The organism is Streptomyces sp. NPDC014801, assembly GCF_043082085.1.
GTDB lineage: Bacteria > Actinomycetota > Actinomycetes > Streptomycetales > Streptomycetaceae > Streptomyces.
In genome coordinates, this window is record NZ_JBIBXG010000012.1 from 337361 (window position 1) to 392877 (window position 55517).

The following is a 55517-nucleotide window of genomic DNA, read 5'->3' on the forward strand; positions in this document are numbered from 1 at the left end:
CGTCCGGGTCGGCACCTCCGAGATCGTGCTGGACGACCTGCTGGAGATCGGGCCCGGCGACAAGGTCGTCGTCGACGGGGTGTGCGTCGAGGCCGACGGGCTGGAGATCGACGAGTCGCTGCTCACCGGCGAGGCCGACCCCGTCGTCAAGCAGCGCGGCGACCCCGTGATGTCCGGCAGCTTCGTCGTCGCCGGCGGCGGAGCCTTCCAGGCCACCCGGGTCGGGCGCGAGGCCTACGCCGCGCAGCTCGCCGAGGAGGCCTCCCGGTTCACGCTCGTCCACTCCGAGCTGCGCACCGGCATCTCCACGATCCTGAAGTACGTCACCTGGATGATGGTGCCGACCGCGATCGGCCTGGTGATCAGCCAGCTCGTCGTCAAGCAGCACGGCTTCAAGGACTCCGTCGCCCGCACGGTCGGCGGGATCGTGCCCATGATCCCCGAAGGGCTGGTGCTGCTCACCTCGGTCGCCTTCGCGATCGGCGTGATCCGGCTCGGCCGCAAGCAGTGCCTGGTGCAGGAGCTGCCCGCCATCGAGGGCCTCGCCCGCGTCGACACGGTCTGCCTCGACAAGACCGGCACCCTCACCGAGGGCGGCATGGACGTCACCGAGCTGCGCCTGCTCAACGGCTACGACGAGACGTACGTCCGCACCGTCCTCGGCACGCTCGGCGCGTCCGACCCGCGCCCCAACGCCAGCCTCCAGGCCATCATCGACGCCTACCCGGGGAGCGAGGAGTGGCGGTGCACCGCGTCGCTGCCCTTCTCCTCCGCCCGCAAGTACAGCGGCGCCCGCTTCACCGAGGGCGGCGACCGCAGCAGCACCTGGCTGCTGGGCGCGCCCGACGTGCTGCTCGGCGACGACGACCCGGCGCTCGCCGAGACCGGGCGGCTCAACGAGGACGGGCTGCGGGTGCTGCTGCTCGCCCGCGCCGCCCGCGGCCTGGACGACCCGCGCGCCGTCGAGGGCGCCCACCCGGCCGCCCTGGTCGTCCTGGAGCAGCGGCTGCGGCCCGACGCCGCCGACACCCTGCGCTACTTCGCCGAGCAGAACGTGCACGCCAAGGTCGTCTCCGGGGACAACGCGGTCTCCGTCGGCGCGGTCGCCGCGAAGCTCGGCCTGAAGGGCACCGCGGTGGACGCGCGGCGGCTGCCCGCCGAGCGGGAGGAGATGGCCCGCGAGCTCGACGAGGGCACGGTCTTCGGCCGGGTCACCCCGCAGCAGAAACGGGACATGGTGGGGGCGCTGCAGTCGCGCGGGCACACCGTGGCGATGACCGGGGACGGCGTCAACGACGTCCTCGCGCTCAAGGACGCCGACATCGGCGTCTCCATGGGCTCCGGCTCGGAGGCCACGCGCGCGGTCGCGCAGATCGTGCTGCTGAACAACAGCTTCGCCACCCTGCCGTCGGTGGTCGCCGAGGGCCGGCGGGTCATCGGCAACATCACACGGGTGGCGACGCTGTTCCTGGTCAAGACCGTCTACTCGGTGCTGCTGGCGATCCTGGTGGTGTGCTGGCAGGTGGAGTACCCGTTCCTGCCGCGCCATCTGACGCTGCTGTCCACGCTGACCATCGGCGTGCCGGCGTTCTTCCTCGCCCTCGCCCCCAACACGGAACGGGCCCGTCCGCACTTCGTGCGCCGCGTGATGCGGTACGCGATCCCCGGCGGGCTGGTGGCCGGGGTGGCGACCTTCGTGACGTATCTGCTGGCCCGCCACCACTACACGGGGCCGGGCGCGCTGGACGCGGAGACCAGCGCGGCGACGCTGACGCTGTTCCTGATCTCCCTGTGGGTGCTGGCGATCATCGCCCGCCCCTACACCTGGTGGCGGATCGCGCTCGTCGCGGCGATGGGGGCGGCCTTCCTGCTGGTGCTGATCGTGCCCTCGCTCCAGCGCTTCTTCGCGCTGAAGCTGGTCGGCATGCAGATGCCGTGGACGGCGGTCGCGGTCGCGGCCGCCGGATCGGCGGTGCTGGAGCTGGCCTGGCGGTGGGTGGGGCGACGCTTCCCGGCTTGAGACCCCACCGTTCGCGACGCCGTACGACCCTCGGGTCGCTGGTGTGCAAGGCCCCGGTCGCGCGGTGCGGCCGGGGCCTTCGCCGTCCCCGCGGGGCGGCGGGGGCGGCAGGGGTCAGTCGAACCAGCGGTCCCGGGCCAGCTCCGCCGTGCGGGACGGGTCCTCCAGCAGGGCCGCCACCTCGAAGCGGCGTGGCCACTGGCCCGCCGCCCAGGCCAGGCCCGCGGCCACGCCCTCCAGGGTGGACGCGTGCAGGACGCCGTCGTCGGTGAGGCGCCAGTCGATCTCCACGCCGTCGACGACGAGTTCGTCGTGCTCCACGTACGTGTCCGGGGTGCGCGGGCCCAGCAGCACCCGCACGGATTCCGCCACGTCGTGCTCGGTGCCCTCGGAGGTGACCTCGCCGGTGACGGACTCGCTCAGCCGCCGCACCTGGAACAGCTCCGCCAGATCGGCCGCCCGGGAGGGCCGCACCGGCAGCAGCGGCACGCCCTCGGTGAACGGCAGCAGGTCGGGCGAGTCGACGACCACCGCGTCCGCGGCGTCCACCACCCGCACCTCTCCGTCGACCACCGCGCGCAGCTCGTCCGGCAGCGTCACCTGGTCCGGGTCCAGCTCGGCCAGCGCCCCGTACAGGCCGTGCAGCTGGGCCGCGGACACCCGCCGGTCCGGGTCGGTGAGGCGGTCCAGCAGCTCCGCCGCGCCGCCCGGCTCGTCCAGCAGGGCGGCCACCGACGTGCGCACGCCCAGCGCGCGCAGCACCTGCTCGTCGTCGAAGCCGGTCGCGTCCGCCTCGTCGTACAGGCCGCGCAGCAGCGGGTCCCCGCCGGAGGCGAGCAGACCGGCGGGGCGGCGGCCGTCGAGCACCGGGTGCCCGCGCAGCCACCACGCCGTGTAGGGGCGTACGACCTCGTGGGTGCCGTCGGGCAGCAGGATCCGCACCGGCTGCACCAGCGCGTCGCGCAGCGGCGGCCGCGCGAGCATCGCGAGCGCCTGCGGCCAGGCGTCGTCGTCGACCAGGTCCAGGTCGCGCACGGCGACGATCTCGGTGGCGACCGGCGGGACGGGCGTGTCGGGGAAGCGGTCGAGGACGTCCTCGCACCACACGTCGACGGCGTCCAGCAGGCCCGGGTCGTCGGGTTCGGCGTACTCGCCCTCGCGGGGCTCCAGCTCGTCCGGGTCGAGGACCACGTCGGTGGCACGGACCAGGGCGAAACCGGCGAGCACCCCGCAGGCCGCGAGCGGCTGCTCGCCCCACTTGTGCGCCACGTCGGCGTCCACGGTGGCGAGTTCACCCTCCCGCATCACCCGGTGGAAGGCGCTGCCGGGAAACACCAGCTCACCGGCCGGGGCGAGTTCGCCGTCCTCGTCGGGCAGGGCGAGCGCGCCCAGCCACGGCTCCTCGCCGGGCTCCAGGCCCGCGTCCCGGACCAGCGCGAGCACGGTGTCGGCGAGCTCCTCGGCGTCCAGGCCCTCCTCGTCCCAGGACACGCCGTCGTCGTCGAGGGAGGCGGCGACCGCCGCCCGCACCTGAGGGGTCGTCAGCACCGCCCGCGGACCGGCGGGCAGCGCGCCCAGCTTCTCCAGCAGCGGGTGGGCGGCGTCCTCGTGGGCGACCTTCAGCCCGAGCCGGGCCAGCACCTCCGGGTCGATACGGGTCGCGTCGGGAGTGGGCAGCAGCACCTGCCGCGGGCCGATCGTCGTCCGGCCGTCGGCGAGCGGCACCGGCAGACCGGTGAGCCGGTCCGGGTCGACGCCGGCCAGCGACTGGTACAGCTCGTGCCACCAGGCCGGGTCCTTCTCCAGCCCCGCGAGCCGGTCGATCGCGTCGGTCAGCGGTAGCCGGGCCACGCCCAGCGTGCGCAGCTCCACGCGGCGCTCCAGGCCGGCGGGCAGCAGCGTGGGCAGCACCTCGGCGAGCACCCGGACGGTGTCGGCGCCCGCGCCCTCGACGACCTCGGCGTCCCGCGGCCGCAGCGCCTCGGGCAGGTCGTCGCCGTCCTCCTCGTGCCGGGGACGGGCCGCGGGCGGCAGGAACGCGGTGCGGGGCAGCCGCTCCAGGATCGCCTGGCGCAGCGCCCCGTCCAGCTCGCCCTTGCCGAGCGGGCCCGGCACCAGGTCGATGATCCCGTCGGTCACCGGCCGCCAGTCGGCGAGCAGCCCCGCGTAGGCGTCGGCGGCCCGCTGGATCAGGAAGTCGGTGAGCGGGCCGGGCGCGGCGTGCCGGCGGGTGGTGTCCAGCGGGAACGACGCGAGGAGCAGCGCGGGCACGCCGAGCGGTTCGTCGCTGGGCGTGGGGGCGTGCACGACGGGGCTGGTGCGGGGGCGGACCGGGCGGCCCTCGCCGTCCACCGGTACGGCCCAGGTGACCGACCAGTGCGGACGCAGCCGCTCCTCGACCGGGCGGTCGGCGAGCAGCTCGGCCGCCGTCTCCCCGTGCGCGGACGCGGTACGCCAGCGGGTGGTGCCCTCCCGGGAGTCCTCCACGACGGTGAGGGCGCCCTCGGTGCGGCGGTGCAGGGTGCGGGTGGTCTCGCCGGTCTCCACGACGACCTCCGCGAGGCCCGGCAGGGCGAGCAGCAGGGCGTCGTCGACGGCGTTCAGCAGGCGCTCGGCGAGGTCGGCGGCGGCCGCGTCCCGCAGCGGCAGGATGACGACCGTGTCGTAGCCGTCCGGTGCGGAGCCCTCCGCGGCGAACGGCAGGCGCAGCAGCGGCACGTGGCCGTCGCGGCGGCGGATCTCGTCGCCCAGGCCGGGGCTGTGCCGTGCGGTCTCCTCCGCGAGGTGCCGGGCCTCGGCGAGCGACCAGCGCACGCCGCCGTGCCGGCCGACCACGGCGGGCTCGTCGGTGACGGAGAGGACGGCGGCGAAGCCCACGCCGAAACGGCCGATGGACGGCGTGTCGCGCTTGGCGGAGGCGCGCAGGGTGGCCAGCGACTCCACGCCGGCCGCGTCCAGGGGGGCGCCGGTGTTGGCGGCGGCGAGCACGCCGTCGCGCAGCGTCAGCCGCAGCCGGCCGGGGACGCCGGCGCGGGCCGCGGCGTCGGCGGCGTTCTGGGCGAGCTCGACGACGAGACGGTCCCGGTAGCCGCCGAGGACGAGGTCCTCCTCCGCGTTGGCGTCCTCGCGGAAGCGGGCGGGGCTGGTCGCCCAGGCGTCGAGCACACCCCGCCGGAGCCTCGCCGTACCGAAGGGGTCCGCGCCTTCTGCAGCCGGCCGCACGAACTTGCTCACGTTCACTCTCCTCATCGGCGACGACTGAAAGTACCGCGATGTGCCTGCGGCGCTTGGGGCGGCTTTTGTCTTCCGGTGCGTCGCGGCCTGCCTGCGGGGGTGCCTGCGGCGGGCTGTGCGGGTGGTGCGGGTGCGTGGTGGGTGCTCGCGCCGTTCCCCGCGCCCCCCAGGCGCCTGCGGCGTTCCCTGCGGGTGCGTCGTGGTTGCTCGCGCCGTTCCCCGCGCCCCCCAGGCGCCTGCGGCGGCCCGTGCCGGTGCGTCGTGGGTGCTCGCGCCGTTCCCCGCGCCCCCCAGGCGCCTGCGGCGGCCCGTGCCGGTGCGTCGTGGGTGCTCGCGCCGTTCCCCGCGCCCCCAGGGCGCGCCTGCGGCGGCCCTGCGGGGTTTTGCGCCTGGGTGGCTTGGGGGCCGGGGAGGGCGTGGGGCTAGGAGTGGCCCAGTTCTGCTGATTCCTCGTCCGGGGCCGGGGGGACCGAGCCGGAGTCGGGGGACGGGCGCAGGGGGAAGGGGTCGACGCGGGTTTCGTCGATGACCGGAGGGGCCGGGCGCGGGGTCTTCGGCATGACCGCGGCCTCGGAGTGGCCGCCGCAGCCGTAGGTCAGGGAGACCACGCGGCCGTCGGCCGGGGAGAACTCGTTGGCGCACACCCCGAACGCCTGGCCCAGGGAGCCGCCGATCGGCATGAGGAAACCGCAGCTCAGGCAGGCCGCGGGCGCCGCCTGCGCCATCGGGGTCTTCGCGCCGTACGCCTCCTCCCAGCGGTCGGCGGCGGTGTGCAGGCCGTAGCGCGAGAGCACCCGGGCGCGCCGCATGCCGAGCTCGTCGGCGACGGCGGCGATGGAGCCGCGCGAGGGCGCGGCCGGCAGGTTGCGCGACGGGCCCTCGGTGACCTCGACGTCCTCCGCCTCGACCAGCTCGGCCATCTCCTCGGAGACGGCGGAGTTCGGCGGCGGCGCGTCCTCGCCGGTGTAGCCCGGCTCCAGGCGCAGGTCCTCGGCGTCGGTGGGCAGCAGGTCGCCCGGCCCCATGTCGCCGGGGCGCAGCCGCTCGCTCCACGGCACCCACTCGGGGGCGAGGACGGCGTCCGGGCCGGGCAGCAGCACGACCTCGTCCAGCGTGACGACCTTGGCGCGCGAGGCGCGGGCCAAGGTCACGGCCCAGCGCCAGCCCCGGTACCCGAGCTCCCGGCACTCGAAGAAGTGCGTGACAACGCGGTCGCCCTCGGACACCAGCCCCACGTGCTCACCGACGACGCCGGGTGCGGCGGCCTCCTCGGCGGCACCACGGGCGAGGTCGACGGCCTCGGCGCACAGGCGGTCGGGGGTGCGGCTTCGCGTTGTCGCTGCGCTCACAGGTATCGCTTCTCTCCAGTACGCCGTCTTCCGGGTGCGGGCGCCTTGAGGCGGCGGCGCGGACGGAGCGGACAACCGGACCGCTTCGACGTCTGCGCGCGCTCACGCTCGGGCGCACCTCCTCGACCATTCTGCCTGTTCGTCGGCGCTCGGCCTACACCGGTCGATTTCTTTCGCCGCTTCGCGGCGATTTGTTTCCCGCCCACCCTCTCCCGCGGCACCGCCGGAAATCCAGGCCCATACGTGCGGTAACGGCACTATCCACGCCGTACTCGGGGCACTATGACGACGTGGCAGCCGCGAGGACGTCCCAAGTGAGCGGTGCGGGCCGGTTCGGAGGGTCCGTCCGCGCGGTCGGGCGTGCCCTGCACTTCCCGGTGACCGGCGCGGCGCGCGGCATCCGCAAGGCCACGCACGCGCAGGGCGCCGGCGAGTCGGGCCTGGGCAAGCTGATCGAGCTGCACGCCGTGAACGGCGCCGGCGACGTCATGATCACCGTCGCGCTGGCGTCCACCGTGTTCTTCTCCGTGCCGACCGACGAGGCCCGCGGCCGGGTCGCGCTGTACCTGGCGATCACCATGGCGCCGTTCACCGTGCTCGCCCCGGTGATCGGGCCGCTGCTGGACCGGCTGCCGCACGGACGCCGCGCGGCGATGGCAGGCGCGATGCTGGCGCGGGCGCTGCTGGCGCTGGTGCTGAGCGGGGCGGTGGTGCACGGCAGCCTGGAAATGTACCCGGCGGCCCTCGGCGTGCTGGTCGCCTCCAAGGCGTACGGCGTGGTCAGAAGCGCGGTGGTGCCACGGCTGCTGCCGCCGAAGCTGTCGCTGGTGAAGGCGAACTCGCGGGTCACGCTGGGCGGGCTGCTCGCCACCGGCGTGGCGGCACCCGTCGCGGGCGGCCTGCACGCGCTGGGCCCCCGCTGGCCGCTGTACGGGGCCTTCCTGATCTTCGTCGCGGGAACGTTCCTGTCGTTCTCGCTGCCGCCGAAGGTGGACTCCGCCAAGGGCGAGGACACCGCGCTGCTGGCGGCCGACGAACAGCACCTGCACGGCCCGCACCGCAAGCCCCTCAAGCGCCCCGGCCTGCGGACCGTCGGCCCGGCCGTCACCCACGCCCTCGGCGCCAACGCCGCCATCCGCTGCCTGACCGGCTTCCTGATCTTCTTCCTGGCGTTCCTGCTGCGCGAGCACCCGATGACCGGGCAGAGCGCCGCCGCCTCGCTGGGCCTGGTGGCCGTCGCGGCGGGCACCGGCAACGCGCTCGGCACGGCGCTGGGGGCCTGGCTGCGGTCCCGCTCCCCGGAGATCATCATCGTCACCGTGCTGGCGGTGGTGCTCGGCACGGCGATCACCGCGGCGATCTTCTTCGGCGCGTTCCTGGTGGCGTGCCTGGCGGCCGTCGCCGGGTGCGCGCAGGCGCTCGCGAAGCTGTCGCTGGACGCGCTGATCCAGCGGGACGTGCCGGAACTGGTCCGCACCTCGGCGTTCGCCCGCTCCGAGACATTGCTGCAGGTGGCGTGGGTCTTCGGCGGCGCGATCGGCATCGTGATGCCGCTGAACGGGACGGCGGGGCTGTGCACGGGCGCGGCGATCGTCGCGATCGGCTGGCTGACGACGCTGCGCGGCCTGCTGGCGTCCGCCCGCCGCCCCGCGAGCGCCCGCGTGGCGTGAGCAGAAGACCCGCTCCCGGCGAGGGCCGTCCGTCCCGGGAGGGGACATGGCGCCCCTCCCACCCCCAGAAACGGCGCGGGCGCCGCCAGACGATAGCCTTCGGCCATGACCATGCTGCATTCCGTCGTGCGACGCCGCCGCGCCGTCGCCGCCGCCGGCGCCGTTTCCGCCGGACTGCTCGTCCTGTCCGCCTGTGACAAGCCGACGCCTGTCTCGACGATCACCGTCGGCAGGAGCTCGGTCAACTCCGAGGCCACCTGCTACAACGACGGCAACGCCATCAAGACCTCCGAGCTCGCCAAGTGCCTGAAGGCGGACAAGTCGATCACCGTCGACCCGGACGAGACCGTCCGCTTCGGTGTCGACCCGGACATCGCCGACAAGGGCTGGACGATCCTCATGAACGGTCAGCCGCTGACCGACTCCAGCAAGAAGACCTACCGCACCATCCCCGGCAGCGTGTTCTTCAACGCCCAGTACGGCGCCAGCGGTAACACCACCTTCGTCTCCATCAAGGAAGGCGAGAAGGACGTGAACGGGATCTGGTCCTTCAAGCTCAAGAAGGGCGACTGATCACGTCCTCGCCCGCCCCGGCACGACTGCTCGTGGCCACCGCCGTCCCCGCCGAGCGGGACGCGGTGGCACGGGCGTACCCCGGCCCGGTCCATGAGCTGCGCCTGCCCGGCGCCACCGTGCACCGCGCCGGCCGTCTCGACCTCCTCGCCGCCGGTGTCGGCCCCGCGCTCGCGGCGGCCTCCACGGCCGCCGCGCTGACCGCCGCCGCCCTCGCCGGCGCCCCGTACGGCCTGGTCGTCTCCGCCGGCATCGGCGGCGGTTTCCTGCCGCACGCCCCCGTCGGCTCGCTCGTCGTCGCCGACGAGATCACCGCCGCCGACCTCGGCGCCGACACCGCCGACGGCTTCCTGCCGGTCACCGAGCTCGGCTTCGGCACCGTCACCCACCGCCCGCCCGCCGGCCTGGTCCGGCAGGCCGCGGACGCCCTCGGCGTGCCCGCCGGGCCCGTGCTGACCGTGTCCACCGTCACCGGCACCGCCGCCCGCGCCGCCGCGCTGCGCGCCCGGCACCCGCGTGCCCTCGCCGAGGCCATGGAGGGCTTCGGCGTCGCCGAGGCCGCCGCCGCGCACGGCGTGCCCGTCCTGGAGATCCGCGCCGTCTCCAACCCCGTCGGCCCGCGCGACCGCGCCGCCTGGCGCATCGCCGACGCGCTGACCGCGCTGACCGAGGGGTTCGGGAAGCTGGCGCCCGTCCTGGAGAGTTGGAACCCACATGACCGGTGAGCCCCTGCCCACGGCTCTGCAGATCGCCTACTCCCCCTGCCCGAACGACACGTTCGTCTTCGACGCCCTGGCCCACGGCCGGGTCCCCGGCGCCCCCGCCCTCGACGTGACGTTCGCGGACATCGACCTCACCAACGGCATGGCCGAGCGCGGCGAGTTCGACGTGCTGAAGGTGTCGTACGCCGTCCTGCCGTACGTCCTCGGCGACTACGCGCTGCTGCCGTGCGGCGGCGCGCTGGGCCGCGGCTGCGGTCCGCTGGTCCTCACCCGCGAGCCGGGGCTGGACCTCGGCGGCCGTACCGTCGCCGTGCCCAGCGAGAAGTCGACCGCCTACCTGCTGTTCCGGCTGTGGGCGGCGGACGTCGTGCCCGGCGGGGTCGGTGAGATCGTCGTGATGCCGTTCCACGAGATCATGCCGGCCGTGCGGGACGGCAAGGTGGACGCCGGACTCGTCATCCACGAGGCCCGCTTCACGTACCAGAACTACGGGCTGCACAAGCTCGCCGACATGGGCGAGCACTGGGAGGACACCACCGGGCTGCCCATCCCGCTCGGCGCGATCATCGCGCGGCGCTCACTGGGCGCGGACGCGCTGAAGCTGATCGCCGAGTCGATCCGTACGTCCGTCACGATGGCCTGGGACGACCCGGAGGCGTCCCGGCCGTACGTCATGGAACACGCCCAGGAGATGGACCCGGCCGTCGCCGACCAGCACATCGGGCTGTACGTCAACGAGTTCACCGCCGACCTCGGCGACGACGGCTACGCGGCCGTGCGCGGACTGCTCACGCGTGCGGCGGCCGAGGGACTGGTACCGCCCCTCGGCCCGGACGCGCTGAACTTCCCCTGACGGCTGCCAGGGGCCGGCCGTCCTTCCTGCGGCGGCTGCCGGAGGATCAGACGTCGAGCTGGTCCGCCACCGCGCGCAGGAGACCGGCGACCTTCTTGCCGGCCGTCTTCTCCGGGTAGCGGCCCCGCTCCAGGGTCTGGGTGACGTTCTCCAGCAGGGTCGTCAGGTCCTGGACGATGGAGGCCAGCTCGTCCGGCTTCTTGCGCTGCGCGGCCGCCACCGACGGCGTCGGGTCCAGCAGCGTCAAGGACAGGGCCTGGTCGCCGCGCTGACCGGCGACCACACCGAACTCCACGCGCTGGCCGGGCTTCAGCGTCTCGACTCCGGCGGGGAGGACCGAGGAATGGACGAAGACGTCACCGCCGTCGTCGCGGGAGAGAAAGCCGAAGCCCTTCTCGCTGTTGAACCACTTGACCTTGCCGGTAGGCACGTCTGTCCTCGTCCTCGTACTCGTCGGAAAGCTGCTCAAGAACAACCCAGGCGGGTCGACCTTGACCCGCCGGTTCCAAGGCTAATGGTCTGCGGGCGGGTGACAAGACGTCGCCCGGCTGGTTCCTTCGCGCGGGGAACTACCCTGGTCGGGTGCGTGACAAAACCCGAACGAATTCCGCCGCGCCCGGTGATCGGCTGATCCGCGCCGGTGCGATCGTCTTCTTCATCGGCGCCGTGGCCACACTGGTCACGGTGGCTCCGCTGTTCTTCGGCACCTCGCCTTTCCCGACGTTCATGTTCGGACTGAGCATGCTCATGGCCGTCGGGTTCGTGCTCGCGGGCGCCGGGGTGCTGCGGTCCGTCGCGGCGGGGCGACGGCAGGCGAAGGCCGGAACTCAGCCCTCGTAGTCCTCCCGGCTCCGGTGGTCGCGGTCGTCGCTGTGGTCGCGGTGGTCGCTGTGGTCGGCGAACCACTGCGCGAACCGCGTCAGGTCGTCGAGGACGACGTCCGCGCCGGCCTCGGTCAGCTCCGCCACGCTGCACGGGCCCGTGGCCACGGCCACCGACAGCGCCTGGGCGAGCCGTGCCCCGCGCACGTCGCCGATGTGGTCGCCGACGTACACCGTCGCGCCGTGCTCGCGCAGCGCCTGCGCCTTCTGCTCCGCCCACAGGTTGCCGATCACGGCGTCGGGCTCGATGCCGAGGTGCTCCAGGTGCAGCTTGGCGTTGGGCTCGTACTTCGCCGTGACGACGATCGCGCGCCCACCGGCCCGCCGCACCGCCTCGATCGCCTCCCGGGCGCCGGGCATCGCGGGCGTGGCCGCGACGGCGTACGCGGGATACATCGACCGGTACAGGTCGGCAATCTCCTCGACCTCCTCCGGCGGGAACCAGTTCGCCAGCTCCTCGGTCAGGGGCGGGCCCAGCCGGGTCACCGCGAGATCGGCGTCGACGTAGGTACCCGTCCGCGCGGAGAGCGCCTGGTAGCAGGCGCGGATGCCGGGGCGGGAGTCGATGAGCGTCATGTCCAGGTCGAAGCCGACGACGGGGGCGGGGAAGGTCATGAGAGCCATTGTGAAGGGCTCAATCCTGGGTGCGGGTGAGTGGGTGGCCGGTCGCGCAGTTCCCCGCGCCCCTGAGGGGGTTGCAGTCGCCGTCTGCCCAGGACGCGCCGCCGCGGGCACCGCACCCCACGGTGGTCACCGTGACGCCGTTGCCTACCGTTTCCGCTGCGAGCGCCACAGCAGGAACAGCGCCGACGCCACCGCCGCCCCCCGCACCACCCACGGCCACGTCTGCGCGATCGCGTCACCCATCTGCCCCTCGGCGATCGGCTCCCCCCACCGCCCCTCGCCACGCCCCCACAGCCACACCAGCCCCGCGGCCAGCGCCCCGCCCGGCAGCCCCATCACCGCCCACTTCGTCTCCGCCTCGGTCAGCCGGCGCGACGCGTACGCGATGGCCCAGCCCAGCAGCAACGCGAACCAGTTGCCGAGCACCGCGCCCGCGACCAGGCTGACCGCCGCGAGCACCAGCAGCGGGTTGCTCCAGCGGCGGGTGGGCAGCGCGAGTCGGCGACGGCGCGGCGGCGCGGCCTCCTCCGGTTCCTCCTCGTCCGCCTCGGGCACGTCCTCGGCGGGCCCCTCCGCCTTCGGCTGCGGCCGGGGCGGCGGCTTGAGCAGCTCCGGGATCTCCACACCGCCCGTGAAACCCGGCACCTCGTCGACCGCGGTCCCGAAGGCGCCGGTGTCCGCGCGCCACCAGTCGGGCGGTACGGCGGGACCGCCCAACTCGGCCGCGCTCGCCAGGTGCGGCGGGGAGGCGGCGTTGCCGGACGGCGCGGGGGCGGGCGGCGCGGTCGGCCGGGGCCGGGGGACGAAACGGCCGAGCCCCTTGGACTGCGGTGCCGGCTGGGGTGCGGTCCGGGGCTCGCGCTGCTCGGGTACGGCGGAGGGCGGCGGCTCGGGGCTGCCGGTGCCGCCGGCGGCCGAGACGACCTCGTCGGGCGAGCCGAGGCGCTCGATGATCCGGCGTACGGCGGCGGGACTGTCCACCACGGCCTTGGCGCGCCGCTTGTCGATCTCGTCGCGCAGCGTGGTGACGAGCCGCATCCGGGTGGCCGACGGCAGCTGGCGTTGCTGCGCCACGTCACCGACGCGGCTCAGGTACTCGTAGACGACCTTGTCGCTCTCGATCCCCACGAAATCCCTCCGGGGGGCGCGCTGGTGAAACCCCGTCGGATGACGGTATCGCGTCCCGCGGGGTACAGGCGGTATACGGCCCCGCCGGGGTGGGCTTTGCCAGGCGCGGCTGCCTGCGGCGCCTCAACGGGTGGGTTCCTGATCATTGCCGGGCGCGGGTGCCTGCGGCGCCTCAACGGGTGGGTTCCTGATCATTGCCGGGTGCGGGTGAGTGGGTGGCTGGTCGCGCAGTTCCCCGCGCCCCTGAGGGGGTTGCCACCACCCCCTTCCCTACGCAGCTGCGGGCAATCGTGCCGCTGGGGCGGCACGGGTGGGCGCAGCGGCACCCCGCACCGCCGGGCTGCGAAAACCTCCGGCGTTCACCGCACCCCCGGGCGCCACGCACCGCCGGGCCGCGCACCCCACGGCGTTCAGCGGGACGTCGGTGCGGTGGAGCCCCGGCGCAGGTTGCCGTCTCGTGGGGTCAGCCGCCGCAGGCAACCCGCTACCGTGGTTCGGATGAGCACCGAGGACACCCCGGCCCCCCGCTCCCTCGCGGAAGCGCTCCGCTCGCGGGACGACGTCTCCCTCGCCGCCCTCCTGCGCAGCCGTCCCGACCTGATCACCCCCGTCCCCACGGACCTCACGCAGCTCGCCACCCGCGCCGGGACCCGCGCGAGCGTCGTACGGGCCCTGGAGCGGCTGGACCGTTTCGCGCTGCAGACCGCGCAGGCGCTGGCCGTCGCGGGTGACCCGGCGAGGTACGAGGAGCTGCTCGGGCTGATGGCCGGGGACGAGCGGGACGCGGCCGTCGCCGCCGCGCTGCCGCACGCCCTCGGTGTGCTGCGCGAGCAGGCGCTGGTGTGGGGCGGCGACGACCGCCTGCGCCTGGTGCGCACCGCGCGCGAACTGCTGTCGCCGTCGCCGCAGCACCCGTCGCCGACCGGTCTGGGCCCGACCGTTCAGGAGGCGACGGCCGGCATGTCGCCGGGGCGCATCCAGGAGATCGTCACCACGGCCGGGCTGCCGTCCACGCACGACTCGGTGTCCGCCGTGGCCGCGCTGACCGGCCTGTTCACGCACCGCAAGCGGATGGCGCGGCTCCTCGCCAAGGCCCCGGCGGAGGCACGGGAGGTGCTGGAGCGGCTGGTGTGGGGCCCGCCGTACGGGCAGGTCACGGCCGATCCGGCGGCGCACCTGCGGTGGCTGCTCGACCGGGGGCTGCTGCTGCCGACGGCGCCCGGCACCGTCGTACTGCCCCGGGAGGTGGCCCTGCACCTGCGGGGCGGGCGGGCGCACCGGGAGCCGGAGCCGGTGCCGCCGCCGGTCGCCGTCGCCGCCGTACACCGTCCACAGGTTGTGGACAGCACCGCGGCCGGCCAGGCGCTCACCGCCCTCGCGACCGTCGAGGAGCTGCTGAAGGAGTGGGACGAGGGCGGGCCCGCCGTGCTGCGGGCGGGCGGGCTGAGCGTGCGGGACCTCAAGCGGACCGCCGTCGCCCTGGACGTCGCGGAGCCGGTGGCCGCGTTCTGGGTGGAGCTGGCGTACGCCGCGGGGCTGGTCGCCTCCGACGGGGAGGCCGACGAGCGGTACGCGCCGACACCCGCGTACGACGAGTGGCGCGAGCTGCCGCCCGCCGAGCGGTGGGGACGGCTCGCCGAGGCATGGCTGGCGGCCACGCGCACGCCCGGTCTTGTGGGCGGGCGGGACGCCAAGGAGCGGACCCTGGCCGCACTCGGGCCGGGGCTCGACCGGTCCGCTGCGCCCGAGGTACGGCACCGGGTGCTGACGCTGCTCGCCGCCCTGCCGGAGGGCGCGGCGCCGGTCGCCGAGTCGGTGCTGGAGCGGCTGCGCTGGGAGCGTCCGCAGCGCCGGGAGGACGATCTGCGGGCCCGGCTCGCGCAGTGGACACTCCACGAGGCCGAGCTGATCGGGGTGACCGGGCGGGGCGCGCTGTCGGCGCCCGGGCGGGCGCTGCTCGGCGTACCCGTGCCCGAAGGGGCCCGTGGGGCGAGGGAGCCGCGGGGGGCCCGGGAGGAATCCGCGGGTCCGGGGGACAAGCTGCCCGTCCACCATCACCACCGGGCCGCCACCCCCCTCACCGCCGCCGAGCAGGCCGGCGCCACGGCCGCGGCCGCCCGGCTGCTGGCACCGCTGCTGCCCGAGCCGCTGGACCACGTCCTGCTGCAGGCCGACCTGACCGCCGTGGCGCCGGGCCCGCTGCAGCGGCCGCTCGCGGACATGCTGGCGGTGCTCGCGGACGTGGAGTCCAAGGGCGGGGCGACCGTGTACCGGTTCACGCCCGCGTCCGTGCGCCGCGCCCTGGACGCCGGGCGGTCCGCCTCCGACCTGCACGCCTTCCTCGCCGCCCACTCGCGCACGCCCGTGCCGCAGCCGCTCGCCTATCTGATCGACGACGTGGCGCGCAGACACGGGCATCTGCGGGTGGGGGCCGCGTCGGCGTACGTGCGCTGCGACGACGACGCCCTGCTGAACGAGATCCTCGCCGACCGGCGGGCCGCCGGACTGCGGCTGCGCCGCCTCGCGCCGACCGTGCTGGCCGCGCAGGCCGATCCGGCGGCGCTGCTGGAGGGGCTGCGGGCGATGGGGTTCGCGCCGGCCGCCGAGTCCGCGGAGGGCGACGTGCTCATCGCGCGGGCCGACGCCCACCGCACCCCGCCGCGGACCGCGCCCGAGCCGGTGCCGGACGGGCCGCCGGTGCCCGACGCCACGCTGCTCGCGGCGGCGATCCGCGCCATCCGCGCCGGTGACCTGGCGTCCACGGCCCCGCGCAAGCCGAGCGAGGGCGGCTCGGTGGCGCCGGGCGAACTGCCGCGCACCAGTTCCGCGGAGACCCTCGCCACCATGCAGGCGGCCTGCCTGACCGGCGAGGCGGTCTGGATCGGCTTCGTCAACGCCGAGGGCGCCGCCAGCCAGCGGGTCATCGCGCCGGTACGGGTCGAGGGCGGCTTCGTGACGGCGTACGACCACACCGCGGACGAGGTGCGCACGTTCCCCCTGCACCGGATCACAGGCGTGGCGGAACTCGCGGACGACTGACGACGGGGTACGGCGGAACGCCCCCGGGCCGACCGCCCACGGCTGCCTGGACAGTGGCCGAGCCCCACGGACGACCGGCCGCCGGCCACGGCGGCGCGCGCGCTGCGAGGGACCTCGCGTGGCCGTGCCCCACGGACGGGCGACCGCCCGGTGCTGCGGCTCGCGCCGACGAGCGACCCAGGCGCCGCAGCTCGCGGACGGTAGGCCGTCGGCCACTGCGGCGCGCACAGGCGAGGGACCCCGCGTGGCCGAGCCCGCGGACGGTCGGGCGGCCCGTGCGGCACACTGGACGTTTGGGCCGTTGTGGAAAGGGTGTGTGCCGCGCGTGAACGGACCGCTGATCGTCCAGTCCGACAAGACGCTCCTGCTGGAGGTCGACCACGAGCAGGCCGACGCGTGCCGTCGGGCCATCGCGCCGTTCGCCGAGCTGGAGCGGGCGCCGGAGCACATCCACACCTACCGGGTGACCCCGCTCGGGCTGTGGAACGCGCGCGCCGCCGGGCACGACGCCGAGCAGGTGGTGGACGCGCTGGTGCAGTACAGCCGCTACCCGGTGCCGCACGCGCTGCTCGTCGACATCGCCGAGACCATGGACCGCTACGGGCGGCTCACCCTCAGCAAGCACCCGGCGCACGGGCTCGTGCTCACCACCACCGACCGGCCGGTGCTGGAGGAGGTGCTGCGGTCGAAGCGGATCGCGCCGCTGGTGGGCGCGCGCATCGACCCGGACACGGTCGTCGTGCACCCCTCCGAGCGCGGGCAGATCAAGCAGACGCTGCTGAAGCTGGGCTGGCCGGCCGAGGACCTCGCCGGGTACGTCGACGGTGAGGCGCACCCCATCGAGCTGCACGAGGACGGCTGGGCGCTCCGGCCGTACCAGAAGCAGGCCGTGGAGAACTTCTGGCACGGCGGCAGCGGCGTCGTCGTGCTGCCGTGCGGCGCCGGGAAGACGCTGGTCGGCGCCGGGGCGATGTCCCAGGCCAAGTCGACGACGCTGATCCTCGTCACCAACACCGTCTCGGCGCGGCAGTGGAAGCACGAGCTGGTGAAGCGGACCTCGCTGACCGAGGACGAGGTCGGCGAGTACAGCGGCACGAGGAAGGAGATCCGGCCCGTCACGATCGCCACGTACCAGGTGCTGACGACGAAGCGGAAGGGCGTCTACCCGCACCTGGAGCTGTTCGACTCCCGCGACTGGGGCCTCATCGTCTACGACGAGGTGCATCTGCTGCCGGCGCCGGTGTTCAAGTTCACCGCCGACCTGCAGGCGCGGCGGCGGCTCGGGCTGACGGCGACGCTGGTGCGCGAGGACGGCCGGGAGTCGGACGTCTTCTCGCTCATCGGGCCCAAGCGGTTCGACGCGCCGTGGAAGGAGATCGAGGCGCAGGGCTATATCGCGCCCGCCGACTGCGTCGAGGTCCGGGTGAACCTCACCGACTCCGAGCGGCTCGCGTACGCGACCGCGGAGGCGGAGGAGAAGTACCGGTACTGCGCGACGACGGACACCAAGCGGAAGGTGACCGAGGCGATCGTGCGGCGCTTCGCCGGGCAGCAGATCCTCGTCATCGGCCAGTACATCGACCAGCTCGACGAACTGGGCGAGCATCTGAACGCACCCGTGATCAAGGGCGAGACGTCCAACGCGCAGCGCGAGAAACTCTTCGACGCCTTCCGGGCCGGCGAGATCAACGTGCTCGTCGTATCCAAGGTCGCCAACTTCTCCATCGACCTGCCGGAGGCGACGGTCGCCATCCAGGTGTCCGGCACGTTCGGGTCGCGGCAGGAGGAGGCGCAGCGGCTGGGCCGGGTGCTGCGGCCCAAGGCGGACGGCCACCAGGCCCACTTCTACTCGGTCGTCGCCCGCGACACCCTCGACCAGGACTTCGCCGCGCACCGCCAGCGCTTCCTGGCCGAGCAGGGGTACGCGTACCGGATCGTCGACGCCGACGAACTCCTCGCGGAGAGCTGAGCGAGGCGCCCGGTCAGCCGTTCGGCAGCGTGACGCGCGGTCAGCCGTTCGGCGGCGAGGCGCCCGGTCAGCCGTTCCGCAGCGTGACGCCCGGTCAGCCGTTCGGCGGCGAGGCGCCCGGTCAGCCGTTCGGCAGCGTGAAGACCAGCAGCAGGACGAACAGCGGCGGCAGCAGGGACGCCGCCGCCAGCCAGGCCCGCGGCTGCGACCAGCGGCGCCGCCAGGGCAGCAGCCAGGCGGCGAGCAGGGCGCCGACGCTCACGAGGCTGCCGAAGAAGAGGGTGCCGTAGATCAGCGTCAGCGAGGTCTCGAGCGCCTGCGAGCAGTCGTCGGGACCGCAGGCGTCGGTGGCCATGCCCGACAGCCCGCCGAAGAGCAGCGCGAGGGGCCCGAGGAGCGCCAGCAGGACGGTGGCGAGGGCCGGCGCGATCCAGGCGCGCCCGTCCCGGTCGGCCGCGGGGGCCGGGAGGGCCGCGAAGTGCGGTGTGGTCATGGGGTGAAGTCAAGCCGCGGGGCCGGTGCCCGCACACCGGCCCCGGTACTCAGTCGGGCGGTGTCCGCGTACTCACCCGCGGTCCGTACCGGCGCCGTACACCGGCCTCCTCGCCGTACTCACCGAGGATCACGACGTCGAACGCGGCACGGACGTAGACCTTCACGGCGCGCAGAGCGTCGCCGACCAGGTGACGATGACCGGCCTCCACGGGACTGGCACCGGAGGGACGGCCGGGGGCTGGGCTGAACGTGGCAGTGGTCATGCCTCCATAGTGCGATTACGGACATAAGGGTGTCGTCGGTCCACGGTCCCCCGTTTCCCCTAGTCCACGAGCGGCACGGCCCCTAGGGGGCGGCGGCCGGGCGGTACGGCCCCAGGGGGTGGGGGCCGGGTGTCGTGCCGGGGGATCCGGGAGCGGAGAAAGCGTTGGCCCCCGGGCAGGCGGCGGACCGGAAAAAGCGTTGGCCCCGGGCAGGCGGCGGACCGGAAAAAGCATTGGCTCCGGGCAGGCGGCGTCACCTAGAATCTCCGCTCTTGCCCGCCTCCCTTCACGGAGTGCCGCCGGCCGGTCGGAAACCGGCCGGAGAAGTACTGGAGTCACCCCCGCGCAGGTTCTTCCGGAGGCACCCCCTTGTCCACGTCCGTGTCCCTGTCCGCCGACGACCCCCTGGCCCGGGAACGCGATCACCTCGCCGCCTCGCGTGCCGCGCTGCGCGCGATGCGGGAGGACGTCGAGGCGCTCGACATCACCGACGTCGCCGCGAACTGGGTCAACGCCCAGGTCCTCGCCCGCCAGATCGACGAACGCATCAAGGCGCTCGCCGACCTCAGCGACACCCCGCTGTTCTTCGGCCGCCTCGACTACCTGCACGCCCCCGGCGCCGAGCAGGCCGAGGGCGCGGAGGGCGAGCAGTTCTACATCGGGCGCCGGCATGTGCACGACACCGCGGGCGACCCCATGGTCATCGACTGGCGTGCGCCCGTCTCCCAGCCGTTCTACCGGGCCTCCAAGAAGGACCCGATGGACGTCGCGCTGCGCCGCCGCTTCGGCTACACCGGCGGCGAGCTGACCGCGTACGAGGACGAGCATCTGTCGGACCCGGCGGAGGCGGCGAAGACCAGCCGCCTGCTCCAGCAGGAGATCGAGCGCCCGCGCGTCGGCCCGATGCGGGACATCGTCGCGACCATCCAGCCCGAGCAGGACGAGATCGTCCGCAGCGGGCTGAGCGGAACCGTGTGCGTGCAGGGCGGCCCCGGCACCGGAAAGACCGCCGTCGGCCTGCACCGCGTCGCCTACCTGCTGTACGCCCACCGCGAGCGGCTGGCCCGCGCCGGCACCCTCGTCATCGGGCCGAACAAGAGCTTCCTGCACTACATCGAGCAGGTGCTGCCCGCGCTGGGCGAGCTGACCGTGCAGCAGGCCACCGTCGACGACCTGGTGGCGCACGTGGAGGTCCGCGGCGGCGACGACGCGGCCGCAGCGGTGGTCAAGGGCGACGCCCGGATGGCCGAGGTGCTCCGGCGTGCCCTGTACTCCCACGTGACCGTGCCCACCGAGCCGGTCGTCGTGGTGCGCGGCTCCCGCCGTTGGCGCGTCCCGGCGTACGAACTGGAGGAACTGGTCCGCGAGTTGCTGGACCGCGGCATCCGGTACGGCGCCGCCCGCGAGGCACTGCCGCAGCGGATCGCGCACGCGGTGCTGGTGCAGATGGAGCGCTCCGGCGAGGCGCCCGACGACCGCGTGCAGGACGCCGTGGCCCGCAACAGCGCGGTCAAGGCGGCGGTGAAGACGATCTGGCCGGTCGTCGACCCGGCGAAGCTGGTGCTGCGGCTGCTGTCGGAGCCGGAATTCCTCGCCGAGCACGCGGAGGGCATCCTCACCGACGAGGAGCAGAAGGCCATCACGTGGGCGAAGCCGGCCCGCAGCGTGAAGTCGGCGAAGTGGTCGCCCGCGGACGCCGTGCTGATCGACGAGGCCGCCGACCTGATCCAGCGCACGCACTCCCTCGGGCACGTGGTCCTGGACGAGGCGCAGGACCTGTCCCCCATGCAGTACCGGGCGGTGGGCCGCCGCTGCACCACCGGCTCGGCGACCGTCCTGGGCGACCTGGCGCAGGGCACCACACCCTGGGCGACCCGCAGCTGGGCCGAGGCACTGGCCCACCTCGGCAAGTCCGACGCGGTCGTGGAGGAGCTGACGGCCGGTTTCCGCGTGCCGACGGACGTCATCACGTACGCCTCCCGGCTGCTGCCGCACATCGCGCCGGGCCTGACCCCGGTGGCGTCGGTCCGCGAGAACCCCGGCTTCTTCGAGACCCGTACCGTCGACGGGGACCCGGACGTCGTCGCCGCCTGCCGCGAACTCCTCGCCCACGAGGGCTCCATCGGCCTGATCGCCGCCGACGCGCGCGTCCCGGCACTGGCCGAGGCACTGACGGCGGCGGGCCTGACCTACCTCGCCCCGGGCGAGGAGACGACCCCCGACACCCGCCTGACCCTGGTCCCGGCATCCCTCGCGAAGGGTCTCGAATACGACTACGTGGTCCTGGACGAGCCCCAGGCGGTGGTCGACGGCGAACCCGACGAACGGACGGGCCTGCGCCGCCTGTACGTGGCCCTGACAAGGGCGGTATCAGGCTTGATCGTCACACACGCGGCACCGCTGCCTGGACAACTGGGCTGAGCGCAGGCGCCCCGAAAGGGGCGCGGGGAACTGCGCGACCAGCCACACACAACCCGCACCCGCCCCCGGCCGAACCCCCACGGCGCTACTCCCCGTCCAACACCCTCCGCCACTCACGAACAGCACCCTCCGACACCGACCCCGCCCAACCCGCGGAGCGAGCCGCTCCGCCGATGTGGAACGCGTCGATCCCCGCCGCCCGCAGCGCGGGCACGTGGTCGAGCCGCAGCCCCCCGCCCACCAGGATCCGCTGCTCGTACCGCCCCGCCTCCGCGAGCAGCGTCGGCAGCCCCTCGTCCACGCCGGAGGCGGCCCCCGCCGTGAGGAAGGCGTCCAGTCCCGGCAGTCCGTCCAGCGCCTTGCGCAGCGCGTCCCGGTCGGCGCAGTGGTCGATGGCGCGGTGGAAGGTCCAGGGGCAGCCGTCGAGCACCGACACCACCCGCTCGACGGCCGCCAGGTCGACGCTGCCGTGCGCGTCGAGGAAGCCGAGCACGAACTGATCGGCCCCCGCCGCGCGCAGCCCACCGGCGACGTCCACCAGCCGCGAGAGGTCCCCCGCCGCGAAGCCGTCCGCGAGCCGCAGCATGACCCGCAGGTCGAGGTCGACCGCGGAGCGGATCGCGGTGAAGGTCTCCACGGACGGGGTCAGCCCGTCGGCGGCCATGTCGGTGACCAGCTCGAGGCGGTCCGCGCCTCCGGCCTGGGCGGCGACGGCGTCCGCCGCGTCGAGGGCGATCACCTCCAGGACTGCGCGCTTGCTCATGGGACCCCATTCGTCGGCTCGGACGGGCTGCTACAGGTCTAGTCCAATTTAGGATACGCCCCGCACCGCCCGCCGAACCCCGCGGCGCCCTCCGCCGCCCGGACCGAAAATTTCGCCCGGCCCGGCCGCCGGCGACGCGCTCAGCCGCCGTAGAGGTTCAGCTCCTCCGGCTCCGCGCCCGCCAGCTCCCAACCATCGCCGGGTGGCACCGGTCGGCCCGTGTAGAGGCGGACCAGCGTCGCGGAGTCGCCGATGTAGCGCGCGGGCGGCCGCTCCTGCACGAGCGCCCCGAGCCGCAGCGGCTCGTCCACGTCGTCCAGGTCCGCCTGCAGCGGCAGCAGCCCCCGCTCCCGCGTCACCTGCGCCAGCAGCGCGAGCGCGTACGGCAGCCCGGCGCCGCCGTACGCCCCGGGCTCGCCGAGGGCCTCGCGCACGTCGCCGGCGTGCACCCACTCGCCGAACGCGATCCCGTCCAGCGGCCCGCCCGCCTTGGCGATCAGCGGCCCGGCCTCGGTCATCCCGCGCTCCAGCTCGTCCACGACCTGCGCGTTCGTCCACCCGGCCCGCTCGGCGATGTCCCGGTCGTTGGCCTCGGGCGAGAACACGCCCTCCTCGAAACGGCCGTCCACCACCCGCATCAGCGCGGCCGAACAGTGCGCCAGCACATCCCGCACCGTCCAGCCCGGACACGCGGTCGCGGGCCGCGCGAAGTCCGCGTCGGGCCGGGAACGCAGCAAGGGGATCAACTGGTCGCGCTCGGCGGTCAGCAGCCGCCCGGGCAGTTCCGCATCACGTACGTCAGCAGCAGTCATGCCCCCCACGCTAGGACGCCCGCCCCCTCCGGCGGGAGCACCGCGGCGCGCCCGGCGGGAGAAACGGCGACCGTGCGGCGGGAGAATGAGCGCATGGCCGATCTCGACGATCTGCGGAACCGCTGGCTGCGCGCCTTCCTCGCGGCGCGCGACGACGACTCCTGCACCCGCAATCCGTACGACTACGCCGACGCCCTGCTGCGCCGCTGGCAGGAGCCGCAGCGGCACTACCACACGCTCGCGCACCTCACCGCGGTGCTGGACCACGTCGACGTCCTTCAGGAGTACGCCGACAACCCCGACCTCGTGCGTCTCGCGGCCTGGTTCCACGACGCCGTCTATCTGCCCGAGCGGTCCACGAACGAGGAGCGCTCGGCCCGGCTGGCCGAACGCGCGCTGCCCGAGGCGGGTCTGTCCGCGGAGAAGACCGCCGAGGTCGCCCGCCTGGTCCAGCTCACGACCGGGCACGACCCCGCCGACGGCGACCGCAACGGGCAGGTGCTGTGCGACGCCGACCTGGCGATCCTGGCGGCGCCCCCGTCGGCGTACGCGGCGTACACGGTGGCCGTCCGCGAGGAGTACCACTTCGTGCCCAACGACGCCTTCCGCGCGGGGCGTTCGGACGTGCTGCGCCAACTCCTGGCTCTCCCCCGCCTGTTCCGCACGCCCTATGGGCAGGAGCACTGGGAGGCGACCGCCCGGTACAACGTGCGCGCCGAGCTGGAAATGCTGTCGACCTGACGCCCGCCCGCCCCCTAGGGTGCCGCTCATGCAGGCATGGGGCGGGGACCAGGTGGACGAGGCCGTGGCGGGCTGTGTGGCGGCGCTGCGGCAGGTGACGGACCGGGACTGGTCCGGGGTGCGGGCGGGACGCCTGGAGTGGGACTGCCGCACCACGGCGTTCCACATCGCCGAGGACCTCTTCGCCTACGCCGGGCGGCTGGCGGGCCGGGTGACGGGCGGCGCGCTGCCCGTCGAGCTGGCCCTGGACGACGACGCGGACAACTCCGGGGTGCTGGACGTCATCGAGGCGACCGGCGCGCTGCTGTCCGCCGCGGTCCGCACGGCCCCGCGCGAGGCGCGCGCCTTCCACCCCTACCCCTTCCGCAGCGCGAACCGCGAGGGCTTCGCCGCGATGGGCGTCACCGAGGTCCTGCTGCACACCCACGATCTCGCCGAGGGCCTCGGGTTCGGCTACGAGCCGCCGGAGGAGCTGTGCACGGCCGTGCTGGAGCGGCTCTTCCCGCAGGTGCGGCCCGGCCCGGCGCCCTGGCCGACCCTGCTGTGGGCCACCGGCCGCGGCGAGCTGCCCGGCCGGCCGCCGGTCACCGCTTGGCGCTGGTCCAACAACCTGGTGCTGACCGCCGGGCGGCTGACCCTGCAGGGCGTCACGCCCGCCGCCGCCCGCGATCTCGCCCTGGGCGGCGACGGCGGGTTCGCCTGGGTCGAGGACGGCCCGTACGAGGGCACCCGGCAGGCCGCCGGGCTGCTGCTGAAGGCGTACGAGGCGGGCGTGCACCGGCCGGAGTTCGGGGTGTTCGTGCTGGTCCGCACCGAGGACGGGCGGGCGGTGGGCGGCATGGGCTTCCACGGCGTCCCCGACGAGGAGGGCCGCGCGGAGATCGGCTACGACCTCGCCGCCTCCGCCCGCGGCCACGGCTACGCCACGGAGGCGCTGCGCGCGCTGGCCGACTGGGCGCTGGAGCGGGACGACGTCCGGCAGCTGTGCGCGGTGATCGACGAGGACAACACCGGCTCCCAGCGGGTCGTGGAGCGGGCCGGCTTCACCCGCGCGGGCCTGGCGGAGGAACACGACGGCGTGTCGGACCGCGAGGGCGCCCTGCGTCTGTACGTCCGCGGAGAGTGACGTCCGCGGGGAGTGACGGGAGCACTGACGCCGCCGCCGGCGGGAGGCCCTTGCTTCCCCTGCCTCCCCCGCCGGCCCGTCCCGCTCACGCCCATGTCCTCCCCTTGCGGCGGCGCAGGCCAGACGCCGTCAGCAGGCGGACCACCTCGCGGCTGCTGACCTCCACCGCGCCGGCGGCCACCGCGTCCCCGTAGCGGTGCGAGGGCAGGTCGTAGTGGTCGCGTTCGAAGGCGCGCCGCGGCACGCCCAACCGCTCGGCGAACGCGTGCAGTTCGTCGTACGACTGGTCGCTCACCAGGTGCGACCAGAGTCGCCCGTGGCCGGGCCAGGCGGGCGGGTCGACGTACACCGTCACGAGGAGTACGCCCCGCCCGTGGCGCGCCCCAGGGACCCCACCGCGGCGACCTTCACTCCGGCCTGGGAGCACACCCAGTACGGGTCGGGGCCCAGTTCGGGCTCGACCTCGAGGGCGTGCGGGTCGCCGGAGCCGCAGACCGGGCACAGCGGCCAGCGGCCGTAGCGCTCCAGCAGCGCGTCCTGCACGTCCTGCGCGACCAGTCCGGCCAGGTAGGCCGCGCCGTCCGGCCACTGCTCCACCCACCAGCGCCGCTGGGCGATGGAGTCCTCGACCATGGACACCACGTCGGCCTCGGCGACCTCACGCGCGATCAGGTCCGCCATCACGCGTGCGCGAGCCGCGTGCAGCGCCTGCTCCAGGGGGTTGATGGGATCCATGTCCCCATTGTGCGCACTCTTGCCCCGAGCACCGAGCCGGAAATATCTTTCAGGGGTGAGCCAGGATGTGAAGGAAATTTTCGGTGGGGCGCTGGCCGCCAAAGTGCGCACGCTCGCCCCGTCGATGACCCGCTCGATGCAGCGCGTCGCCGAGGCCGTCGCCGGCGACCCCGCCGGCTGCGCCGCCCTGACGGTCACCGGCCTCGCCGAACGCACCGGCACCAGCGAGGCCACCGTCGTGCGCACCGCCCGCCTGCTCGGCTACCCCGGCTACCGGGACCTGCGCCTGGCCCTCGCCGGGCTCGCCGCGCAGCAGCAGTCCGGCCGCGCCCCCGCCATCACCACCGACATAGCGGTCGACGACCCGATCGCCGACGTCGTCGCCAAACTCGCCTACGACGAGCAGCAGACCCTCGCCGACACCGCCGCGGGCCTGGACACCGCGCAACTCGGCGCCGCCGTCACCGCGCTCGCCGCCGCCCGCCGCACCGACGTCTACGGCATCGGCGCCTCCGGGCTGGTCGCCCAGGACCTCACCCAGAAACTCCTGCGCATAGGGCTGATCGCGCACGCCCACAGCGACCCGCACCTCGCCGTGACCAACGCGGTCCAACTGCGCGCCGGGGACGTGGCGATCGCCATCACCCACTCCGGTTCCACCGGTGACGTCATCGAGCCGCTGCGCGTCGCCTTCGAGCACGGCGCCACCACCGTGGCGATCACCGGACGCCCGGACAGCCCCGTCACCCAGTACGCCGACCACGTGCTGACCACCTCCACCTCCCGGGAGAGCGAGCTGCGCCCGGCCGCGATGTCCTCCCGCACCAGCCAACTCCTCGTCGTCGACTGCCTGTTCGTGGGCGTGGCGCAGCGGACGTACGACACGGCGGGCCCGGCGCTGGCGGCGTCGTACGAGGCGCTGGCGCACCGGCACCGGAGGTGAGAGGGACCGCAGGACCGGCTGTCGTGGGTGACCGCGGGTCCGTCGCGGCCGATCGCGCCCACGCGGCACAGCCGCACGTCAGACAGAGCCCCGCGCCCCTTTTCCGGTAGGACACCGCACCCCCGATCCGAAAGAGCCGCCCCGCCATGGCCTCCAGCCCCCGCGCCCACGACCTCCGTGCCCAGCTCGACGCCCTCACCACCGAAGCCTTCCGGCCCGAGCTCGCCGACATCGACCAGTTGCCCACCGAGGAGATCGCCCGGCTGATGAACGCGGAGGACGCCCGCGTGCCCGCCGCGGTCGCCGAACGGCTGCCCGAGATCGCCGCCGCCATCGACGCCGTCGCCGAGCGCATGGCCCGCGGCGGGCGGCTCGTCTACGCCGGTGCGGGCACCGCCGGGCGGCTCGGGGTGCTCGACGCCTCCGAGTGCCCGCCCACCTTCAACACCGCGCCGGGCCAGGTCGTCGGGCTGATCGCCGGCGGCCCCGAGGCCATGGTCGCCTCGGTCGAGGGCGCCGAGGACTCCAAGGAACTCGCCCAAGGCGACCTGGACGCGCTGAAGCTCACGCCCGACGACACGGTGGTCGGCATCTCCGCCTCCGGCCGCACCCCGTACGCCATCGGCGCGGTCGAGCACGCCCGCTCCGTCGGCGCGCTGACCGTCGGGCTCGCCTGCAACGCGGGCAGCGCGCTGGCGGCGGCGGCCGACCACGGCATCGAGATCGTCGCCGGCCCGGAGCTGATCACCGGCTCGACCCGGCTCAAGGCCGGCACGGCCCAGAAACTCGTCCTGAACATGATCTCGACGATCACGATGATCCGGCTGGGCAAGACCTACGGGAACCTGATGGTCGACGTGCGCGCCTCCAACGCCAAGCTGCGCGCCCGCTCCCGCCGGATCGTCGCCCTGGCCACCGGGGCGGGCGAGGAGGAGGTCGAGGCGGCACTCGCGGCCACCGACGGCGAGGTGAAGCACGCCATCCTGACCCTGCTCGCCGAGGTCGACGGCCCGACCGCCGCCCGGCTGCTGGCGGAGTCGGACGGCCACCTGCGGGAGGCCCTGGCGGCGGCCCGGGGCTGAGCGCCGGCGCTCCACGGGCGTCCGGCGGCGCCGACGCTCCACGGGCGTTCGGCGGCCCGGACGCGCCGGGCCCGTGGGTGACCTGTTCGCGTCATACACCATCGGGCGTCCCCGGCGATCATCCCCGGGCATGACGTGGGAGCGGCACCGTTCGGACTACCTTCGCGGGCTGGAAGATCCGTTCGAAACGGGGAGAGTGCATGACCAGCACACTCAAGAAGTTCACCCTCGCCGCGTCGGCGTCGGGGCTGCTGGCCGCGGGCATGGTGTTCGGCACCACCGCCACGGCCCAGGCCGTCCCGGGCGGCCCGTCCGGCTGCAGCGCGTTCCTGAAGCCGAACAGCAGCCACGTCGCCGAGGCCTGGTGCACGAAGGGCAACGGCTACTGGAACGTCCAGGCCAAGTGCGCCGGCCCCGGCAGCACCCACGGCCCCTACAAGGGCGACCCGGGCTACCGGAAGCTCAGCCAGGAGAAGGCGGCCGTGCTCAACTGCGGTTCCGGATACCCGACCGACCTCAAGGTGGTCGACATCCACGTCTGAGCCGGGGGCCGCTCGGCCCTCGCGCGCAGGACGCCCGGGGTGGCCCACGGACTCGTTCCGCGGGCCACCCCGGTCCCGTTCCCGGCCCTCTCCCCCGCGGCGGCCGGCGGCGGGCCGCCTACCCTGGAGAACGACACCCACGACACCCCCGGCACACCGGCCCGAGTCCCGGCCCCAGGAACCCCAGGTCACTGATGAATCACGCGCAGCTCACCGCCCTAGGTCGTGCCCTCCGGCTCCTCGGCGAGCACGGTGAGGCCCTGACCGCCGACACACCGGACGCCCGGCTGCACGAGGTGAAGGCGGATCTGCGGCGGGCCCTGGACCTGCTGGAGGAGAGCGTGACCTCGGCGCCGCCCACCACGCGCTGCGCCGAGCATCCCAACGGGCCCGTCGACGAGAGCGCCCCCGACCTGTGCCTGCTGTGCGAGACCCGGCGGCGGGCCGCCCGCCGCGCCGAGGTCACCGGCGGCTACGGCCGGCCCCGTGCCGCCGAGCCGGTGGAGCGCACCCAGTCCCGCTACGGCGTGCGCGGCGACCGGCCGCAGCCGCAGCAGCGCTGGCTGCCGGAGGCGTGGAACGGGCGGGAGTGGCAGCTGTGCGGCACCCCCCGCCACGACCACCGGGAGGCCGAGCTGTATCTGGCCGCCCAGCGGCGCGGGCCCCGGCCGGCGATGGCGTACCGCCTCGTCCACGAGTTCACCGACTACGAGGTGCTGCGGGTGTGGGGCACGCCCGTGAAGGTGGACATCGAGCCGATGGGCAACCTCTAGAGGCGATCCGCCGCCCGGCACACGGACGGCCGGGGTGCCGCCTTCCTGGCACCCCGGCCGTCTCCGGGCGCGTGCGCGCCCCTCGCTCAGCTCAGCGTCTTCAGCGACGCCGCGTCGTACGGCTTCAGCTCGTCGAAGCGGCCCGCCAGCACCTTCGCCGCCCACTCCGGGTCCTGCAGCAGCGCCCGGCCGATGGCGACGAGGTCGAACTCGTCGGCCTCCAGGCGGTCCAGGAGGTTGTCGATGCTCTTCACCGGGGAGCCCTGCCCCTGGAAGGCGTTGATGAAGTCGCCGTCGAGGCCGACCGAGCCGACGGTGATGGCCTGCTTGCCGGTCAGCTTCTTCGTCCAGCCCGCGAGGTTCAGGTCCGAGCCGTCGAACTCCGGCAGCCAGTAGCGGCGGGTGGAGGCGTGGAAGGCGTCGACACCGGCGGCGGCCAGCGGCGTGAGGATCGCCTCCAGCTCCTCGGGGGTCTCGGCGAGGCGCGCGGTGTAGTCCTGCTGCTTCCACTGCGAGTAGCGGAAGATGACCGGGAACTCGGCCGACACCTTCTCGCGCACCGCCGCGACGATCTCCGCCGCGAACCGGGTCCGGGAGACCGGGTCGCCGCCGTAGGCGTCGGTACGGCGGTTGGTGCCCTCCCACAGGAACTGGTCGACGAGGTAGCCGTGGGCGCCGTGGATCTCCACGCCGTCGAAGCCGATGCGCTCGGCGTCGGCGGCGGCCTGCGCGAACGCGGCGACGACGTCGTCCAGGTCCGCCTGCGTCATGGCCTTTCCGGTCGGCTCGGCGCCGGCGGTGACCAGGCCGGAGGGGCCCATGGCCGGGGCGTCCGGGAAGGGCGGCTCGCCCTGCTTGCGGACCATGCCGATGTGCCACAGCTGCGGCACGATGGTGCCGCCCGCCGCGTGCACGGCCTCGGCGACCTTCGCCCAGCCCGCCAGCTGCTCCTCGCCGTGGAACCGCGGCACGCGGTCGCTCTGCCCGGCGGAGGCATGACCGACGTAGGTGCCCTCGGTGACGATCAGACCGACCCCGGCACCGGCCCGGCGGGCGTAGTACGACACCACGTCCTCACCGGGAACGCCGCCCGGCGAGAACATACGGGTCATCGGCGCCATGGCGATGCGGTTCGGGACGGTCAGGCCGTTGATGGTGACCGGGCGGGACAGCAGTGCGGCCGCGCGGGAGGCGGCGGGCTCGGTGAGGCTCATACGGGGGCTCCTCGGGTACCGGTAGGTATGTGCGCGCGCATTGTTGCAACAACTGAAGCAACTCTCCATGCCCGCCGCCACATTCCGCCCCGGCGCCCCCGCGCGCTGTGATCCCGGCCACGCCCGCGCCCCGGCGCGCATGCGTCCCCGGCACGCCCACGGACTCGGCACGTACGGATTCGGCACGCGTACGGACTCGGCACGCGTACGGACTCGGCCTGCGGACGATCCCGGCACCCCTACGGCCCCGGAAACGCCCGAGGGCGGCACCCCCTGCCACGAGACAGGGAGTGCCGCCCTCGGCGAAGGCCTTCGGGAAGGCCCGGAAGGACAGGTGATCCGCGAGGGATCAGAAGTCCATGTCACCGCCCGGCATGCCGCCGCCGGCCGGGGCAGCGGCCTTCTCCGGCTTGTCGGCGATGACGGCCTCGGTGGTGAGGAACAGCGCGGCGATCGACGCGGCGTTCTGCAGCGCGGAGCGCGTCACCTTGGCCGGGTCGATGATGCCCTCGGCGACCAGGTCGACGTACTCGCCGGTCGCGGCGTTCAGGCCGTGGCCCGGGGTCAGGTTGCGCACCTTCTCCACCACGACGCCGCCCTCGAGGCCGGCGTTCACGGCGATCTGCTTGAGCGGGGCCTCCAGCGCGAGCTTCACGGCCTGGGCGCCGGTCGCCTCGTCGCCGTCGAGCTCGAGCTTGTCGAAGACGTGGGTGGTCTGCAGCAGGGCCACGCCACCACCGGCGACGATGCCCTCCTCGACGGCCGCCTTGGCGTTGCGGACGGCGTCCTCGATGCGGTGCTTGCGCTCCTTGAGCTCCACCTCGGTGGCGGCACCGGCCTTGATGACCGCGACACCGCCGGCGAGCTTCGCCAGGCGCTCCTGCAGCTTCTCGCGGTCGTAGTCGGAGTCGCTGTTCTCGATCTCGGCGCGGATCTGGTTCACACGGCCCGCGACCTGGTCCGAGGAGCCGGCACCGTCGACGATGGTGGTCTCGTCCTTGGTGATGACGACCTTGCGGGCGCGGCCCAGGAGGTCCAGGGTCGCGTTCTCCAGCTTGAGGCCGACCTCCTCGGAGATGACCTCGCCGCCCGTGAGGATGGCGATGTCGCCGAGCATGGCCTTGCGGCGGTCGCCGAAGCCCGGAGCCTTGACGGCCACGGACTTGAAGGTGCCGCGGATCTTGTTGACGACCAGGGTCGACAGGGCCTCGCCCTCGACGTCCTCGGCGATGATCAGCAGCGGCTTGCCCGACTGCATGACCTTCTCCAGCAGCGGGAGCAGGTCCTTGACCGAGGAGATCTTGGAGTTGGCGATGAGGATGTACGGGTCCTCGAGCACCGCCTCCATGCGCTCCATGTCGGTCGCGAAGTAGGCGGAGATGTAGCCCTTGTCGAAGCGCATGCCCTCGGTGAGCTCGAGCTCCAGGCCGAAGGTGTTGCTCTCCTCGACGGTGATGACGCCTTCCTTGCCGACCTTGTCCATCGCCTCGGCGATCAGCTCGCCGATCTGGGTGTCGGCGGCGGAGATGGACGCGGTGGAGGCGATCTGCTCCTTGGTCTCGACGTCCTTCGCCTGCTCCAGCAGGGCGGCGGAGACGGCCTCGACGGCCTTCTCGATACCGCGCTTCAGGGCCATCGGGTTGGCGCCGGCGGCGACGTTGCGCAGGCCTTCCTTGACCAGGGCCTGGGCGAGCACGGTCGCGGTGGTCGTACCGTCACCGGCGACGTCGTCCGTCTTCTTGGCGACTTCCTTGACCAGCTCGGCGCCGATCTTCTCGTACGGGTCCTCGAGCTCGATCTCCTTGGCGATGGAGACACCATCGTTGGTGATCGTGGGCGCGCCCCACTTCTTCTCGAGGACGACGTTGCGGCCCTTGGGGCCGAGCGTCACCTTCACGGCGTCCGCGAGCTGGTTCATGCCGCGCTCGAGGCCGCGCCGCGCCTCCTCGTCGAACGCGATGATCTTGGCCATGTGAAGTGGTCCCTCCAGGACTGGGGGTGATTACTTCGGACCGCGCCCGCGCCCGCGACGGACGGCCCCGACCGGAAGGTTCCTTCCCCACCGGCCCTGGCCTCACCGACCCGGTCCTTACGTTGTCACTCTCACCTTCAGAGTGCTAACGCCAATGATTAGCACTCGGGCATGGTGAGTGCAAGCGCCTCCCGGGGGTCGGGCCGATGGATCAGCCCCCCGCGAACACCGGCGTACGGCGGCCGGGGCGGCCCGCGCGGACGGCCGGCGGGGCGCGGCGCGGGGCGGCCGGGCATGCGGAAGGGCCCGCACCCTGTGCGAGGTGCGGGCCCTTCGGCGTGAATGAACGTTCAGGCGGTGACGCGGACCATGTCGGCCTGCGGGCCCTTCTGGCCCTGCGAGATCTCGAACTCCACCCGCTGGCCCTCTTCCAGGGTGCGGTAGCCGTCCATCTGGATCGCGCTGTAGTGGACGAAGACGTCCGCACCACCGTCGACCGCGATGAAGCCGTACCCCTTCTCCGCGTTGAACCACTTGACGGTGCCCTGAGCCATGCCTAACTCCCCTATTACTGGCCCTTGCACAGATCCACACTTCGCGGATCCGGGTCAGACCTCGCCCCCCGATGGGTGGGGGCGTGCGCCGGAACGCGTCGACCGCGGCTGAATGTATCTGTCCAACTGCCCTCTGCAACAGGTCAGTCGGACGAGAATTCTGGACGGGACCGGTCCGGAATCTCACGTGAATTCGCCTGAATTCCGAGCAAGTCGGGCCGCACAAAGGGGGGCAAAAAAGACAAAAAACCCGCGTACTTTGGCTACTTCTTGTCGCCCGTGCAGCAGGTTCCTGAGATCGCACCCCGTTGATTCCGGGGCGCGTTCCCCAACTCTACCGCGTCTAATCACATGGAATTGCCCCCTCCGCTTCTCTCACGGAGGGGGCAATCGCGATGAACTCCGTGTGTCAGCAGCCGCCGGCGACCGCCGGGATGATCGACACGCCGGCGCCGTCCGGGGTGGGCGTGTCCAGGCCCTGCTCGAAGCGGACGTCGTCGTCGTTGACGTACACGTTGACGAACCGGCGCAGCTTGCCCTGGTCGTCCAGCACGCGGGCGGCGATGCCGGTGTGGTTCTTCTCCAGGTCGGCGATCACCTCGGCGAGGGTCGCGCCCTCGGCCTTCACCTCGGCCTGGCCGCCGGTGTAGGTGCGCAGGATGGTCGGGATACGAACGGTCACGCTCATGCGAGGCCAGCCTCTCGGAAGGAGTCCAGGGTCGGGCGGATGGTGGCGGTCAGGCCCGTGCCGGCCACCGCGTCCAGGGTCTTCAGGCCGTCGCCGGTGTTCAGGACGACCGTGGTCTTCGTGGGGTCCAGGAGACCGTTCTCGATCAGCTTGCGGGTCACTCCCACGGTCACCCCGCCGGCGGTCTCCGCGAAGATGCCCTCCGTGCGGGCCAGCAGCTTGATCGCGTCGACGACCTGCTCGTCGGTGACGTCCTCCACCGCGCCGCCGGTGCGGCGGGCGATGTCGAGGACGTACGGGCCGTCGGCCGGGTTGCCGATGGCGAGCGACTTGGCGATCGTGTTCGGCTTCTGCGGGCGGACCACGTCGTGCCCGGCCTTGAAGGCGGTGGACACCGGCGAGCAGCCCTCGGCCTGCGCGCCGAAGATCTTGTACGGCTTGTCCTCGACCAGGCCCAGCTTGATCAGCTCCTGCAGGCCCTTGTCGACCTTGGTGAGCTGCGAGCCGGAGGCGATCGGGATCACGATCTGGTCGGGCAGCCGCCAGCCGAGCTGCTCGCAGACCTCGTACGCCAGGGTCTTGGAGCCCTCGGCGTAGTAGGGGCGCAGGTTGACGTTGACGAAGCCCCAGCCCTCGCCGGCCGGGTCGCCGATCAGCTCCGAGCAGAAGCGGTTCACGTCGTCGTAGTTGCCCTCGATGCCGACGAGCTCGCCGCCGTAGATCGCGGCCATGACGACCTTGCCCTGCTCCAGGTCGTGCGGGATGAACACGCAGGAGCGGAAGCCGGCCCGGGCGGCGGCGGCGCCGACGGCGCCGGCCAGGTTGCCGGTGGAGGAGCAGGACAGGGTGGTGAAGCCGAAGGCGCGCGCCGCCTCCAGGGCCTGCGCGACCACGCGGTCCTTGAAGGAGTGCGTGGGGTTGCCGGAGTCGTCCTTGACGAAGAGCTTGCCGGCGTCGACGCCGAGCTCGGCGGCCAGGTGGTCGGCCTGGACGAGCTTGGTCCAGCCCGGGTTGAGGTTCGGCTTGTCCGCCACGTCCGCGGGGACGGGCAGCAGGGGGGCGTAACGCCAGATGTTTGCGGGACCCGCCTCGATGCGCTTGCGCAGCTCCTCGGTGTCGTAGGAGGAGAAGTCGTAGGCGATCTCGAGCGGGCCGAAACACTCCTCGCACGCGAAGACCGGGCCGAGCGGGACGCGGTGGCCGCACTCGCGGCAGCTCAGCGCCGCGGCGGGACCGAGATCGACGGTGGAGGTGCTTGCAACTGTCTGCGCAGCCATGTGAGGCGAGGCCCTTTCTCCTCATCTTCCTCACGACGCATCTCGCCGTGAGACGGAATTGGCACCTTCCCTGGCCGGGAGCCTCGCGTGAACGAGTCCGGTGATCAGGGGGGTTGCCGGGGCTTCATCGGGCCGTGTCCCTCTGCCCCTCTGGATGAGCGGTATGTGGTTGTGAGAACGCCGGGCGACCCCCGACATGCGATGGTCATCAGCGTTGTTCAAGACTGTAACCGAAGGCCACGACAGTTGAGATAGTCGTCCGAAGCGCGAGATGGATCACACGGTCACCGCCTGTGATCGAGACAGTGAGGAGCCGCAGACCGTGCTTGAAGAAGTCGAGCGCTGGCTGAGCACCCGCTCCTGGTCCGTGGCCGACCGCCCCCTGCACCAGATCCTGGCCGCCAAACGGGCCACGGGCCTGACGGTGTCCGTCGTCCTGCCCGCGCTGAACGAGGAGGAGACGGTCGGCGACATCGTCGCGATCCTCCGGCACGACCTCGTGCAGCAGGCCCCGCTGGTCGACGAGGTGGTCGTCGTCGACTCGGGCTCCACCGACCGTACCGCCGAGGTGGCCGCCGCGGCGGGCGCCCGGGTCGTGCACCGCGACGAGATACTGCCGCGCATCCCCGCCGTCCCCGGCAAGGGCGAGGTGCTGTGGCGCTCGCTGCTGGTCACCTCCGGCGACATCGTCTGCTTCGTCGACGCGGACCTGAAGGAGTTCTCCTCCGACTTCGTCACCGGCATCGTCGGCCCGCTGCTGACCGACCCGGGCATCCAGCTGGTCAAGGCGATGTACGACCGCCCGCTGGCCGGTGCGGCCGGGCAGGGCGGCCGGGTCACCGAGCTGATGGCCCGGCCGCTGCTGAACATGCACTGGCCGCAGCTGGCCGGCTTCGTGCAGCCCCTCGGCGGCGAGTACGCGGCCCGCCGCACCCTGCTGGAACAGCTCCCCTTCCCCGTCGGCTACGGCGTGGAGCTCGGCATGCTGGTCGACGCCCTGCACCTGGCCGGCCTTGACGCCCTCGCCCAGGTCGACGTCGGCGTGCGCATCCACCGCCACCAGGACGGGCAGGCGCTCGGCCGGATGGCGGCCGCGATCTACCGCACCGCCCAGCTCCGCCTGGCCCGCGGCCACCTGATCCGCCCGTCCCTCACCCAGTTCGAACGCGGCGAGGACGGCTTCGAGCCCCGCACCTACTCCGTCGACACGGAGGAACGACCCCCCATGACGGAGATAGCGGAGTACGCGGCCCGGAAGGTGGCGTGAGACCGGGATGCCCCGGGCTCCGCGGGCGTCAGCCAGCGTGGCCGTCGGACCAGCGCCAGCGGCCTGCGGCGTCCTGTTCGCAGGTCAGGTACTCGCCGCCCTTGCCGTAGGTGCTCAGGCCGTGGTGGCGCTTGGCGCAGAACTGGCCGTCGGCGTAGCAGTTGCCCGCGGGGCTGGTGATCGCGCAGGCCTTGCTGCCGCCGCCGGAACCGGCGCTCGTCCCGCCGCCTCCACCGGTCCCGCCGGTGCCGCCGCCCGCGGTGGTGCGCGTCGGTGCGGGGGTGTGCAGCAGGTGCCCGTCGCAGTCCCGGCCGTCCCGGGCGACGACGAAGGCGACGTCGAAGGAGGGATTGCGGTCGCCGGGGTCGTCGATCTGCTCGCAGACCTTCTCGCTCGCGCCCCAGGAGGAGGCCGTGCGGCCGCCGCCGTCGAGGGAGGCACCGGTTCCCTCCAGGTAGACGGCGTAGCGCAGGCCGCCCGCGCGGGCGGCGGCGACGGCCCGGCCGACGGTCGCGCCGGTGTGGTCGCCGATGGTGGCGACGGTGGGTTCGGCCGACGGGGTGGGGCTGCTGCTCGTCGGCGAGGGCTGCGGAGCCGTGGTGCTCGGTGCGGCACTGGTGACCGGCGAGGCCGCCGGGACCGCCTTGCCGTCGGTGCCGTCGCCCTGGCAGCCGGCCAGCGTCAGCACGGCCGCCGCGGCGAGTGCGGCGAGGCCGCAGGCTCTGCGCCCCGGCAGGGTTCCTCTGCCACCACGTATACCGATCATGATCAATCCGCCCCCCTGGCGTACGCGTCGTTCGGTGCAGGGGGCATCTTGTACGGCTCACAAAATCTCCACAAGCGATGCGGGGATTCCGGAGCTGGGGTTCCGGTCCACTCGGGGGCGGTGGCGTGAACGGGACGTATACGACAGGGCACGGAAACCGGCCATACGTTTGAGTTTTTCCGGGGCGGGCTAGGTTGAGGGCTATGGCTTCCTCGCACGCTGCTGATCAGAAGGCTCGGGTGCTGGTCGCGTCCAACCGCGGCCCGGTGTCGTACACGGTGGGCGACGACGGCTCGCTGCACGCCAAGCGGGGCGGTGGCGGACTGGTGTCCGGGCTGTCGGCCATCGGACCGGACGCGGGGGCGCTGTGGGTGTGCTCCGCGCTGTCCGACGGCGACCGCGAGGCGGTGCGGCGCGGGGCCGGCGAGCAGGGCGTGCGGATGCTGGACATCCCGGCCGACGTGCACGCCGACGCCTACAACGGCATCGCCAACTCCGTGCTCTGGTTCGTCCACCACATGCTCTACCAGACGCCGCTGGAGCCCGTCTTCGACGCGGAGTTCCGGCGGCAGTGGGCGTCCTACGAGACGTACAACCGCGCGTTCGCCGAGGCGCTGGCCGAGGAGGCGGCCGAGGGCGCGGTGGTGATCGTGCAGGACTACCACCTCACGCTGGTCCCCGGCATGCTCCGCGAGCTGCGGCCCGACCTGCGCATCGGGCACTTCTCGCACACGCCGTGGGCGCCGCCCGAGTACTTCCGCATGCTGCCCGACGACATCGCGCGGCAGGTGCTGCGCGGCATGCTCGGCGCGGACCGGCTCGGCTTCCTCACCCGGCGCTGGGCGGACGCCTTCACCGCGTGTTGCGAGCAGTTCGCGGGCGGGCTCGGGGACACCCGGATCGGGGTGCACGGGCTCGGCGCGGACGCGGACTTCCTGCGCGAGCGCGCCCACCAGGCCGACGTCGGCGAGCGGATGACGGCGCTGCGGGAGCAGATCGGCGCGGGCCGCAGGACGATCGTGCGGGTGGACCGCACGGAGCTGTCCAAGAACATCGTGCGCGGCCTGCTCGCCTTCCGGCAGCTGCTCGACGACCACCCCGAGTGGCGGGAGCGCGTCGTGCACGTCGCCTTCGCCTACCCCTCCCGGCAGGACCTCGCGGTGTACCGCGACTACACGGCCGAGGTGCAGCGGGTCGCCGAGGAGATCAACGCGGCCTACGGGACGGAGGGCTGGACGCCGGTCGTCCTCCACGTCGAGGACGACTTCGCGCGCTCGCTCGCGGCGTACCGGCTCGCGGACGTGGCGCTGGTCAACCCGATCCGGGACGGGATGAACCTGGTCGCCAAGGAGGTGCCGGTCGTCTCCGACGAGGGGTGCGTGCTGGTGCTGTCGCGGGAGGCCGGGGCGTACGAGGAGCTGGGCGAGGACGCGATCGCCGTCAATCCCTACGACGTGATCGGTACGGCCGCCGCGCTGCACGAGGCGTTGAGCATGGCGCCGGGGGAGCGGACGGATCGGGTGAAGCGGTTGGCCGCGGCGGCGACGGCGTTGCCTCCGGCGAAGTGGTTCCTGGAGCAGCTGGAGGCTCTGCGGGGTCTCGGCTGAGGGCTCGCCGTGGGGTGCGGTGCCCTTGGGTGCGCTTGTGCCCATGGGTGCGGTGAACGCCGGGGTTGCGCAGCCCGGCGGTGCGGGGTGCCGCTGCGCCCACCCGTGCCGCCCCAGCGGCACGACTGCCCGCAGCTACGCGGGGTGGGGCGCTGGCCCAGCGGCACGACTGCCCGCAGCTACGCAGGCGTGACTGCAACCCCCCAGGGGCGCGGGGAACTGCGCGATCAGCCGCCCAGTCACCCGCGCCCGGCAGCGAAGCGTCCCGCTAGGGGAGACGGTCGGCCAAGGTGTTCAAGAGGTGGACGACGCCCTCGGGTCCGTCGACCACCAGGTCGGCGCGTTCCGACAGCTCCGTGACCTCCGTGCTGCCGCTGCAGATCAGCAGGCCGGGGATGCCGTCCGAGCGGAGTTTCTCGACCGCGGCGAATGCGGGCAGGTCGCCCAGGTCGTCGCCGGCGTAGACGACGGACTCGGCGCCCACCGCACGGACGTACTGAGTGAGGGCGACGCCCTTGTCCACGCCGGGCGGGCGCAGCTCCAGGACGAGGCGGCCGGGTTCGAGGATCAGGCCGTGCCGGGTCGCGAGGTCGGTGAGCGGCTCGCGCAGGGCCTCGAACGCGGCCTGCGGGTCCTCCGCGCGCCGGGTGTGGACGGCGACCGCGCGCCCTTTCTCCTCGATCCACGTGCCGCGCCAGGCGCCGACGGAGTCCAGCAGCCCCGGCAGCTCGGCGCGCACGGCGGCGACCCCGGGGTGCGGCGGCGGCGAGATCAGCTCACCGGTCGCGGCCTCCCACCGTTCGGCGCCGTAGTGGCCGAGGACGACGAGGTGTTCGAGTCCGGGGACGCCCGCGAAGCCTCCGTTGCGTACCGCGACGCCGGCGGGCCGGCCGGTGACCACCGCGATCGAGCCGACCTTCGGTGCGAGGCGGGTGAGGGCCGGTACGGCGTCCGGGTGGGCGCGGGCCTGCTCGGGGTCGGGCACGATCGGGGCGAGCGTGCCGTCGAAGTCGAGGCCGATCACCGCCTTGCCGGGGCGGGCGAGGACGGCGTGCAGGCCCTCGCGCCCCTGCGCGGTCACCGGTTCGGGAAGGTCCGTCGCGTGCGTGTCGTGGCTGCCCATACCGCGAACCTATCCCCGCCCGGCCCCTGCCGAACCTGGATCTCGCGTCCTTCACCGCTCGGCGCGGCGGGCTTCCCGTATGCGTCTGAGGCGGTTCACCGTGACCGGGTCGTGGGCGAGGGCCCGGGTGTCGTCGAGGAGGGCGTTGAGCAGCTGGTAGTAGCGGACGGGGGCGAGGCCCAGTTCCTCGCGGACGGCACGCTCCTTCGCGCCGGGGCCGGGAAAGCCCCGGCGCTCCAGCGCGAGGATGGCCCGCTCGCGCTCGCCCAGCGGCGGCCGGCCCTCGTCGGATGCGTCCATGCCCGCCACCGTACCGCCGCCCACCGACAACGCCCCGGCGCCCGCCGTCACCCTCGCCCCGGCCCCGCCGCCGACCACGCCCGGCCCCGGCCCGCGACCACGGCCACGGCCCGCGACCACGGCCCCCGCCGGCGCCACGGCCCCGTCCGCCCGCCGGCGGCTACGGCTGGACGCTGTCCGCGGTCACCGCCGAGGACTGGATCTGCCCGAGGACGGCCCGGGGGCTGCCGGTGGGGTCGACGGCCTGCCCGATCCGCTTCTTGATGTCGGCGCTGACCGACGCCCAGGACGTCTTGCCGACCGGGTACAGCTCGCTGAGCGGCAGCTGCTGCAGGAACGGCTGGAGGTCCTTGTCCTGTCCGGAGTCGTTCATCGTCGCGGACGCCGACGTGGTCACCGGCAGCAGGTCGTAGGTGCGGGAGAAGTCGAGGACGTTCTTCTCGTCGTAGACGAAGTCGAGGAAGTCGCGGATCTGCTCGCGGTGGCCGTTCTGCTTGAAGGCCGTCATCCAGTCGGCGACGCCCATCACGGAGCGGCTGGGCCCGTTGAGGCCGGGCATGGTGACCATGCCGAACTTCACGCCCTTCTTCGCGGCCATCTGCATCAGCGAGGGGTGCCCGTTGAGCATGCCGACCTGCCCGTCGGCGAAGGCGGTGAAGGCGTCGGCCCGGTTGAGCTTGCCGGGCGCGACGGGGCCGGTGAGGCCCTTGCCGACCAGTTCGTCCTTCAGCCAGGTGAAGGTGGCGACGTTCTGCGCGGAGTCGATGCCGTAGGTGCCGACGGTGTCGACGTAGCCGCCCCCGCCGCTGAGCAGCCACTGCATCGTCTCGGCCTGCGCCTCCTCGGGGCCGAGCGGCAGCGCGTAGGGGTACTTCACGCCGTCGTTCTTGAGCGCCTTGGCGTCGGCGGCGAGGTCGGCCCAGGTCGTGGGCGGGTCGATGTGCGCCTTGGCGAAGAGGGTCTTGTTGTAGAAGAGCAGCCGGGTGGAGGCCGCGAACGGCATGCCGTACTGCACGCCGTGCACCTGGCCGGCCGCCACCAGCTGGGAGACGAAGTCGGCCTGGGTGGAGATGGACAGGACGTCGTCGGCCCGGTAGAGCTGGTCGGCCGCCGCGTAGTCGGCGTAGGCGCCGATCTGGGCCATGTCGGGGGCCTGGCCGGCGTCGACCATCTCCTTGACCTTGCGGTCGACGTCGTTCCAGGAGTAGACGCTGACGTCGACCTTCACCCCGGGGTGCTGGGACTCGTAGGCCTTGATCAGGTCGTCCCAGTAGTGCCGGGAGCTGTTGGTGTCGTTGTCGCCGTAGTCGGCGGCGACCAGCTTCAGGGTCACGTCCCCGGAGCCGCCGGTGACGCCGCAGCCGGTGAGGACCGCCGCCAGGCCCAGTGCGGAGACCCCCGCGATCGTCGTCGTCCTTCGCCGCTGCACAGCCCCGGCTCCCCCACCCTCGTACACGTCAGACACGTCTGTACCACTTTCCGATTAACGGATTAAGGTCTACACCATCACAGTGGACTAGACCTCTCATGGGTCGCCGGTCCACACTGTCCCCCGTGAGACATGTCATCGCCCTCGACGTGGGCGGCACCGGGATGAAGGCCGCCCTGGTCGGCACCGACGGCGCGCTGCTCCACCAGGCGCGCCGGCCGACCGGCCGCGAGCACGGGCCGGAGGCGGTCGTGGAGAACATCCTCGGCTTCGCCGCCGACCTGCGCGCCCACGGCGAGCGGCACCTCGGCGGGCCCGCCGCCGCGGCCGGCGTGGTCGTCCCCGGCATCGTCGACGAGCAGCGCGGCCTCGCCGCCTACGCCGCCAACCTCGGCTGGCGCGACCTGCCCCTGCGCGACCTGCTCGCCCGGCGGCTCGGGGTGCCCGTCGCCCTGGGCCACGACGTGCGGGCCGGCGGGCTCGCCGAGGGCCGGCTGGGCGCGGGCCGGGGCGCCGACCGGTACCTGTTCGTGCCGCTGGGCACCGGCATCGCCGGCGCCATCGGCATCGGCGGCCGGGTCGAGGCGGGCGCCCACGGCTTCGCCGGCGAGATCGGCCACATCGTCGTACGACCCGGGGGTACTCCCTGTCCATGCGGGCAGCGCGGCTGCCTGGAGCGGTTCGCGTCCGCGTCGGCCGTCAGCCAGGCCTGGGCCGCGGCCTGCGGCGACCCGGACGCGGACGCCGCGGACTGCGCCAAGGCCGTCGCGTCCGGCGACCCGAACGCCGTCCGGGTCTGGCAGGAGGCGGTCGACGCCCTCGCCGACGGCCTGGTCACCGCGCTCACCCTGCTGGACCCGCGCACCCTGATCATCGGTGGCGGCCTGGCCGAGGCCGGGGAAACCTTGTTCACGCCCCTGCGGGACGCGGTCGCGCAGCGGGTCACCTTCCAGAAACTGCCGGAGATCGTCCCGGCCGCGCTCGGTGACACGGCCGGCTGCCTGGGCGCGGGCCTGCTGGCCTGGGACCTCCTCGACACCACGAACGGCAAGGAGGAAACGGGCTGATGGAAACGGCGCACGGGGCGCGGGGCCCTGCTGACTCTGCGGCTGGAGCCGCGCGGGCGCGAGCGGCCACGACGCCCCCGCACCCCGCCACGGACCGGACCCCCCTGGTGCTGTCCGGCGCCACGGTCGTCCTGCCCACCGGAGCCGTCCCGGACGGCCGGGTGGTCGTCGACGGCACCCGCATCGCGGCACACGCCCCGCAGGACGCCCAGATCGTCGACGTACGGGGCCACTGGCTGGTCCCCGGCTTCGTCGACCTGCACAACCACGGCGGCGGCGGAGCCTCCTTCACCTCCGGCACCGTCGACGATGTCCTCACCGGCATCCGCACCCACCGGCTGCACGGCACGACGACCCTGGTCGCCTCCACCGTCACCGGCGACATGGACTTCCTGACGCGGCGCGCCGGGCTGCTGAGCGAGCTGGCCGAGCAGGGCGAGATCGCCGGCATCCACTTCGAGGGGCCGTTCATCTCCCCGTGCCGCAAGGGCGCGCACTCCGAGGAACTGCTGCGCGACCCCGAGCCGGCCGAGGTGCGCAAGCTGATCGACGCCGCACGCGGCCACGCCCGGATGGTCACGCTCGCCACCGAGCTGCCGGGCGGCATCGACTCCGTACGGCTGCTCGCCGAGCACGGCGTCATCGCGGCGATCGGCCACACCGACGCGACGTACGAGCAGACGCGCGAGGCGATCGACGCGGGCGCGACCGTCGCCACCCACCTGTTCAACGCGATGCCGCCGATCGGGCACCGCTCCCCCGGCCCCATCACGGCGCTGCTGGAGGACGAGCGGATCACGGTCGAGCTGATCGACGACGGCGTGCACCTGCACCCGGCCGCCCTGCAGCTGGCGTTCCATCACGCGGGCGCGGACCGCGTCGCGTTCATCACCGACGCCATGGACGCGGCCGGCTTCGGCGACGGCCGCTACATGCTCGGCCCGCTGGAGGTCGAGGTCGCCGACGGCGTGGCCCGGCTGGTGGAGGGCGGCTCCATCGCGGGCTCCACGCTCACCCTGGACCGGGCCTTCAAGCGGGCGGTGACCGTGGACGGGCTGGCCGTCGAGGACGCGGTGAAGGCCCTCTCTGCCAACCCGGCCCGGCTGCTCGGCCTGGACGACCGGATCGGCTCACTGGAGCCCGGCAAGGACGCCGACCTGGTGCTGCTGGACGGGAACTTCGACGTGCGCGGCGTGATGCGCCGGGGCGAATGGGTGGTAAGCCCCCAACTGGCCTGATCCGTCCGCTCGTACGGGGACGGCGGCCGGTCCCGGGGCTGGGCCGGCCGCCGTCTCTTTGGCATGATCGACCCTCCGGAAGTCCACGTCAGCGCGCATCTCTCGGGGGAGGTCGGCCCAGGTGATCCTCACGGTCACGCTGAACACCGCTCTCGACATCACCTACCGCGTCCGCGCCCTGCGGCCGCACGCCTCCCACCGGGTCTCCGACGTCGGGGAACGGCCCGGCGGCAAGGGCGTCAACGTGGCCCGGGTCCTCGCGGCCCTCGGCCACGAGGTGACCGTCACCGGCTTCGCGGGCGGCCCCACCGGCCGCGTCGTACGGGACCTGCTGCGCGACGCGGACGGCGTGCGCGACGCCCTGGTGCCCATCGCGGGCGCCACGCGCCGCACCATCGCCGTCGTGGACGAGCACAGCGGCGACACCACCCAGCTGAACGAACCCGGCCCGGCCATCGCGCCCACCGAGTGGTCCGCCTTCCAGGACCGCTACCAGGAGCTGATCGGCGCCGCCTCGGCCGTCGCCCTGTGCGGCAGCCTGCCGCCGGGCGTCCCCGTGGGCGCCTACGCCGGCCTGATCCGCACGGCGCGCGCGGCGGGCGTGCCCGTCCTGCTCGACACCAGCGGCGAGCCGCTGCGCCGCGGGGTCGCCGCCCGCCCCGACGTCGTCAAGCCCAACGCCGACGAGCTGGCGGAACTGACCGGCTCCCACGAGCCGGTGCGCGCCACCCAGGACGCCCGGCGGCGCGGGGCACGGGCCGTGGTGGCCTCCCTGGGCCCCGACGGCCTCCTCGCCGCCACCCCCGAGGGCCGCTGGCGCGCCACCCCGCCAGGCCCCGTCCACGGCAACCCGACCGGAGCCGGCGACTCCGCCGTCGCCGGCCTGCTGTCGGGCCTGGTCGAGAACCTCCCCTGGCCGGACCGCCTCACCCGCGCGGTGGCCCTCTCCGCCGCCACGGTCCTCGCCCCGGCAGCCGGCGAATACGACCCCCACGCATACGAAGACCTCCGCCGAAAGGTCTCGATCACGGCGGAGGTCAGCGCGGCGTAAGGGCTACTGCTCGAGCCACAGCTGGTCGAAGTTCGCGTTGCACTGGTTGCCCTGGTTGCACACGAGCTCGATGGTGTTGGTGCCCTTGGTCAGGTTGACGTTGGCCCAGGTGGTCTTCCAGCCCTTTTCCCAGTCACCCACCGGCGTACCACCGAAGTTCTTCATGTTCAGCGGCTGGGTGTTGGGCTCGCCGTTGACCACCAGCGTCGCGTTCGCGTCCGTGCCCGGGATGCCGTAGCGGACGTAGAGGCGGTAGGTGCCCTTGTCCTTGATGCCGTTGACCGTCCAGGTCACCTTGGCCCCGACATTGTTGAAACCGGCGACATAGACACCGCCGTCCGCCTTGGCGCCCTTGATGTCCGACGCCGGCACCGTTCCGCCTTCCAAGCGGAGCGCCTTCGCGTCGATGGTGGGCAGCTTCACCTCCGCGTCCCCGCTGCTGCTCGCCGACGGGCTCGGCGTGCTGTTCTGCTGGGACTGCGTGGGCGTGACGTTCGCCTGGTCGTCCTTCTTGTCGTCCCCGTTGCCGTTCATCATCGCCACGCCGATGCCGATCACCACGGCGGCGACGACGGCGATCGCACCGATCAGCAGGCCCTTGGTGTTGGGGCCGCGGCCACGGCCGCCCGAGCCGCCCGCCGGCTGCTGCTGAACGGTCGGCGCGCCGCCGGGGAACGTCTCGGGCGCGGCGTAGTGGGCGTTCGGCCGCCCGTAGGCGCCCTGCTGCTGCGGGACCTGGCCGTACGGAGCGGACGGCGCCTGCTGGCCGTACTGCCGCTCCCCGACGGTGCGCACCCGGCTGACGGAGTTCGGGTAGCCGTAGCCTCCCGTGGGCGGCTGGGCACCCCTGGCCTGGCCGTCGGCGTAGAGGTAGCCGAACGGGTCGTCGTCCTCGGGTGTGCTCGGGCCGTTGTTGCCGGGCGTCATCCCTTCGTTCTCCTCAACAGGTGGGGGGCGGATGCGGTCCATGGTGTGGGGTGTGGCAGAGGGCGAGCCTACCCGCTCTGCAAGACCCAAACGGGTGACCCCGACCGCACCATTCCGCCGGGTACCGCGCTGACCTGCGGATTACCCCGCACGCCGGTGTTGTTTGGGACGAGATCGTTTCTCGACGTACATCCGTTCGTCCGCCGACTTGAGCACCTCGTCCGCGGTCATGCCGCAATGCGCCCAGCCGATGCCGAAGCTGGCGCCCACGCGCACGGCCCGGCCCTCGGCCCGGATCGGCTGGATGATCTCGTTGCGCAGGCGTACGGCGAGGTCCTGGGCGTCGGCGCGGCCGAGGCCGTCGGCGAGGATCACGAACTCGTCGCCGCCGAGCCGGGCCACCGTGTCGCCGTCGCGCACCCCGTTGCTGAGCCGCCGGGCGACCTCGATGAGCACCGCGTCGCCCGCGTTGTGCCCGAACCGGTCGTTGATCGACTTGAAGCCGTCCAGGTCGCAGAAGAGCACCGCGAGCCCCTTGGTGCCGTCGTCCCGGTCCCCCTCGGGCGCCACGGTGTGCACATGGTGGTCGTAGGCGTCGAAGCCCTCGGGGCCGGGGCCCAGGTCGAAGCCGTGGCTGTTCGCGTCGAAGGCGGGGTGGCCGTAGGCGGTGTCGGCGGCGTCGAAGGAGTCGTACGCGTCGAGGGCCGGGTGGGTGGCCTGGGGCCGGCGGCAGAGGCGGGCGGCGAGGCGGGAGCGCAGCTCGGCGGAGTTGGGCAGGCCGGTGAGGGAGTCGTGCGAGGCGCGGTGGGCGAGCTGGAGCTCGCGGCGCTTGCGCTCCTCTATGTCCTCGACGTGGGTGAGCAGGAAGCGCGGGCCGTCGGCGGTGTCGGCGACGACGGAGTTGCGCAGCGAGACCCAGACGTACGTCCCGTCGCGGCGGCCCAGGCGCAGCTCGGCGCGGCCGCCCTCGGCGGAGGTGCGCAGCAGGGTGCCGATGTCCTCGGGGTGGACGAGGTCGGAGAAGGAGTAGCGGCGCATCGCGGAGGCGGGCCGGCCGAGCAGCCGGCACAGGGCGTCGTTGGTGCGCAGGATGCGTCCGTGCTGGTCACCGCCCATCTCGGCGATCGCCATGCCGGAGGGGGCGTACTCGAAGGCCTGCCGGAAGGATTCCTCGCTGGCGCGCAGGGCCTGCTGCTCGCGCTCCAGGCGGACCAACGCGCGTTGCATGTTGGAGCGCAGCCGGGCGTTGGATATCGCGATCGCGGCCTGGAAGGCGTACATCTGCAGCGCCTCGCGGCCCCAGGCGCCGGGCCGGCGGCCGTTGCGCGGCCGGTCCACGGACAGCACGCCGAGCAGCTCGCCGCGCGGGCCGCCCTGGGCCCCGGGCGCGTACATCGGGGCGAAGAGCCGGTCGGAGGGGTGCCACTCGTCCTCGAAGCGGGGCGCGGGCCCGTCGGTGTACCACTGCGGGACGTCGTCGTCGTCGAGGACCCAGCCCTCGGTGTGCGGGATGAAGACGAGGTCGCCCCACTGCTCGCCCATGCTCAGCCGGCGGTCCCAGGACTCGCGGGAGCCGACGCGGCCGGTGATGAGCGCCTCGGCGGCGGGGTTGCCGGCGAAGGCGGCGACGACGAGGTCGCCGTCGGCGCGGACGAGGTTGACGCACGCCAGCTCGTAGCCCAGCGCGGTGACCACGCCGTCGGCGACGGTCTGCAGGGTGTCCGCCAGGCTGCGGGCGGTGTTCATGTCCGCCATGACCTGGTGCAGCTGCCGCAGGGACGCAAGACGGACGTAGGGCTCCGACTCGGTCTCCATGCTCGCCCTCCCCCCGAGACTTCGCAGCGAATCAAGGGTTGTCTTCGGCGTGTCGTGGTCTCGGCCTCACGGCCGTGGTGCCTCGCGGCGGTCGTGCCTCGCGGCGGTCGTGCCCCGTGGCGGTCGTGCCCCGTGGCGGTTCTTCCTCCGGCGGTCGTCGCCACGAGGCGGTCGTGCCTCGCGGCGCCCGAGGTGTGTCACGGTCGGTGTCGCGCCTTACAGCCCTTGCCTGCCCGTCTGCCTAGCGTCGTGCCTCACAGCCTTACAACGTCCTCGCCACTGAATCACAGCGCGCTGCCCACTCGGTACACAGGGTCAACATTTCCTTGCCCTTGTGACTCAAGTCACAGCAAAACGTGAACAATTAAGTGGAGTTTCTGCGTTTTTTCCGTGCGTTAACCGAACGGACACTTTGCGAGTATGCGCTATCGGTGGCCGTTCGGGGCGGTAGTCCGGCGGAAGACCTAGGTCCGCACCCGGTCCGAGGTCCGATGCGGCGCATCCGGAACGGAGACTAGCGTTTCCGGCGTGCTGAAGACTTCCCCTGCCGTGCCCTCCCCCTCCGCACCCGCCCGCGCCGGGCATGCTGAGGGGGTGACCCACGACGAGTTCCGTGCCGCGATGACCCGGCTCGCCGGGGGCGTGGTCCTGGTGACCGCGCAGGAGCCGCCGCTCGACCCCGACGACCCGAACGCACCCACCGGCGAGGACGTCGGCATGACCGCCACCGCGTTCATGTCGGTCTCCCTGGAACCCCCGCTGGTCCTCGTCAGCCTGCGGGAGGGATCCCGCATGGACGACCTGCTCGCCGAGCAGCCCCTGTGGGCCGTCTCCGTCCTCGCCGAGAGCCAGCGCCACATCGCCGGCCGCTTCGCGATGAAGGGCCGCATCAGCGACCGCCTGCTCTTCGAGGACATCCCCTACGTCCGCGGCGAGGCGACCGACGCCCCGCTGGTCGGCGGCGCGCTGGCGACGCTGGAATGCCGCACGGAACAGCGCGTGGCGGCCGGCGACCACACCCTGGTGATCGGCCGCGTCCTGACGGCACGGGTCCCGAGCGCGGAGGGCGGCCCGCTGATGTACTTCAAGGGGCGGTACCGGCAGCTGGGCTGAGCGAGGCATCTCCGTGGGCTGAGCCGCGCGTGAATGCCCGTGGCTGAGCCGCGTGAACGCCGGTGGCTGAGCTGCGTGAACGCCCGTGGCTGAGCCGCGTGAACGCCCGTGGCTGAGCTGCGTGAACGCCCGTGGGCTGGGCCGCGGAGAGGTGCGTGGCCGCACGGGGGCCGGCCCGCCGGGATGCCCGCGTGCCGCATCGCGACAGCGGGGCTGAGCCGCGGGAATTCCCGTGGCCGTGCGGAGGCCGGCCCGCCTAGGGTGCCCGAGTGACGCACCTCGAAGAGATCACTCCGCAGAACTTCGACGCCGCCGTGGGCATCCGGGTCCGTCCCGACCAGGAACACGCGGTCTCCCCGGTGATGCAGTCCCTCGCCGAGGCGTACGTCCACCCCGCGGGCATCGCCTGGCCCCGCCTGATCGTCGACGGGGACCGCCCGGTCGGCTTCCTGATGGCCTTCGTCGACATCGACTGGCACGGCGACGGCACCGTGTTCCGCTCGGGCCTGTGGCGCCTGAACATCGCGGCGGACGCCCAGGGCCACGGCTACGGCCGCTTCGCGGTCCGCTCGGTGGCCACGGAACTGCGCCGCAGGGGCAAGCACGAACTCCACGTCAGCTGGCACCCGGGCCCCACCGGCCCGGAACGCTTCTACCTGAACCTGGGCTTCCGCCCCACCGGAGAGGTGAGCGGAGGACAGACGGTGGGGGTGCTGGAGCTGGGATGACGGTGGGGTGCGGGTGCGCGGCCCCGCCGGGGCCCCGGGCCGGGTGTGCGGGGCGCGCAGCCCCCGCTGAGGTCCGGGGTGGCGCCCCGTGGCAGGGCCTCTCGCCCCACCGCGGCGAGTGGCCAGGCTCCAGAGGCACCGGGGCGCAGCCCCCGCCAGATGTCCAGGGCGGAGCCCCGTGGCAGGGCCTCTTGCCCTATCGAGCGGGCGGCCCAGGTGCCGGGGGCGCAGGGGCGCAGCCCACTGGGGCCCGGGGCGGAGCCCCGTGGCAAGGCCACTTGCCCTATCGAGCGGGCGGCCCAGGTGCCGGGGGCGCAGGGGCGCAGCCCACTGGGGTCCGGGGCGGAGCCCCGTGGCGGGACCTCTTGCCCAACCGAGTCGGGTGGGCGGGTGGGCAAACACCCGGGGGTGCAGGGGGCGCAGCCCCCGCCGGGGCGGCGGCCCGTTACCAGTCGCGCCCCGATCTCCCCCGCTTCGTCTCCGCGCGCTGTTTCTTGGCCCGCAGCCGGCGCTCGTTGATGCCCCGCGGCACGCGCGTCGGCTTGCGCGGCTTCGGCGGCGGCGCCGTCGCCTCGGCCAGCAGCGCCGCGAGCCGTACGGCGGCGGCCTCCCGGTTGCGCCACTGCGACCGGTGCTCGGACGCCCGTACGCTGATCACCCCGTCGACCAGCCGTGACCCGAGCCGCTCGAGGGCGCGCTGCTTCCACACCTCGGGCAGCGCCTCGGTCGCGGCGAGGTCGAAGCGGACCTCGGCGGCGGAGTCGGAGGTGTTGACGTGTTGTCCGCCGGGCCCCGACGACCGCGAGAAGCGCCACATCAGCTCGGCCTCGGGGAGCGCGACGGACCCGCGGATGACATGGGGACCGGACATGCCCTCCATGTTCCCGGCTCCGCCCACCCCACGTCACCCGGATTTCCACCCCCACCGGCCGGTCCCCGCCCCCGGACCCGCCACCCGGGTAAAAAAGGTAAAGGAACCAGGAACCATTCGGGCACCCCCGGGCGTTCAGACGGATGACGGTAGCTTCGTCCCCGTGCGAAGCCGCACACACAGCGCATCGAGGAAGGACTCCCGACCATGGCAGTAAGCCTGTCCAAGGGTGGCAACGTCTCGCTCTCCAAGGAGGCTCCGGGCCTGACCGCCGTCACCGTGGGCCTGGGCTGGGACGTCCGCACCACCACCGGCACGGACTTCGACCTCGACGCGTCCGCGATCGCGGTCAACGCGCAGGGCAAGGTCTACTCCGACGCCCACTTCGTCTTCTTCAACAACAAGCAGACGCCGGACAACTCCATCGTCCACACCGGTGACAACCGCACCGGCGAGGGCGCCGGCGACGACGAGGCCATCAACGTCAACCTCGCCGCCCTCCCGGCCGACATCGACAAGATCGTCTTCCCGGTCTCCATCTACGACGCCGAGAACCGCGGCCAGAACTTCGGCCAGGTCCGCAACGCCTACATCCGCATCGTCAACCAGGCCGGCGGCGCCGAGATCGCCCGCTACGACCTCTCGGAGGACGCGGCCACGGAGACGGCCATGGTCTTCGGCGAGCTGTACCGCAACGGCGCGGAGTGGAAGTTCCGTGCCGTCGGCCAGGGTTACGCCTCGGGCCTGGTCGGCATCGCCCAGGACTTCGGCGTCAACGTCTGACGTCACGCCAAGGCCCCCTGGCCGCACGGCAGGAGCCCCCGGCCGCACGCCGAGGAACCCCCCGGCCGCGCGCCGGGGGCCTCCTGCCGGGCGCGCCGGGGGCCTCCTGCCGGGCGGGCCGGGGGGCTTCCTGACCCGGGCGCGACGCCGGGGCTTCACGACCGGGCGCCACATCGGGGCTCCCGACCCGGGCGCCTCGCCGGTGCTTCCCGATTCGGGCGCGACGCCGGTGCTTCCCGATTCGGGCGCGACGCCGGAGCTCCCCGGCCCGGGCACGACACCGGGGCTTCCTGACCTGGACTCGATACCGGGACTTCCCGACCCGGTGTCGACGCCCACCCCGCGCGCACTCCCCCGCGCGTTACCGTGCCCCCATGCTCCTCGACCCCCTGCCCCGCACCCCCGACCACGACATCCCCGCCCCGCTGCTCACCGAGCTCACCGCCCTGTACGCCTCCAACCGCGAGTTCCAGGCCCTCAGCGGTGACTTCCCGGACCCGGACGACATCCGGCCGGAGCAGGTCGCGGTCGCGCTGGCCGACGAGTTGGCGAACCCGGACACCGAGGTGCTGCTGGCCCGCGACGAGGGCCGCCTCGTCGGCGTGGCCATCACGCTCGCGCACCACCCCGACCCGGCCGACCCCGACCCCTGGATCGGGCTGCTGATGGTCGACGCGGGCGTCCACCGGCAGGGATACGGCCGCCGGCTGGCGACCGCAGTGGAGGACCGCTTCCGTTCGGCCGGCCGGAGCGCCGTCCGGCTCGCCGTCCTCGCCAACAACCCCCGCGCGCTCGCCTTCTGGACCTCCCTCGGCTACGAGGTGATCGCCCACCGCACCGACCGCGCCCTCGGCCGCCCCTGCGCCGTACTGCGCAAGCCGCTGCCGGTGTGACGCTCCGGCGCCCCAAGTCGCTGTCACAACAGGGGGCTGACTTCACGTCAAGCGTCCGCATAGCGGATCCCCTGCCACGGCATTCGGATACGAACACGTAAAGTCCTGACGGACCTCTGTCAAACGACGGGGTCCGGGTGTCACTCTCTCCTCGCCGCCGCACCCTGTGTCCCCCTGTGGCCTCGACCCCACGAGGCCAGCGACGAAGGAGACCGAGTGAGACACCCCAGCCTCCCCGCCTCTCGCTCCACCCGCCTGCGCGCCGCCGCGCTGATCGGCTCGGCCGCGATGGTCGTCCTCGCCGTGCAGAGCGGCGCCGCCACCGCGGCCCCCACGCACGTGAACGGCGCCACCGCTCTCCCCATGACCGCCTCCGCGCGCGCCGAGGCCCTCCGGTCGGCGCAGGACGCCGCCGCCTCCACCGCTCGTGAACTCGGCCTCGGCGCCCAGGAGAAGCTCGTCGTCCGTGACGTGATCAAGGACGCCGACGGCACCACCCACACCCGCTACGAGCGCACCTACGCCGGCCTGCCCGTCCTCGGCGGCGACCTGGTCACCCACGTGTCCAAGTCCGGCGCGCTCAAGGGCGTCAGCAAGGCCACCGCCGCGCGCATAGCCGTCGCCTCCACCGACCCGGCCGTCTCGGCCACCACCGCCAAGGCCGACGCGGTCAAGGCGGCCGACTCCGCGAAGGCCACCGCGGCCGGCGCGCGCACGGTGATCTGGGCCGCCGGCGCCAAGCCCGTCCTCGCCTACGAGTCCGTCGTCAAGGGCCTGCAGCACGACGGCACCCCGAGCGAGCTGCACGTCATCAGCGACGCCACCACCGGCAAGCAGCTCTACTCCTACGAGGCGATCGACACCGGCACGGGCACCAGCCAGTACAGCGGCACCGTCCCGGTCAACTCCACGGCCTCCGCCTCCGGTGGCTACGACCTGATCGACGGCGCCCGCGGCGGCCACAAGACGTACGACCTGAACGGCGGGACGACCGGCACCGGCGCCCTCTTCCACGACGCCGACGACACCTGGGGCGACGGCACGGTGGCCAACCGGCAGACCGCCGCCGTGGACGCCGCCTACGGCGCCGCCGTCACCTGGGACTTCTACAAGGCCGCCTTCAACCGCAACGGCATCGCGGGCGACGGCCGCGCCGCCTACTCCCGTGTCCACTACGGCAACGCGTACGTCAACGCCTTCTGGTCCGACAGCTGCTTCTGCATGACGTACGGCGACGGCCAGGGCAACGTCAAGCCGCTCACCTCGCTCGACGTGGCCGGGCACGAGATGAGCCACGGCCTGACCGCGGCCACCGCCGGCCTCAACTACAGCCGGGAGTCCGGCGGTCTGAACGAGGCCACCTCCGACATCCTCGGCACGTCGGTGGAGTTCTTCGCGAACAACTCGGCCGACCCCGGTGACTACCTCATCGGCGAGAAGATCGACATCAACGGCAACGGCACCCCGCTGCGCTACATGGACAAGCCCAGCAGGGACGGCTCGTCCGCGGACTACTGGTCCAAGACGGTCGGCCGCCTCGACGTGCACTACTCGTCGGGCGTGGCGAACCACTTCTTCTACCTGCTCAGCGAGGGCAGCGGCGCCAAGACGGTCAACGGCGTCTCCTACAACTCGCCGACCTACGACGGCTCCACGGTCACCGGGATCGGCCGGGACAAGGCGTACCAGATCTGGTACAAGGCCCTGAGCACGTACTTCACCTCCACCACCAACTACGCGGCCGCCCGCACCGGCACCCTCCAGGCGGCGGCCGATCTCTACGGCTCCGGCAGCGCGGAGTACAACGCGGTGGCAGCGGCCTGGAAGGCCGTGAACGTCAACTGACCCTGGCGCTTTTGGGGTTCGGCCGGGCGGCCCGTCTCACGCGTGGGCGGGCCGCCCCTGCCCGTACAGCCAGTCGTTCCAGATGGCGGAAAAGTCCTCGTCGGGGGCCTGCCGCTCGACGTAGGCGATGAAGTCGGCGGTGGAGGCGTTGCCGTGGCGGTGGGCGGCGGCCCAGCCCTGGATCAGGTCGTAGAAGGCGTCGTCGCCGACGGTCTGCCGGATCTTGTGCAGGACCATCGCCCCGCGCTGGTAGACGGGGTTCGCGGAGATGTCCGCGGCGCTGCCCGGCCTGCCCGGCGGGAAGTCCCACAGGTCCTCGTACTCGTCCTCCCCGTGCTCGTACAGCTGCGCGAACCGCTGCTGGGCGCTCTGCCCGCCGTGGTCCTCCGCCCACAGCCACTCCGCATACGTCGCGAAGCCCTCGTTGAGCCACATGTCGCGCCAGGTCTTCGGCGTGACCGAGTCGCCGTACCACTGGTGCGCCAGCTCGTGCACGAAGGTGATCATGTCGGGGGCGCCGGGGAAGAACGGCCGGGTCTGCGTCTCCAGCGCGTACGTCGCGTCCTCCTCGCGTTCGACGAGGGCGCCGGTGGAGGCGAAGGGGTACGGGCCGAAGTTGTCCCGCAGCCAGTCCATCACCTCCGGCAGCCGTGCCAGCACCGGGGCGGCGTCCTTGGCGCTAACCGGGTCGACGGCGGTCCACACCGGCAGCCGGTCGTCGCCGACGGTGGCGCGGCGCAGGTCGTAGCGGCCGATACCGACGGTGGCGAGGTAGCTCGCCATGGGGTCGGCGGTGTGCCAGTGGAAGGTGGCGCGGCCGTCGCGGGTGGTCCGGTCGGCCAGCTCCCCGTTGGACACGGCCGCCAGCCCCTGCGGCACGGTGACGGTGATGTCGTACGTCGCCTTGTCGGACGGGTGGTGGTTGCCGGGGAACCACGCCATCGAGCCGACCGGCTCGCCGAGGCCCAGCGCGCCGTCCTCGGTGTACACCCACCCCTCCTGGGAGCCGTCCGCGTCGGTGATCGTCTCGGGGGTGCCGGCGTAGCGGACGGTGACCCGGAAGGTGCGGCCTTTCGGGAGTTCGTCGTGCGGGCGGACGGTCAGTTCCTGGCCGGCCCGGCTGAAGCGGGCGCCGGCGCCCTCGACGGTGACGTCCCGGACGGTCAGGCCCTTCAGGTCGAGGTCGAAGGCGGACAGGTCCTTGCCGGCGCGGGCGGTGATGTCCGCGGTGCCGGTGAGATGGCGGGTGCCGGGGTCGTAGGCGAGGGTCAGGGCGTAGTGGGTGACGTCGTAGCCGCCGTTGCCGGCCTTCGGGAAGTAGGGGTCGCGCAGTCCGGAACCGCCCGGCGTGCCGTCGACTCCGCCGCCGCCGCCGGTGCAGGCGGACAGGGCGGCGAGGGTCAGCAGGAGCGCGGGGACGACGGGGGCGATTCGGGGCACGTCGGAAATCCTAGGGTGACGGGGGCGGTCACCTGGGGAGAGCGGGTTCGGGGGCGTCGGGTTTCAGTGCGGGGTCGGTCCCCTCGGTTCCCGGCGCGGGTTCGGTGGGGGCCGCCTCGGGCGGCGTGACACCATCGCCTACGTGCTCGACATCGGTTACGCCCTCTCCACCCGCTTCCCGGACCCGCCGCAGACGGACTACCGGCGCGCGGACGTCCACGCGCTGCGGCACGACCTGTTCTGCGGGGATGTGTACCTGGCGGACACGAAGTCCGACCGGGAGTTGTCCACAGCCTGGGGATGGGTGCCGGTGCTGGACTTCGCGTGGGCGCTGTGCGACATCGTCGAGCGGGTCGACCGGGACCCGGCCGGCTCCCGCGCGGCCCGGCCGCAGCGGGCGGAGCTGGACTTCACGGAGTCCACGGACCGGATGCTGTTCGAGCGGCGCTTCGGGTGGGTGGACATCACGGCGGACTGGGTGCCGGCGGAGGAGGCGCCGCTGTCCTTCTCGCACGCGGAACTGCGGCGGGAGGCGCGGGACTTTCTGCACGACCTGATCGCCGACCTGTGCGATCTGCACGAGGACCTGGCGGAGAACCCGGCGATCTGGACGCTCCAGGCCCGCTTTCCTCGGGTGGCGTGACGTTCGTGTGCGGGTTTCGTCGTGGCTGGTCGCGCAGTTCCCCGCGCCCCTTGAATGCCTGCGGCGGCCCGCGCGGGTCCGGTGGGGGCTGATGTAGCGCCTACGGCCGGTGGGTGAGTCGGGGCCGCGGTGGGGGGTGTCCGTCCTC

The 55517-nt window shown here is 73.3% G+C and carries 50 protein-coding genes and 1 riboswitch (1 of these 51 cut by a window edge); of the genes, 26 read left to right on the forward strand and 24 right to left on the reverse strand.

Going from position 1 to position 55517, the window contains the following annotated elements; genetic code table 11:
* On the forward strand, positions 1-2020 hold the 3' portion of the coding sequence (locus ACF1AL_RS29310; RefSeq protein WP_391821880.1) for an HAD-IC family P-type ATPase. It extends 377 nt beyond the left edge of the window; only the last 2020 of its 2397 coding nucleotides appear in the window; its start codon lies off the left edge, out of view; it ends in the stop codon at positions 2018-2020.
* Positions 2021-2134: 114 nt separating this feature from the next.
* Here the strand turns inward: ACF1AL_RS29310 and ACF1AL_RS29315 are convergent, their stop codons facing one another.
* The gene (locus ACF1AL_RS29315) at positions 2135-5254 is read right to left on the reverse strand and encodes a sacsin N-terminal ATP-binding-like domain-containing protein (RefSeq protein ID WP_391828109.1); all 3120 of its coding nucleotides are present in this window, start codon (positions 5252-5254) and stop codon (positions 2135-2137) included.
* Positions 5255-5676: 422 nt separating this feature from the next.
* On the reverse strand, positions 5677-6603 hold the full coding sequence (locus tag ACF1AL_RS29320) for a DUF3027 domain-containing protein (RefSeq protein WP_391828111.1): 927 nt from the start codon (positions 6601-6603) through the stop codon (positions 5677-5679).
* A 290-nt stretch (positions 6604-6893) separates the two neighbouring features.
* Here ACF1AL_RS29320 and ACF1AL_RS29325 point away from each other — a divergent pair, with 290 nt between their 5' ends.
* The 4 genes from ACF1AL_RS29325 (at position 6894) to ACF1AL_RS29340 (ending at position 10421) form a co-directional block, all read left to right on the forward strand.
* Positions 6894-8273, forward strand: a complete 1380-nt coding sequence (locus tag ACF1AL_RS29325) for an MFS transporter (RefSeq protein WP_386584243.1) — start codon at positions 6894-6896, stop codon at positions 8271-8273.
* Between the two features lie 105 nt (positions 8274-8378).
* Positions 8379-8846 carry a DUF2771 domain-containing protein gene (locus ACF1AL_RS29330; RefSeq protein WP_366835481.1) on the forward strand — a complete coding sequence of 156 codons (468 nt, stop codon included), beginning with the start codon at positions 8379-8381 and terminating at the stop codon, positions 8844-8846.
* Positions 8847-8872: 26 nt separating this feature from the next.
* Positions 8873-9571, forward strand: a complete 699-nt coding sequence (locus tag ACF1AL_RS29335; protein ID WP_391780760.1) for a futalosine hydrolase — start codon at positions 8873-8875, stop codon at positions 9569-9571.
* Positions 9561-10421, forward strand: a complete 861-nt coding sequence (locus ACF1AL_RS29340; protein ID WP_366835480.1) for a 1,4-dihydroxy-6-naphthoate synthase — start codon at positions 9561-9563, stop codon at positions 10419-10421. The genes ACF1AL_RS29335 and ACF1AL_RS29340 overlap by 11 nt, the downstream gene beginning before the upstream one ends.
* Before the next feature lie 46 nt (positions 10422-10467).
* On the opposite strand, the gene ACF1AL_RS29345 is transcribed toward ACF1AL_RS29340, so the two are convergent.
* On the reverse strand, positions 10468-10851 hold the full coding sequence (locus tag ACF1AL_RS29345) for a cold-shock protein (RefSeq protein WP_366835479.1): 384 nt from the start codon (positions 10849-10851) through the stop codon (positions 10468-10470).
* 152 nt (positions 10852-11003) lie between these two features.
* On the opposite strand from ACF1AL_RS29345, the gene ACF1AL_RS29350 reads away from it, so the two are divergent.
* Complete coding sequence (locus ACF1AL_RS29350) at positions 11004-11261, forward strand: hypothetical protein (RefSeq protein WP_366835478.1); 258 nt, start codon at positions 11004-11006, stop codon at positions 11259-11261.
* On the opposite strand, the gene ACF1AL_RS29355 is transcribed toward ACF1AL_RS29350, so the two are convergent.
* Positions 11249-11926, reverse strand: coding sequence for an HAD family hydrolase (locus tag ACF1AL_RS29355; protein ID WP_391828113.1), 678 nt, complete (start codon positions 11924-11926; stop codon positions 11249-11251). The genes ACF1AL_RS29350 and ACF1AL_RS29355 overlap by 13 nt on opposite strands.
* 144 nt (positions 11927-12070) lie before the next feature.
* Positions 12071-13054 (reverse strand): hypothetical protein, encoded by a 984-nt coding sequence (locus tag ACF1AL_RS29360; RefSeq protein WP_391828115.1) that lies wholly within the window; start codon positions 13052-13054, stop codon positions 12071-12073.
* Positions 13055-13552: 498 nt separating this feature from the next.
* Between ACF1AL_RS29360 and ACF1AL_RS29365 the strand changes: the two genes are divergently transcribed.
* Positions 13553-16093 carry a helicase-associated domain-containing protein gene (locus ACF1AL_RS29365; RefSeq protein ID WP_391828117.1) on the forward strand — a complete coding sequence of 847 codons (2541 nt, stop codon included), beginning with the start codon at positions 13553-13555 and terminating at the stop codon, positions 16091-16093.
* Positions 16094-16418: 325 nt separating this feature from the next.
* Complete coding sequence (locus ACF1AL_RS29370; RefSeq protein WP_384214038.1) at positions 16419-18062, forward strand: DNA repair helicase XPB; 1644 nt, start codon at positions 16419-16421, stop codon at positions 18060-18062.
* Positions 18063-18183: 121 nt separating this feature from the next.
* Here the strand turns inward: ACF1AL_RS29370 and ACF1AL_RS29375 are convergent, their stop codons facing one another.
* Both ACF1AL_RS29375 and ACF1AL_RS29380 read right to left on the reverse strand, forming a co-directional pair.
* Positions 18184-18555, reverse strand: a complete 372-nt coding sequence (locus ACF1AL_RS29375; RefSeq protein ID WP_391660234.1) for a hypothetical protein — start codon at positions 18553-18555, stop codon at positions 18184-18186.
* Between the two features lie 49 nt (positions 18556-18604).
* Positions 18605-18820 (reverse strand): hypothetical protein, encoded by a 216-nt coding sequence (locus ACF1AL_RS29380; protein ID WP_366835472.1) that lies wholly within the window; start codon positions 18818-18820, stop codon positions 18605-18607.
* A gap of 456 nt (positions 18821-19276) precedes the next feature.
* Here ACF1AL_RS29380 and ACF1AL_RS29385 point away from each other — a divergent pair, with 456 nt between their 5' ends.
* A complete protein-coding gene (locus ACF1AL_RS29385) occupies positions 19277-21241 on the forward strand; it encodes a HelD family protein (protein ID WP_391828144.1) in 1965 nt (654 codons plus the stop codon).
* Positions 21242-21326: 85 nt separating this feature from the next.
* Here the strand turns inward: ACF1AL_RS29385 and ACF1AL_RS29390 are convergent, their stop codons facing one another.
* Positions 21327-22004 (reverse strand): copper homeostasis protein CutC, encoded by a 678-nt coding sequence (locus tag ACF1AL_RS29390; RefSeq protein WP_391828119.1) that lies wholly within the window; start codon positions 22002-22004, stop codon positions 21327-21329.
* 140 nt (positions 22005-22144) lie between these two features.
* Entirely contained in the window at positions 22145-22816 is a 672-nt protein-coding gene (locus tag ACF1AL_RS29395) for a maleylpyruvate isomerase family mycothiol-dependent enzyme (protein WP_386419306.1), read from the reverse strand.
* Between the two features lie 93 nt (positions 22817-22909).
* Here ACF1AL_RS29395 and ACF1AL_RS29400 point away from each other — a divergent pair, with 93 nt between their 5' ends.
* The gene (locus tag ACF1AL_RS29400) at positions 22910-23557 is read left to right on the forward strand and encodes a hypothetical protein (RefSeq protein ID WP_391828120.1); all 648 of its coding nucleotides are present in this window, start codon (positions 22910-22912) and stop codon (positions 23555-23557) included.
* Positions 23558-23585: 28 nt separating this feature from the next.
* Positions 23586-24683, forward strand: coding sequence for a GNAT family N-acetyltransferase (locus ACF1AL_RS29405; RefSeq protein WP_386419308.1), 1098 nt, complete (start codon positions 23586-23588; stop codon positions 24681-24683).
* An 85-nt stretch (positions 24684-24768) separates the two neighbouring features.
* Here the strand turns inward: ACF1AL_RS29405 and ACF1AL_RS29410 are convergent, their stop codons facing one another.
* Positions 24769-25038 (reverse strand): DUF4031 domain-containing protein, encoded by a 270-nt coding sequence (locus tag ACF1AL_RS29410; protein ID WP_391828122.1) that lies wholly within the window; start codon positions 25036-25038, stop codon positions 24769-24771.
* Complete coding sequence (locus ACF1AL_RS29415; protein WP_366835466.1) at positions 25035-25418, reverse strand: hypothetical protein; 384 nt, start codon at positions 25416-25418, stop codon at positions 25035-25037. The genes ACF1AL_RS29410 and ACF1AL_RS29415 overlap by 4 nt, the downstream gene beginning before the upstream one ends.
* A 55-nt stretch (positions 25419-25473) precedes the next feature.
* Between ACF1AL_RS29415 and ACF1AL_RS29420 the strand changes: the two genes are divergently transcribed.
* From ACF1AL_RS29420 to ACF1AL_RS29435, 4 genes are all read left to right on the forward strand, one after another.
* Positions 25474-26361, forward strand: a complete 888-nt coding sequence (locus ACF1AL_RS29420) for a MurR/RpiR family transcriptional regulator (protein ID WP_384214045.1) — start codon at positions 25474-25476, stop codon at positions 26359-26361.
* Between the two features lie 146 nt (positions 26362-26507).
* Positions 26508-27443 (forward strand): N-acetylmuramic acid 6-phosphate etherase, encoded by a 936-nt coding sequence (gene murQ, locus ACF1AL_RS29425; RefSeq protein WP_391828124.1) that lies wholly within the window; start codon positions 26508-26510, stop codon positions 27441-27443.
* Between the two features lie 200 nt (positions 27444-27643).
* On the forward strand, positions 27644-27985 hold the full coding sequence (locus tag ACF1AL_RS29430) for a hypothetical protein (protein WP_366835463.1): 342 nt from the start codon (positions 27644-27646) through the stop codon (positions 27983-27985).
* Positions 27986-28179: 194 nt separating this feature from the next.
* A complete protein-coding gene (locus ACF1AL_RS29435; protein ID WP_391828126.1) occupies positions 28180-28758 on the forward strand; it encodes a hypothetical protein in 579 nt (192 codons plus the stop codon).
* Positions 28759-28844: 86 nt separating this feature from the next.
* On the opposite strand, the gene ACF1AL_RS29440 is transcribed toward ACF1AL_RS29435, so the two are convergent.
* From ACF1AL_RS29440 to thrC, 5 genes are all read right to left on the reverse strand, one after another.
* On the reverse strand, positions 28845-29972 hold the full coding sequence (locus tag ACF1AL_RS29440; protein ID WP_366835461.1) for an NADH:flavin oxidoreductase: 1128 nt from the start codon (positions 29970-29972) through the stop codon (positions 28845-28847).
* 349 nt (positions 29973-30321) lie between these two features.
* Positions 30322-31944 carry a chaperonin GroEL gene (groL, locus tag ACF1AL_RS29445; RefSeq protein ID WP_361631511.1) on the reverse strand — a complete coding sequence of 541 codons (1623 nt, stop codon included), beginning with the start codon at positions 31942-31944 and terminating at the stop codon, positions 30322-30324.
* A gap of 350 nt (positions 31945-32294) precedes the next feature.
* Positions 32295-32498 (reverse strand): cold-shock protein, encoded by a 204-nt coding sequence (locus ACF1AL_RS29450; RefSeq protein WP_004986573.1) that lies wholly within the window; start codon positions 32496-32498, stop codon positions 32295-32297.
* 409 nt (positions 32499-32907) lie between these two features.
* Positions 32908-33186, reverse strand: a complete 279-nt coding sequence (locus ACF1AL_RS29455) for a MoaD/ThiS family protein (protein ID WP_366835460.1) — start codon at positions 33184-33186, stop codon at positions 32908-32910.
* Complete coding sequence (thrC, locus tag ACF1AL_RS29460; protein ID WP_391702608.1) at positions 33183-34463, reverse strand: threonine synthase; 1281 nt, start codon at positions 34461-34463, stop codon at positions 33183-33185. Before thrC ends, ACF1AL_RS29455 begins: the two co-directional genes overlap by 4 nt.
* A gap of 18 nt (positions 34464-34481) precedes the next feature.
* Positions 34482-34624, reverse strand: a riboswitch (SAM riboswitch).
* A 161-nt stretch (positions 34625-34785) separates the two neighbouring features.
* Between thrC and ACF1AL_RS29465 the strand changes: the two genes are divergently transcribed.
* Positions 34786-35730: a glucosyl-3-phosphoglycerate synthase gene (locus tag ACF1AL_RS29465; RefSeq protein WP_391702605.1), complete on the forward strand. Its 945-nt coding sequence runs from the start codon at positions 34786-34788 to the stop codon at positions 35728-35730.
* Between the two features lie 28 nt (positions 35731-35758).
* Here ACF1AL_RS29465 and ACF1AL_RS29470 read toward each other — a convergent pair whose 3' ends face one another.
* Positions 35759-36496: a hypothetical protein gene (locus tag ACF1AL_RS29470; RefSeq protein ID WP_391780747.1), complete on the reverse strand. Its 738-nt coding sequence runs from the start codon at positions 36494-36496 to the stop codon at positions 35759-35761.
* Positions 36497-36699: 203 nt separating this feature from the next.
* Here ACF1AL_RS29470 and ACF1AL_RS29475 point away from each other — a divergent pair, with 203 nt between their 5' ends.
* On the forward strand, positions 36700-38103 hold the full coding sequence (locus ACF1AL_RS29475) for a trehalose-6-phosphate synthase (RefSeq protein ID WP_391660242.1): 1404 nt from the start codon (positions 36700-36702) through the stop codon (positions 38101-38103).
* Between the two features lie 268 nt (positions 38104-38371).
* On the opposite strand, the gene otsB is transcribed toward ACF1AL_RS29475, so the two are convergent.
* The 3 genes from otsB to ACF1AL_RS29490 all read right to left on the reverse strand — a co-directional run bounded on the left by otsB (position 38372) and on the right by ACF1AL_RS29490 (position 40955).
* The gene (gene otsB / locus ACF1AL_RS29480) at positions 38372-39226 is read right to left on the reverse strand and encodes a trehalose-phosphatase (protein ID WP_391828128.1); all 855 of its coding nucleotides are present in this window, start codon (positions 39224-39226) and stop codon (positions 38372-38374) included.
* Between the two features lie 51 nt (positions 39227-39277).
* Positions 39278-39526, reverse strand: a complete 249-nt coding sequence (locus tag ACF1AL_RS29485) for a DUF3263 domain-containing protein (RefSeq protein ID WP_366835455.1) — start codon at positions 39524-39526, stop codon at positions 39278-39280.
* 160 nt (positions 39527-39686) lie between these two features.
* Positions 39687-40955 carry an ABC transporter substrate-binding protein gene (locus tag ACF1AL_RS29490; protein WP_391828130.1) on the reverse strand — a complete coding sequence of 423 codons (1269 nt, stop codon included), beginning with the start codon at positions 40953-40955 and terminating at the stop codon, positions 39687-39689.
* Positions 40956-41053: 98 nt separating this feature from the next.
* Here ACF1AL_RS29490 and ACF1AL_RS29495 point away from each other — a divergent pair, with 98 nt between their 5' ends.
* The 3 genes from ACF1AL_RS29495 to ACF1AL_RS29505 all read left to right on the forward strand — a co-directional run bounded on the left by ACF1AL_RS29495 (position 41054) and on the right by ACF1AL_RS29505 (position 44311).
* Entirely contained in the window at positions 41054-42022 is a 969-nt protein-coding gene (locus ACF1AL_RS29495; RefSeq protein ID WP_366835453.1) for an ROK family protein, read from the forward strand.
* Positions 42022-43260, forward strand: a complete 1239-nt coding sequence (gene nagA / locus ACF1AL_RS29500; protein WP_391821889.1) for an N-acetylglucosamine-6-phosphate deacetylase — start codon at positions 42022-42024, stop codon at positions 43258-43260. Before ACF1AL_RS29495 ends, nagA begins: the two co-directional genes overlap by 1 nt.
* A gap of 121 nt (positions 43261-43381) precedes the next feature.
* Positions 43382-44311, forward strand: coding sequence for a 1-phosphofructokinase family hexose kinase (locus ACF1AL_RS29505; RefSeq protein ID WP_386584236.1), 930 nt, complete (start codon positions 43382-43384; stop codon positions 44309-44311).
* Positions 44312-44314: 3 nt separating this feature from the next.
* On the opposite strand, the gene ACF1AL_RS29510 is transcribed toward ACF1AL_RS29505, so the two are convergent.
* Both ACF1AL_RS29510 and cdgB read right to left on the reverse strand, forming a co-directional pair.
* Positions 44315-45238, reverse strand: a complete 924-nt coding sequence (locus ACF1AL_RS29510) for a carbohydrate-binding protein (RefSeq protein ID WP_366835759.1) — start codon at positions 45236-45238, stop codon at positions 44315-44317.
* A gap of 141 nt (positions 45239-45379) precedes the next feature.
* Positions 45380-47053 (reverse strand): diguanylate cyclase CdgB, encoded by a 1674-nt coding sequence (gene cdgB / locus ACF1AL_RS29515; protein ID WP_391660247.1) that lies wholly within the window; start codon positions 47051-47053, stop codon positions 45380-45382.
* Positions 47054-47581: 528 nt separating this feature from the next.
* Here cdgB and ACF1AL_RS29520 point away from each other — a divergent pair.
* Both ACF1AL_RS29520 and ACF1AL_RS29525 read left to right on the forward strand, forming a co-directional pair.
* The gene (locus tag ACF1AL_RS29520; protein ID WP_391828132.1) at positions 47582-48166 is read left to right on the forward strand and encodes a flavin reductase family protein; all 585 of its coding nucleotides are present in this window, start codon (positions 47582-47584) and stop codon (positions 48164-48166) included.
* A 269-nt stretch (positions 48167-48435) separates the two neighbouring features.
* Positions 48436-48894: a GNAT family N-acetyltransferase gene (locus ACF1AL_RS29525; RefSeq protein WP_391702578.1), complete on the forward strand. Its 459-nt coding sequence runs from the start codon at positions 48436-48438 to the stop codon at positions 48892-48894.
* Between the two features lie 445 nt (positions 48895-49339).
* Here the strand turns inward: ACF1AL_RS29525 and arfB are convergent, their stop codons facing one another.
* The gene (arfB, locus tag ACF1AL_RS29530) at positions 49340-49774 is read right to left on the reverse strand and encodes an alternative ribosome rescue aminoacyl-tRNA hydrolase ArfB (RefSeq protein WP_391702575.1); all 435 of its coding nucleotides are present in this window, start codon (positions 49772-49774) and stop codon (positions 49340-49342) included.
* A gap of 198 nt (positions 49775-49972) precedes the next feature.
* Between arfB and ACF1AL_RS29535 the strand changes: the two genes are divergently transcribed.
* The 3 genes from ACF1AL_RS29535 to ACF1AL_RS29545 all read left to right on the forward strand — a co-directional run bounded on the left by ACF1AL_RS29535 (position 49973) and on the right by ACF1AL_RS29545 (position 53286).
* The gene (locus ACF1AL_RS29535; protein WP_366835446.1) at positions 49973-50548 is read left to right on the forward strand and encodes a TerD family protein; all 576 of its coding nucleotides are present in this window, start codon (positions 49973-49975) and stop codon (positions 50546-50548) included.
* Positions 50549-50922: 374 nt separating this feature from the next.
* Positions 50923-51441: a GNAT family N-acetyltransferase gene (locus ACF1AL_RS29540; protein WP_391702572.1), complete on the forward strand. Its 519-nt coding sequence runs from the start codon at positions 50923-50925 to the stop codon at positions 51439-51441.
* Positions 51442-51729: 288 nt separating this feature from the next.
* Positions 51730-53286, forward strand: a complete 1557-nt coding sequence (locus ACF1AL_RS29545) for a M4 family metallopeptidase (RefSeq protein ID WP_391828146.1) — start codon at positions 51730-51732, stop codon at positions 53284-53286.
* Positions 53287-53322: 36 nt separating this feature from the next.
* On the opposite strand, the gene ACF1AL_RS29550 is transcribed toward ACF1AL_RS29545, so the two are convergent.
* The gene (locus tag ACF1AL_RS29550) at positions 53323-54726 is read right to left on the reverse strand and encodes a M1 family metallopeptidase (RefSeq protein ID WP_391828134.1); all 1404 of its coding nucleotides are present in this window, start codon (positions 54724-54726) and stop codon (positions 53323-53325) included.
* A 142-nt stretch (positions 54727-54868) separates the two neighbouring features.
* On the opposite strand from ACF1AL_RS29550, the gene ACF1AL_RS29555 reads away from it, so the two are divergent.
* Positions 54869-55369, forward strand: a complete 501-nt coding sequence (locus ACF1AL_RS29555) for a hypothetical protein (protein ID WP_384214994.1) — start codon at positions 54869-54871, stop codon at positions 55367-55369.
* The last annotated feature ends 148 nt before the right edge of the window (positions 55370-55517 follow it).

What these genes read in the sequence shown, in the direction of transcription:
- ACF1AL_RS29450 (WP_004986573.1), bottom strand. Translation starts at nt 32,498, where the DNA reads ATGGCTCAGGGCACCGTCAAGTGGTTCAACGCGGAGAAGGGGTACGGC.
- groL (WP_361631511.1), bottom strand. Translation starts at nt 31,944, where the DNA reads ATGGCCAAGATCATCGCGTTCGACGAGGAGGCGCGGCGCGGCCTCGAG.
- cdgB (WP_391660247.1), bottom strand. Translation starts at nt 47,053, where the DNA reads ATGGAGACCGAGTCGGAGCCCTACGTCCGTCTTGCGTCCCTGCGGCAG.
- ACF1AL_RS29380 (WP_366835472.1), bottom strand. Translation starts at nt 18,820, where the DNA reads ATGACCACTGCCACGTTCAGCCCAGCCCCCGGCCGTCCCTCCGGTGCC.
- ACF1AL_RS29390 (WP_391828119.1), bottom strand. Translation starts at nt 22,004, where the DNA reads ATGAGCAAGCGCGCAGTCCTGGAGGTGATCGCCCTCGACGCGGCGGAC.
- murQ (WP_391828124.1), top strand. Translation starts at nt 26,508, where the DNA reads ATGGCCTCCAGCCCCCGCGCCCACGACCTCCGTGCCCAGCTCGACGCC.
- thrC (WP_391702608.1), bottom strand. Translation starts at nt 34,463, where the DNA reads ATGGCTGCGCAGACAGTTGCAAGCACCTCCACCGTCGATCTCGGTCCC.
- ACF1AL_RS29400 (WP_391828120.1), top strand. Translation starts at nt 22,910, where the DNA reads ATGGCCGATCTCGACGATCTGCGGAACCGCTGGCTGCGCGCCTTCCTC.
- ACF1AL_RS29415 (WP_366835466.1), bottom strand. Translation starts at nt 25,418, where the DNA reads ATGGATCCCATCAACCCCCTGGAGCAGGCGCTGCACGCGGCTCGCGCA.
- ACF1AL_RS29435 (WP_391828126.1), top strand. Translation starts at nt 28,180, where the DNA reads ATGAATCACGCGCAGCTCACCGCCCTAGGTCGTGCCCTCCGGCTCCTC.
- ACF1AL_RS29540 (WP_391702572.1), top strand. Translation starts at nt 50,923, where the DNA reads ATGCTCCTCGACCCCCTGCCCCGCACCCCCGACCACGACATCCCCGCC.
- ACF1AL_RS29485 (WP_366835455.1), bottom strand. Translation starts at nt 39,526, where the DNA reads ATGGACGCATCCGACGAGGGCCGGCCGCCGCTGGGCGAGCGCGAGCGG.
- ACF1AL_RS29375 (WP_391660234.1), bottom strand. Translation starts at nt 18,555, where the DNA reads ATGACCACACCGCACTTCGCGGCCCTCCCGGCCCCCGCGGCCGACCGG.
- ACF1AL_RS29475 (WP_391660242.1), top strand. Translation starts at nt 36,700, where the DNA reads ATGGCTTCCTCGCACGCTGCTGATCAGAAGGCTCGGGTGCTGGTCGCG.
- ACF1AL_RS29340 (WP_366835480.1), top strand. Translation starts at nt 9,561, where the DNA reads ATGACCGGTGAGCCCCTGCCCACGGCTCTGCAGATCGCCTACTCCCCC.
- ACF1AL_RS29455 (WP_366835460.1), bottom strand. Translation starts at nt 33,186, where the DNA reads ATGAGCGTGACCGTTCGTATCCCGACCATCCTGCGCACCTACACCGGC.
- ACF1AL_RS29470 (WP_391780747.1), bottom strand. Translation starts at nt 36,496, where the DNA reads ATGATCGGTATACGTGGTGGCAGAGGAACCCTGCCGGGGCGCAGAGCC.
- ACF1AL_RS29495 (WP_366835453.1), top strand. Translation starts at nt 41,054, where the DNA reads ATGGGTCGCCGGTCCACACTGTCCCCCGTGAGACATGTCATCGCCCTC.
- ACF1AL_RS29395 (WP_386419306.1), bottom strand. Translation starts at nt 22,816, where the DNA reads ATGACTGCTGCTGACGTACGTGATGCGGAACTGCCCGGGCGGCTGCTG.
- ACF1AL_RS29330 (WP_366835481.1), top strand. Translation starts at nt 8,379, where the DNA reads ATGACCATGCTGCATTCCGTCGTGCGACGCCGCCGCGCCGTCGCCGCC.
- ACF1AL_RS29355 (WP_391828113.1), bottom strand. Translation starts at nt 11,926, where the DNA reads ATGGCTCTCATGACCTTCCCCGCCCCCGTCGTCGGCTTCGACCTGGAC.
- nagA (WP_391821889.1), top strand. Translation starts at nt 42,022, where the DNA reads ATGGAAACGGCGCACGGGGCGCGGGGCCCTGCTGACTCTGCGGCTGGA.
- ACF1AL_RS29365 (WP_391828117.1), top strand. Translation starts at nt 13,553, where the DNA reads ATGAGCACCGAGGACACCCCGGCCCCCCGCTCCCTCGCGGAAGCGCTC.
- arfB (WP_391702575.1), bottom strand. Translation starts at nt 49,774, where the DNA reads ATGGAGGGCATGTCCGGTCCCCATGTCATCCGCGGGTCCGTCGCGCTC.
- ACF1AL_RS29535 (WP_366835446.1), top strand. Translation starts at nt 49,973, where the DNA reads ATGGCAGTAAGCCTGTCCAAGGGTGGCAACGTCTCGCTCTCCAAGGAG.
- ACF1AL_RS29405 (WP_386419308.1), top strand. Translation starts at nt 23,586, where the DNA reads ATGCAGGCATGGGGCGGGGACCAGGTGGACGAGGCCGTGGCGGGCTGT.
- ACF1AL_RS29385 (WP_391828144.1), top strand. Translation starts at nt 19,277, where the DNA reads ATGCGGGAGGACGTCGAGGCGCTCGACATCACCGACGTCGCCGCGAAC.
- ACF1AL_RS29510 (WP_366835759.1), bottom strand. Translation starts at nt 45,238, where the DNA reads ATGACGCCCGGCAACAACGGCCCGAGCACACCCGAGGACGACGACCCG.
- otsB (WP_391828128.1), bottom strand. Translation starts at nt 39,226, where the DNA reads ATGGGCAGCCACGACACGCACGCGACGGACCTTCCCGAACCGGTGACC.
- ACF1AL_RS29440 (WP_366835461.1), bottom strand. Translation starts at nt 29,972, where the DNA reads ATGAGCCTCACCGAGCCCGCCGCCTCCCGCGCGGCCGCACTGCTGTCC.
- ACF1AL_RS29430 (WP_366835463.1), top strand. Translation starts at nt 27,644, where the DNA reads ATGACCAGCACACTCAAGAAGTTCACCCTCGCCGCGTCGGCGTCGGGG.
- ACF1AL_RS29545 (WP_391828146.1), top strand. Translation starts at nt 51,730, where the DNA reads ATGGTCGTCCTCGCCGTGCAGAGCGGCGCCGCCACCGCGGCCCCCACG.